This is a genomic window from Alphaproteobacteria bacterium (assembly GCA_041396705.1).
Classification (GTDB): Bacteria; Pseudomonadota; Alphaproteobacteria; order CALKHQ01; family CALKHQ01; genus CALKHQ01.
Genome location: JAWKYB010000004.1, coordinates 221,469 through 279,139, shown reverse-complemented (window position 1 = coordinate 279,139; position 57,671 = coordinate 221,469). Strand labels below are relative to the sequence as shown.

Below are 57,671 nucleotides of genomic sequence, written 5' to 3'. Positions count from 1 at the left end.
GAGGATACGGCCCTCGCCCAGCGGCCCGTTCTGGTGGGCGCACAGGTTGCTGATCGCGCCCAGCCGGGCGCCGTCGCGGAACACCGCCACCCGCTCGCCGCCGGGCAGCGCGACGGTCAGCGCGCGCCCGTCGGCCGGCGCGTTCGCCACCGCGGCGACGGGCAGCCAGCCGTCGCCGGTCTCGCGCCGCGCGTCGTCGCGGTCGGCGCGGCGTTCGCGCAGGCCGGCCGCCAGATGCAGCGGGATCACCACGGCGACGCTGGCGATCACCATCGCATATTCGAACAGGCTGGGCCGGCCCTGCCAGGCGCCCAGCGCCACATGCATCACCACCGCGGCGTAGGCGAGATACAGCAGCATGTGCAGCGCCTTCCACACCGGCGGACCGAGGAAGGCGAGCCAGAAATCGTGGCTGGTGGCGGCCATCACCAGCAGCACGGCGAAGGCGAACAGCCCCAGCATCTCGAACGGGAAGCCGGCGAATGAATCGTAGGCCGTGTTGCTGGACAGCAGCGAGACCCAGGGATCGACCGGCGCGAAACTGTGGTACCAGCCCAGCACCGCACTGAGATGGGCGCCGGCAACCACCGCGGTCAGCACGCCGAAATGGCGGCGGTTGTACAGCACCGGCAGGAAGCGGCGGTCGAGCCGGGCCAGCGGGCCGATGCTGAGGATGACCGTCATCATCAGGAAGGCGCAGCTGCCATAGGCGCGCATGCGCACGATGGCGGTATCGATCGGCCGCTCGGCGGTGCGCCACAGTGGCGCCAGCTGGGTGTAGGCCAGGATGTAGCCGATCACGCAGACGATCAGCACCAGGTCGTAAACCACCTTGTTGCGGTTCCACTGCACCGGCCGATAGGCGACGGACACCGGCCTACTCCCCCGAAGCCGCGGCGCGGATCGAATCGATTGCGGGGTCGGTCGGCACCGGACCGGACAGCAGCAGGGCGAGCGCAAGCCCCAGCGGAATGGCGACGGCCAGCACGACCCACAGCCGGGCGTGCGCCGCGCGATGGGCGCGCCGCATCAGCCGACTCCGCCGAATGCGCGCGCCGCCCAGCGCCACAGCACCAGCGGCCACAGCAGAACGATCCCGGGCACCAGCAGCACGCGGAACAGGTAGCTGCCGTGGGCAGCCGGATCGATGCGGCTGAGGCCGAACAGGATGAACGCGGCGGCGACGCCGAGTCCGATCCAGCCATACCAGCCGGCGATCGCGATGAGGGTCTGCGCGGTTGCCATGTCCCCTGGGCGTCGAGGGCGATTCGCAAAAGAGATGCCGGGCCGGGCCGACACGCAAGCTTAGCCGCATTTCGGCGGGGCGCAAATTCATCGCCGGCCTCGCCCGTTCACGCTTTCGCATATCGACTTGAACCGGGATGGCGCTCTGGCCGAACCTGGGCCAAGCCGATTGCCGGGCCGCCGGCCGCGCGGCAGCGACAGGGAGACGGATGGGACATGGCTGAACAGGCGCTGACCTGGCACAGGGTCGCCGGACCGGACGAACTGCCCGAGGGTCGGGTGAAATCGGCGACGGCCGGCGGGGTCACGGTCGCCCTGACCCGCTTCCAGGGCCGCTATGCCGCCATGGACAACCGGTGCCCGCACCAGGGCGGCCCGCTCGGCGAAGGCTCGATCGAGCCGGGGGTCGAGGGCAAGTGCTGGCTGCGCTGCCCGTGGCACGGCTGGGACTTCGACCCGCTGACCGGCCAGCCGCCGGGCGGGCACGAGGACAGCGGCCAGCGCACCTATCCGGTCGAGGTCCGCGACGACGGCATCTATGTCGGCCTGGACGCGGAACCCGCGCATGCCGAGACGGTGACCGACCTGATGGCGCGCACCATGGTCGCCTGGGGCGTGAAGCGCGTGTTCGGCATGGTCGGCCATTCCAACCTGGGCCTGGCCGACGCGCTGCGCCGGCGCGAGGCCGATGGCGAACTCGGCTTCATCGGCGTGCGCCACGAGGGCGCCGCCGCCTTCGCCTGCTCCGGCTATGCCAAGCTGGCCAACAGCCCGGCCGCATGCCTGGCCATCGCCGGTCCGGGCGCCACCAACCTGCTGACCGGCCTGTGGGACGCCAAGGTCGACCGTGCCCCGGTGCTGGCGCTGACCGGCCAGGTCAACGTGCAGGTGTTCGGCCCCGGCGCGTTCCAGGAGATCGACCTGGCCTCGGCCTTCGCGCCGGTCGCGCGGTTCAGCCAGACCGTGCTGCACAGCTCGAACCATGCCGAGCTGATGACGCTGGCCTGCAAGAACGCCGTGGTCGAGCGTGACGTCGCCCACCTGATCTTTCCGGACGACGTCCAGACTCTGAAGGCGGCCGACGGCCGCAAGCCGGGCGGTCCTGCCGGCCGCGTCGGCGACGACGCGATCATGCCGTCGGAGGCGGCGCTGGCGGCGGCGCTGGAGCGGGTCGCCGCGGCAAAGCGACCGGTCATCGTGGTCGGCTTCGGCGCCCGCCACGCCATGGCCGACATTGTCGCGCTGGCCGAAGCGCTGAACGCCCCCGTGCTGACGACCTTCAAGGCCAAGGGCCAGATCGCCGACAATCACCGGCTTGCCGGCGGCGTGCTCGGCCGCTCCGGCACGCCGGTCGCCAGCTGGTTCATGAACGAGGCCGACCTGCTGGTTGCCTTCGGCACGTCATTCTCCAACCATACCGGCATCGAGCCCTCCAAGCCGATCGTCCAGGTCGACTACGAGCGCATGCAGCTGGGCAAGTTCCATCCGGTGGCGGTGCCGGTGTGGGGCGAGGTCGGCGTCACCGCGCGGGCCCTGCGCCAGCGGCTGCCGGCTTCGCGTGCCGCCACCGACCAGGTCGCCGAACTGGCCGAACGATGGGCGACGTGGCGCGCGGAGAAGGAAAGCCGGGTCGCCGACGACCGCGGCAACGGCCTCAGCGCGGCCGCGCTGTTCGCGGCGCTCGGCCGCCAGGCGCCGCACGATGCGGTGATCGCGGTCGATGTCGGCAACAACACCTACAGCTTCGGCCGCTATTTCGAATGCCGCGGCCAGGCGGTGCTGATGTCGGGCTATCTGGGTTCGATCGGCTTCGGCTTCCCGGCGGCGATGGGCGCCTGGGCCGCGACCCGCGACTTCCCGGCGCTGGCCGGCCGCAAGGTGATCTCGATCAGCGGAGACGGCGGCTTCGGCCAGTACATGGCCGAGTTCACCACGGCGGTGAAATACGGGATGAACATCACCCACGTGCTGCTGAACAACAACGAGCTCGGCAAGATCTCGAAGGAACAGCGGGCGGGCAAGTGGCCGGTCTGGCAGACCGGCCTGCACAATCCCGGCTTCGCCGCCTTCGCCCGGCTGTGCGGCGGCCACGGCCGCAAGGTATCGCGCGGCGACGAGCTCGACGAGGCCATCGCGGAGGCGCTGGCGGTCGACGGCCCGGCCCTGGTCGAGGTCGCGGTCGACGCCGAACTGGTGTAGCACCCGCGCCGCCAGGCGCGGGGGCTCAGGCGTCGCGCGAGCAGACCACCGGCAGGATCTCCGGCCGGCCGAAATAGTAGCCCTGCAGCTCGCTGCAGCCGAGCTTGGTCAGCCGCTGCGCCTGCTCCTCGGTCTCGACGCCCTCGGCAACGACGCTGACGCCGAGTGCGTGGGCGAGATTGATGACGATCAGCACGATCTTGGCCGATGTCGGATTGGTCATCATGTCGGCGACAAAGGAGCGGTCGATCTTGATCGAATCGACCGGGATGCGCTGGATGTAGGACAGCGACGAGTGCCCGGTGCCGAAATCGTCGATGGCGATGTGCAGGCCGGATTCGTGCAGTGCGTCGAGCGTCTCGATGCAGGCGTCGAAGTCGTCCATCAGCACCGATTCGGTCACTTCCAGCACGATGTCGGACTTGACCGCGTTGTTGAGCTCCAGCGCCTCGTCGACCAGCTCGGGGAACAGCCGCTCGCGCAGCTGCTTGGCCGAGATGTTCACGTGGATGCGGCTTGGCCGGCCTTCGGCGCGGCGTTTCGCCGCGAAGGCGGCGGACTTGTGCAGCACCCACTCGCCCAGCTTGACGATGAAGCCGGTGTCCTCGGCAACCGGGATGAAGTCGCCCGGCGACACGAAGCTGCCGTCGGGGCGGCGCCAGCGGACCAGCGCCTCGTAGCCGACCACCGCGTGGGTCTGGGCGTCGACGATCGGCTGGAACGCCATGCTGAGCTGGTCCTGGTCCAGCGCGATGCGCAGGTCGCGCGCGATCGCCACACGCCGCTCGATCTGCAGGCGCAACTGGTCGTTGAACAGCTGATAGCTGCCGCGGCGCCGGCTCTTGGCGTCGTACATCGCCGCTTCGGCGTTGATGAACAGCGCCGGCTCGCGCACCCCCGGCTCGAAATAGTCGACGCCGATCGAGCAGGTGGCGCGCAGCGGATAGCCCCGGATGTAGACCTGTTCGTCGATCGAACGCAGCATCCGCTCCGCGGTCAGCTGCATGAAGTCCGCGCTGCGTGGCTGGCCGACGATGATGCCGAAAGTGTTGCCGCCGATGCGCGCGAGGGTGTCGGTCGGCGCCACGCAGGCGGCCAGACGCTTGCCGAAGCGGCGCAGCAGCGCATCGCCGACGTCATAGCCGGCGGAGGTGTTGATCTCGCGGAAGTCGTCGATGTCGACGATGATCAGGCCAAGCGGCGTCCCGGTCAGCTTGGCGCGGATGCTGGCGTCGGCCAGCAGTTCGCCGAACCGGCGCCGGTTCGGCAGGTCGGTCAGCTCGTCGACATAAGTCAGCTTCTCCAGCCGGCTCTGCTTCTGGCTGATCTCCATGCAATAGCGGATGCAGCGGTCCAGGCTGGTCGGCGTCATCTCGCCCTTGACCAGCAGGTCCATCACCCCGGCCCGGATCGCGGCATCGTCGACCTCGCCGTCGACCCGGCCGGTCGCCAGGATGAAGGGCACGCGATGGCCGGCCGAGTGGGCCGAACGCACCACCGACAGGCCGTCCGCATCGGTCAGGTGGTAGTCGACCAGGCAGACATCGAAAGCGGACGCGTCCAGCGCGGCCAGGGCAGCCTGCGCCGAACGGACCCACGTGACGCTGTAACGACCGGCCGAGACCTCGTCCAGATAGCGACGGACAAGCAGATATTCCGTTTCGTCGTCGTCGACGAGGAGAAGCTCGACGGACGCTGCGCCTTTTACATCATCCGAACGGTCGACCAGCAGGTCGGGAGCATCTTCATCGGCCTGGTCATTTGCCGATTCCTTGTGCTGCGGCATCGCCATCAGTCGAAGTCCTAATCGGTCGCTGGCCCGACCTTACGGGACGGACAGCCAATCAAGGTTGTTCTCGTGCGGCTGTCGCCGTCTTCCGGTGGTTGAAATTCGGTGCGTGCACAGCGGGCGCCTAGCACACGCTGAACGCTAGGGGTCGCCAGACTAAGGAATGGTAAATATGAGGAAATCAATCCATTACTGCGCGGTACTGGTCCGGCATGACACTACAATGGCATGCACAAACTCTTACAATCAGTACATGCAATTTTTGGATGTGAATACCGGCCGCGTCCTATTCACATTTGACCTGTGCCTTTTTGCTGACCTGACCGAACCGGCCTGCAATGGTATGCATCGCGACTCCTTGCCGTTGCGTTACCGAGCGCGCGCTAGCGCGCAAGCGACCGGCAGGTAGCCCGCCTGCGCTAAGCGCTCGTTAAGCAAGGCGTGCCACCATTCCGGCGGAGGTCGGGAGTCCGACCCGGCGGAGCAAGCACGATGAGCCGATACAACGGGATGGTTGAGACGCGGAAGGTCGACCGCCTGCTGAGCAGCGAGGAACTCGACCGCGACAAGCGTCATGCCCTGCTGCAGTTCCAGCAGGAGCTCGACGCCATCATCATGTCCGCCAACCAGGAGGTGCTGCGCCGCAAGCTGCCCGGGTTCAACCGCGAGACCATGACCCGGATGGCCGTGCGGGTCGCCGAGCTGCGCGGCAGCTACCTGGCCAAGGCGCTGAAGCTGGCGGAGGCCGAAGGCGCCCCCAGCGTGGCCGCCATCGACGAGCTGCGCCATGCGCGCGCGGCCTATGACGAGATCCGCGACGCCTTCGAGGCGCTGCACCGTATCATCGAGCGCGGCTACACCAAGATCGCCTGACCCGGTCCGACGCGTCGCGACCGCCACGCGCGCGCCCAACCGTCCAAGGTTGACCATTCGGCCGGCCGGGCCAATCATGTCCCCGAGGGCGCGCACCGCGCCGCACGCTGATCCTTGGGGGAGTGCCGAAATGTCCGTGCTGATCCGCGGCGGGCTGGTCACCACCGGCGACGAAAGCCGCCAGGCCGACATCCTGGTCGACAACGATGTCATCCAGGCGGTCGGTACCGACCTGGATGCGCCTGCAGGCGCCGAGGTCATCGACGCCGGCGGCTGCTACGTGATGCCGGGCGGCATCGACCCGCACACCCACATGCAGCTTCCATTCATGGGGACGGTGGCGTCGGAAGATTTCTACACCGGCACCGCCGCGGCCATGGCGGGCGGCACCACCTCGATCATCGACTTCGTCATTCCCGCGCCGCAGCAGAAGCTGATGGACGCCTATCGCCAATGGCGCGACTGGGCCAACAAGGCCTGCAGCGACTATTCCTTCCACGTTGCAGTGACCTGGTGGGACGACAGCGTGCACGAGGACATGGGCACGCTGACCCGCGACTGGGGGGTCAACAGCTTCAAGCACTTCATGGCGTACAAGAACGCGATCATGTGCGACGACGAGACGCTGGTGAACTCGTTCACCCGGGCCCGCGATCTCGGCGCCATCTGCACCGTCCATGCCGAGAACGGCGAGCTGGTCTTCCGCCTGCAGCAGGATATCTACGACCGCGGCATCACCGGCCCGGAGGGCCACCCGCTGTCGCGCCCGCCCGAGGTCGAGGGCGAGGCCGCCAACCGGGCGATCCGCATCGCCGAGGTTCTGGGCGTGCCGCTCTATGTCGTCCACACCTCGTGCATCGACGCGCTCGAGGCGATCACCCGCGCCCGGCTGGAGGGCCAGCGCGTGTTCGGCGAGGTGCTGGCGCAGCACCTGGTGATCGACGATTCGGTGTACCGGAATCCCGACTGGGACAAGGCGGCGCACTATGTGATGAGCCCGCCGTTCCGGCCGAAGGAGCACCAGGCGGCGCTGTGGCGGGGCCTGCAGGCAGGCATGCTGCAGACCACCGCGACCGACCACTGCTGCTTCTGCACGCCGCAGAAGCGGGCCGGCATCGACGACTTCCGCAAGATCCCGAACGGCACCTCGGGCGTGCAGGACCGCATGGCGGTGCTGTGGCACCACGGCGTGCGCTCCGGCAAGCTGACGCCGTCGGAGTTCGTCAAGGTGACCTCGACCAACGCCGCCCAGATCTTCAACATCTACCCGAAGAAGGGCTCGCTCGCCGTCGGCGCCGATGCCGACATCGTGGTGTGGGACCCGGACGCCTCGCGCACGATCTCGAAGGACGAACACCGGCAGAACATCGACTTCAACATCTATGAGGGCATGACCGTGACCGGCAACCCGGCCTACACGCTGAGCCGGGGCCGGGTCACCTATGCGCGCGGCGACCTGCGCGCCGAGCAGGGACACGGCGTCTATGTCGACCGGCCCTGCTTCGCGCCCTACTACGACAGCCAGCTGACCCGCAACCGGCTGGCCGAGCCGACCGGCGTGCGGCGCGCGCAGGCCGCCGAGTAGGCGACGGCGGCCACCTGGCCCCGCCCCTTCGCATCGCGGTCGCCGGCGCCGGGCTGATCGGCGCCCGGCATGCGCGGCTGATCGCGGCGGAGCCGGCGGCGCGGCTGGCCGCGATCGTCGATCCCGATGTCCGCGGCAGCGCACTTGCCGCCGCGCTCGGGGTGCCGCACCACGCCAGCGTCGGCGCGCTGTGCGCCGCCCGGGGCGCCGACGCCCTGATCGTCGCCACCCCCAACCAGGCCCATGAGACCGTCGGGGTCGCCGCGGCGCAGGCCGGCCTGCACCTGCTGGTCGAGAAGCCGATCGCCCACGACCTGGCATCGGCCCAACGGCTGATCGCTGCGGCGCAGGCCGCGAAGGTCGGCCTGCTGGTCGGCCACCATCGCCGCTACCACCCGTTCGTGGCGCGGGCACGCGCGCTCCTCGACGGCGGTACGCTCGGCCGCCTCGTCGCGATCTCCGCCCACTGGGCGCTGCGCAAGCACGACGCCTATTTCGCCGACGCATGGCGCCTGCAGGCCGGCGGCGGCCCGATCCTGATCAACCTGATCCACGACATCGACATGCTGCGCCACCTGTGCGGGGACATCGTCGACGTCCGTGCGCTCGGCGCCTCCGCTGCGCGCGGCCACGCCGTCGTCGACACCGCGGCCGTGGCGCTGCGCTTTGTCGGCGGCGCCCTGGCGACGGTGCTGATGTCGGACGCCGCGCCGTCGCCGTGGAACTGGGAGTCGGCCACCGGCGAGAACCCCTCAGTGCCGGAGGCCGGCGAGCCCTGCTATCGTTTCTTCGGCACCGCCGCTGCGCTGGAGTTCCCGCGCCTGCGCCTGTGGCGGCACGACGGCGCCGGACCGGGCGACTGGTCGCTTCCCCTGTCCGCCGACGATGCGCCCGGCGCGGCGCCGGGGCCCGGCGAGCCGCTGCGCCGCCAGCTGCAGCACTTCATCGCGGTGGCCCACGGCCGGGAAGCCCCGCTGGTGTCCGGGCCGGACGGCCTGGCAAGCCTGGCAGCGACGCTGGAGGTCGCGCGGGCCGCGGTTGCCGCCGCCTGATCGCCGGCACCACATGCATCGCCGCGCACGCCATGGTCGATCCCTGCGACGGAAATTCACGTTACCAACGAGCCAATTGTCCGGCGATCAAGAGCGCTGTAATGAATCGGTGCGGCGACTCTCGCGCTCGGCCTGACGGGTCGATTCCGGCCCCGAATGCCACCTTGAGCGCCGCAAAACGCACGATGACGTGCACGGGAAGGAAAGTCGGAAAAATGTCAGAAGTGATGCGGATGCGCGGCTGGCTCCTCAGCGTGCTCGCGGCCTTGTTCCTCTCGCTCGGCGTCGCGGCCTGCGACGACGACAGCAGCGGCGGCGGAGGCGAGCAGACCGAGCAGAGCTCGAGCGGCTAGCCGCCAGATTTCCGTCGGGCCGGCGTCGGTGCCGATACGGCATCGGCGCCGGCTTGACCGAGGCCGCCGTCCGGCCGCGAGCGGCGCGGCGGCATGGCTCCCCTTCCGCACCGAGGCTGTAGTATGGTCCGGCGGACGCGGAAGCGGGGTGCCGAAGGGCCCCTCTGATCGCGCCCGATCGCGCGATCGCGGCATGCAGGCCGCGTTGAGCGCCCTGCACGCGAGGCCCGCCGATGACGTCCGTCGCCCCCACCAACCGACAGATGCTGCTGCGCGACCGGCCGTCCGGCGCCATCCGCGCCGATTTGTGGCAACTGGCGGCCGCGCCGACGCCGGAGCCCGGCGACGGCCAGTTCCTGGTGCGCAACCTGTTCCTGTCGATCGACCCGGCCATGCGCGGCTGGATCGCCGCGGCGGCCAACTACGCCAAGCCGGTGGCGCTCGGCGCGGTGATGCGCAGCTTCGCCGTCGGCCAGGTTGCGGCTTCCCGCGATCCGCGGTTCCGGCCGGGCGAGTATCTGTTCGGGCGCTTCGGCTGGCAAGATTATTGCCTATGCGACGGCGGCGAGGTCGACCGGCGGGTCGACCCGGAGGCAGCGCCGCTGACCACTGCCCTCGGCGTGCTCGGGCTCAATGGCGCCACCGGCTATCTGGGCCTCATGCTGGTCGGCCAGCCGCAGGCCGGCAATACCGTGCTGGTCTCCACCGCCGCCGGCGCCGTCGGCAGCGTGGTCGGCCAGGCGGCCCGGATCCTGGGCTGCCGCACCGTCGGACTGACCGGCTCCGACGCGAAGGCGGCCCAGTGCCGCGACCTGTTCGGCTTCGACGCAGCCATCAACTACCGGGCCGAGCCGGACCTTGCCGGCGCCATCGGCCGCGCCTGCCCCGACGGCATCGACGTGTTCTTCGACAATGTCGGCGGCACGGTTGCCGACGCCGCGATGTCACACCTCGCCGAGCGGGCGCGCATCGTGGTCTGCGGCACCATCGGCATCCCCTCCGACCCGCCGCCGAGCGGCCCGCGCTACAACCGCATCCTGCTGGTCAAGCGGGCGCGCATGGAGGGTTTCCTGGTGCTCGATCACCTCGACCGGCTCGACGAGGTGGTGGAGACCCTCGCTCCCTGGGTCCGCGACGGCCGCATGCGCTACCAGGAGGACATCGTCGACGGCCTGGAGAAAGCGCCCGCCGCGCTGATGCGGGTGCTGGCCGGCGAGAACGGCGGCAAGCAGATCGTTCGCCTCTGACCGGCCCGATCGCGGCGCGAGCGGCTCGCGCAGCGGCGCGGGCCGCGCGCACAAGTCATGCCATTGCCACCGATCCGACACGCTTTCGCCTATGCACAAATTGCATTGCTGCAACGCAACATCCGCAACGATGAAGGTGATGATTTGTCAACGAACTGCGCCTAGGTATGCGGTGTTCCTGACACTCAACCGCCTTTCGCACCTGCAGCAATGGAGAAATCAATGGCTGACGTCACCTTTAACAGCATCGGCGCCGTCGCGCCCGCCGGCAACGGCTTCGTGGCCCGCGTCCGCACCTGGATGCACAACCGCGCCGAGTATCGCCGCACGCTGAGCGAGCTGCGCAACCTGGACCGCCGCACGCTGGACGACCTGGGCATCGCCCCGTCGGACATCGAGGCGATCGCCCGTGGCCGGATGGTGCGCGGCTGAACGCTGCGCACTGCCCCTGGCGGGAAAAAGGGCGGCCTTCGGGCCGCCTTTTCTTTTTTGCGCCGGCCGGTTGCCGCCGCCGGGCCCGGCTCAATGATGGATGGTGCCGTCGGGATTGAAGGCGCTGAAGGCGAAGGCGAAGGTCAGGTCGTGCACCACCGGCGACCCGTCGCCGTCGGTCACGGTGACGTGGCCGATGTCCTGGCCGTTGGGGATCCAGCGCTCGTCCAGGGCCGAGTTCATGCCCGGCTGCCACACGATGACCAGGCCCCCGGCCTCGACCCGGCGCTCGCGCTGCAGCAGCGCCAGCGACCAGGCCTGGTCGCCGATCGCCAGCACATAATCCAACGGCGCCAGCGCACCGTCGTAGTCGCCGCGATAGAGGAACGGCCAGGCCGAGGTGTCGTAGCCGGCATAGGGATTGCTGCCGTAGCTGCGGTCCGCGTTCGGCGGCAGCAGCACCATGCCGTCGGGGTAATGCCGCGCGAACAGCCCGAACGGCATCAGCTGCGAGGGTATCATGCGCAACTCCGCGCCGGTCATGGCGCCGACGATCGCCTCGCCTGTGAACTGCTGCCACCAGCTTTCGGTCTGCCGGTCGTACATGACCAGGTCCGAGTTGCGCAGCTTGCCGGTGGTGCCGAAATCGAGCACCTGCCCGCCAACCTCGCGATCGAACACGATCGAGGCGTTGCATAGCGGGCAGTAGGTGACCGCGACCGCCAGGCCGCCGATGACGTCGTTGACGATCTCGTGGAACATGAGGATGCGCAGGGGATAGGCCCGCGCCTCGCCCCCGTGCTGGCACGCGATCACCGGCTCCTGCGCGGCCAGGTCGACCGCCGGGTCGTCAACCGCGGCAAAGCGCGGGTCGTCCACCGCCGGAATGCCGTCGCGCGGCGGCCCGCCCGACATGATTTCGTGCAGGTCGACGCTGTAGCGGGTGAAGTCGGTCACCGGCCACTCCGACCGCCACATGTCCGGTCCGCCCGCCGAGGCGGTGCCGCCGGAAAGGACGGCGACGATCAGGAGCAGCGATGTCGGCAAGCGGATCACCGTGCCACTTTGCACGGCCCGAACGCGCGTGCAAACCAACCAGCTTCACGATGCGGTGACGCCCGGCCCTTGCCGTGCGGCGGCGTCCGGTGCTTGGCTGGCCGGCGATGTTGCCGGATGCCGACAATGACCGAGACTTGCGCCGCCGATTCGCCTGGACGGTGCCGCAACGGCTGAACTGGGCCACGCGACTCTGCGTCCACGCCGCCGACGCGCCGGCCGTCGTGGTGCCGGTTGCGCCGGAGCGGACCATGACCTTCGGCGCGCTCGACAGCCGTTCGTCGCGGCTGGCCAACCTGCTGGTACATGGCGAGGGCCTCGTGGCCGGCGACCGGGTGGCGATCCTGCTCGGCCAGCGTCCGACGACCGCGGTGGCGCATGTGGCGCTGGCCAAGGCCGCGCTGGTCGCCCTGCCCCTGTTCCGGCTGTTCGGGCCCGACGCCCTGTCCTACCGGCTGGCCGACAGCGGCGCGCGCGTGCTGATCACCGACCGCGACGGTGCCGAGCGGGTGGCGCCGATCCGCGCCGACCTGCGGGCACTGCGGACGGTCTACAGCGTCGACGGCGGCACGGACGGCGCGGAAGACCTGGCCGCCGCCATGGCGCGGGCCGGCGACCGCTTCACGCCGTGCGACACCGCGGCCGAGGACCCGGCCACCCTGATCTATACCTCCGGCACAACCGGCGCCCCGAAAGGGGCGGTGCTGCCCCACCGCGTGCTGCCGGGCCACCTGCCGGGCGTGGAATACCCGCATTGGCCGTTTCCCTCCGCCGGCGACCGGTTCTGGACGCCCGCCGACTGGGCCTGGATCGGCGGGCTGTACGACGTGCTGCTGCCGGCGCTGTGGCACGGCGTGGCCGTCGTCGCACAGCCGCCCGGCAAGTTCGACCCGGAGACGGCGTTCGCACTGATCGCGCGCGAGCGCATCCGCAACGCCTTCCTGCCGCCGACCGCGCTGAAGCTGATGCGCGCCGCACGGCCGGACGCGCCGGCGCCGGGCCTGCGCAGCGTCGGCAGCGGCGGCGAGGCCCTGGGCGAGGAGATACGCGCCTGGGGCCGGCAGGTGCTCGGCGTGCCGATCAACGAGTTCTACGGCCAGACCGAATGCAACCTGGTGGTCGCCAGCAGCGCGGGCCTTGGCGTCGAGCGGCCGGGCGCGATCGGCCGCGCGGTGCCGGGCCATTCGGTCGCCGTCATCGACGACGCCGGCGATCCGCTGCCGCCCGGCACGCTCGGCGAGATCGCTGTGCGCCGGCCGGACCCGGTGATGTTCACCGGCTACTGGAACAGGCCCGAGGAGACGGCCGCCAAGTTCGTCGGGGCCTGGCTGCGCACCGGCGACAGCGGCACGATGGATGCCGACGGCTATATCGCGTTCGCCGGCCGCACCGACGACGTGATCAACTCCGCCGGTTATCGCATCGGTCCGACGGAGGTGGAGGACTGCCTGCTGCGCCATCCGGCCGTGGCGATGGCCGCGGTGGTCGGCGCCCCCGATCCGACCCGCGGCGAGGTGGTGGCCGCCTTCGTGGTATTGCGGCCCGCATATGCCGACGAGCCCGGGCTGGCCGGATCGGTGCAGGACTTCGTCCGCGCGCGCCTGGCAGCCCATGCCTATCCGCGGGTCGTGCGCTTCGTGCCCGAATTGCCGATGACCGCCACCGGCAAGATCGTGCGCCGGCTGCTGCGCGAACGCCTGCGGGAGGGCGAGGCGTCCGATGCCCCGAAGGCTTGACCGCATCCCGCTGCACGCCGCCACCGGACACCGCGGCGCGCGTGCGGCTTGCGGCTCTTCGCCACCGGTGCGAGCATTGCCGAGTCTGAGGATGTCAGTCTTGCAGTATCGGATGTCAGCCGGCATGTACGCTCGAACGATCCGGATCGCCGGGACAACCGGAAAGCCGGTCCGTCCTGGGACCAGAAAGCCAACTCACTTCGTTCCGCTGATCGGTTTCCTGCTCGCCTCCTGCGCGTCCGGTGCGAACGACGTCGCCGGACGCCAGGATCGACATGTCCTGCCCTCGTTTCAACACGGGGCCATGTTCGATCAGCGGGACTATGACGATACGCGTCTTTACGAGAGCACCGCGTGGGCCATAGCCCGGGACGAGGTCGAAGCCGGCCCGCACTGGAAATACACTTGCCTCGCGACCGTCTATGCGATGATCGAGCATGCCAGGGGCGAGACGGCCTACCGGATCGGCGCGGCAAACTGACCCCGGTCGGCGTCACCGCGATCGACGGCACCGGGCCGGGACCGCAATATGCGCTCGACCTGGACGCGGCGGAGATATCGAGCGCCCTTGCCGCGGGCAACCCGGTCATCGTGCGCGGCAGCAGCCCGCGCCTCGGCCTCGGCCACTATGTGCTCGTGGTCGGCACCGACGCGGCCGGGGATTTCATCGCCTACGACCCGTGGGGCGGCGACGAGATCAGGATCGATTCAAGCACATGGGCCTCGGCGGGAAGCCAGGCGGGCAACTTCACGGCGATCTCGGCGCGGCGCGTGGTCTTCTGAATCTCGGGCCCGCCCCGCCGGCAACGCCGCTCAGCCGGCGGCTGCGGCCAGGTCCGCGATCAGGCCGGCCAGCGCCTCGACATCGTCGACCACCGCGATCGCGCCCTCGGCCGCCAGCCCCTCGCGCATCGCGGCGGTTGCGTGCGAGCCGCCGGCAAAGCCGATCGGCGTCATGCCGGCGGCGCGCGCCGCGCAGACGCCGGCCTTGCTGTCCTCGACCACGAGGCAGCGTTCCGGCGCCACGCCCAGCCGTGCCGCACCGTGCAGGAACAGGTCCGGGAACGGCTTCGGCCGTGCCACCTGCTCTGCGGTGTAGATGTGCTCGCCGAAATGCTCGATCAGGCCCGACGAGGTCAGTGCCGCGCGCACCCGCGCCATCTCGCTGCTCGAGGCCACGCACTTGCGCAGCGCCAGCCGCCGCAACAGCGCGGCCATGCCCGGAATGGGCGCGACGCCGGACTGCATCGCCGCCAGCACCGCCGCGCGCATTTCCGGCAGGAACCCGGTCTGCAGGTCGACGGCGTGCTCCCGCGACAACTCACCGATCAGGTAGGTCAGCGGACGGCCCAGGAAACGCTGCATCACCGTCGCCGCGTCGATCGACACGCCGTGGCGCTGCAGGACCGTGGCGGCGACGCCGCACGCCACCACCTCGCTGTCGACCAGCACGCCGTCGCAGTCGAAGATAACCGCCAGCGCACCGGCCGGTTCGCCCCCAACGACGCTTTGCTCCGCTGCGCGTTGGCCGACCCCGCCCTTGCCGACCGCATTCATCGCGCCGGTCCGTCGATGCCGTGCCTGGCATCCTTCATATGTGTGCTCCTGTCGACCTGCATCGTTGACTCCCGGCGCAGGCTCCAACCTACTTGTGGCCGGGGTAGGAGGAAACGAGAGAAATCGACATGGCACTGATCCTGGGTCTCAACAGCGGATCGTCGTTCGACGGCATCGATGCCGTGCTGGCCGAAACCGATATCGCCGACGACGGCCATCCGACGCGGCCGCGCTTCATCGAGGGCTATACGCACAAATGGCCGGCGCGGGTCGAGGCGCTGGTGCAGAAGGCGTTCGTCAACCAGCTCAGCATATTCGAGCTGACCCGGCTGAACTACATCGCCGGCGCCTGCTATGCCGAGGCGGCCCGCACGCTGCTGCGCCAGACCGGGACCAGGCCCGAGGACGTCACCGTCATCGGCTACGACGGCCAGACCATCTATCAGGAACCGCCGGACCATGCGCGCATGCACGCGGTCGACCCGGCCAGCGAGGATCTGGTCGGGCGCTGGCTCGACGGGCCCTATCCCTGCGGCCTGCAGATCGGCGAGTCCTCGGTGGTCGCCTGCCACACCGACATCGACGTGGTCTCGCACTTCCGCGCGGCCGACCATGCCTTCGGCGGCACCGGGGCGCCGTTGATGCAGTATCTGGACTACGTCGCCTTCCGCAACGAGCGCCCGATGCTGACGCTGAACATCGGCGGCATCGCCAACTTCCAGCTCGCCAACGCCGACCGCCGCAAGATGATGGCGTTCGACACCGGCCCCGGCTGCGTCATGGTCGACCATACCGCACGCCGCCTGTTCGACCGGGCCTACGACCCGGACGGGTCGATCGCCGCGTCGGGCAAGATCGATGCCGAAATGATGGCGGACCTGCTGTCCCACCCCTATTTCAAGCGGCCGCCGCCGCGCAGTGCCTGGAAGCTCGACTTCGGCGCAGCCTATTGCGACGGCATGATCGACAAGTGGGCGGCGCTGGCGAAGGAGGACATCATGGCCACCTTCGCCGCCTTCACCGCCAAGTCGATCGCGATCGCGCTGCGCGACTACATCCCCGATCTGGGCGGCATCGATCTGGTGGCCGCCAGCGGCGGCGGAACCCGGAACAAGACGCTGATGGGCTTCATCGCGAACGAGCTGCCGGACGCGCTGCGCCTGACCACCACGGACGAGTTCGGCATTCCGGCCCAATTCAAGGAGGCGATCAAGTTCGCGACCCTCGCCTTCGCGGCGGTCAACCACGTCGCCAACAACATTCCGGCTTGCAGCGGCGCCAGCCGCTATACCGTTATGGGCAGGCTGGCGCTGGCGCCGCGGCGGACCAGGGGCGCCGGACCGCTCTGACGCGACCATCGGTCCGGGAATCTAACGAAACGGTGCGGTTACACGGAGGCGCTGGCGCTGTAACATAAGGTTCATAAACCCGCCACAGAGCGGTAAAGCGACGATCCTAGGGTCCGCCGACCACTCCATGGCCGGCGGGCCGAGGGCGGCGGAATACGGACAGAAAAAGGGAGATTCGGCGATGCGAAGCATGCTTCTGGCCAGTGGGGCGCTCCTCACTCTCTGCGCGACACAGGCGCAAGCGGCCGTCCAGATCGAATGGTGGCACGCGATGGGAGGCGCCCTCGGCGAGAAGGTCGAAGCCATCGCGGCGGCATTCAATGCCAGCCAGAGCGACTATGAAGTCGTCGCCGTCTACAAGGGCAACTACACCGAGACCCTGAATGCCGCCATCGCCGCCTTCCGCGCCGGCGAGCAGCCCGAGATCGTGCAGGTGTTCGAGGTCGGCACCGGGTCGATGATGGCGGCCAAAGGCGCCGTCTATCCCGTCTACCAGCTGATGGCCGACATGGGCGAACCGTTCGAGTCCAGCGGGTTCCTGGCCGCGGTCACCGGCTACTACACCGACCCGGACGGCAACATGCTGTCGATGCCGTTCAACAGCTCGACGCCGGTGCTGTACTACAACAAGAACGTGTTCGAGGCGGCCGGCATCGACGGCCCGCCGACCACGTGGCCCGAACTTGCCGAGGACGCGCAGAAGATCATCGATGCCGGCCTGGCCGAGTGCGGCTTCACCACCGCCTGGCAGTCGTGGGTGCAGATCGAGAACTTCTCGGCCTGGCACAACCTGCCGATCGGCACGCTGTCGAACGGCTTCGAGGGCCTGGGCACCGAGTTCACCATCGACAACGCGCAGGTGCTGCGCCACCTGACCAACATGCACGACTGGTCGAAAAGCGGCATCTTCGAGTACGGCGGCCGGCGCGGCGACAGCCAGGGCCTGTTCACCAGCGGCCATTGCGCGATGTTCTTCAATTCCTCGGCCGGCCGGGCCGGCCTGCTGAGCTCGGTGGAGGGCTTCGAGTTCGGCACGTCGATGCTGCCCTACTATCCGGACATCGAGGGCGCGCCGCAGAACAGCATCATCGGCGGCGCGTCGCTGTGGGTGCTCGCCGGCAACGACGACGACCAGTATCCGGGCGTGGCCAAGTTCTTCAGCTACCTGTCCTCGGCAGAGGTCCAGGCCGACTGGCACCAGTTCTCCGGCTACCTGCCGATCACCAACGCGGCCTACGAGCTGACCAAGAGCCAGGGCTACTACGACGCCAACCCCGGCGCCGACGTGTCGATCAGCCAGATGACGCTGAACCCGCCGACCCCGAACTCTAAGGGGCTGCGCTTCGGCAACTTCGTGCAGATCCGCGACATCTTCAACGAGGAGATGGAGGCGATCTGGGCCGACCAGAAGACCCCCGAGGAGGCGCTGGAGGCGATGATCACCCGCGGCAACGAGCTGCTGCGCCAGTTCGAATCCGACAACGGCTGACGGCCCATGGCCGGGGCGGGCCCAGCGCCCGTCCCGGCCGGCCTGCGGGTTCCGCCATGAACAAGCAGGTGACGTTCCGGCACGCGACCTTGCCCTATCTGCTGGTCCTGCCGCAGCTGATCGTCACCTTCGTCTTCTTCCTCTATCCGGCCGGGCAGGCGCTGTACCAGTCGCTGCTGCGCGAGGATGCCTGGGGCACCCGCCGCGACTTCGTCTGGTTCGACAACTTCGCCGCCATCTTCGACGACAGCCAGTACCTGCATTCGCTCGGCACCACCTTCGTCTTCGCGGTCTCGGTCACGGTGCTGTCGATGGGCCTGGCGCTGCTGCTGGCGGTGATGGCCGACCGGGTGGTGCGCGGCGGCGCGGCGATCCGCGCCTTCCTGATCTGGCCCTATGCCGTCGCGCCTGCGGTCGCCGGCGCGATCTGGGTGTTCCTGTTCCACCCGGTCTACGGCATCGTCGCCAGCGGGCTGAACGGCGCCGGGCTCGACTGGAACTACCGGGTCAACGGCAATCAGGCCCTGCTGCTGGTGGTGATGGCCGCGGCCTGGAAGCAGATCAGCTACAATTTCCTGTTCTTCCTGGCCGGGCTGCAGGCGATCCCGAAATCGCTGCTGGAGGCGGCGTCGATCGACTGCGCCGGCCCGATGAAGCGGTTCTGGACCATCATCTTTCCGCTGTTGTCGCCGACCACCTTCTTCCTGCTGGTGGTCAACATCGTCTATGCCTTCTTCGACACCTTCGGCATCATCCACGCCGTCACCTCCGGCGGCCCGGGTTCGCCGGGCGCCACCAACACGCTGGTCTACAAGGTCTGGTACGACGCGTTCCAGGCCAACGACCTCGGTTCCTCCGCCGCGCAGTCGGTGGTGCTGATGGTGATCGTGATCGCGCTGACGACGATCCAGTTCCGCTACATCGAACGGCGGGTCCACTACTGATGGCCAGCGTCGCCGATACTGCCGCCGCGCGCCGTCCGCGCAGCCTGAAGGCCAAGGCGCGCCGCCGCGACATCCTCAGCTACACGATCCTCGCGCTCGGCGTTCTGGTCGTGCTGTTCCCGCTGTACATCACATTCGTCATTTCCACCCACGACGTGAAGGTGGTCAGCCAGGCGCCGCTGCCGGTGCTGCCGGGCGGCCACCTGTTCGAGAACTATGCAGCCGTCCTCGGCGACGGCATCGAGGCCGTCGGCGGGCTGCCGGCCGGCCGCATGCTGCTGGTCAGCGCGGTGATGGCGCTGGGCATCGCCATCGGCAAGATCGCGATCTCGATCCTGTCCGCCTTCGCCATCGTCTATTTCCGCTTCCCCGGCCGCATGGTCTGCTTCTGGCTGATCTTCATCACCCTGATGCTGCCGGTGGAGGTGCGCATCGCGCCGACCTATGCGGTCGTCTCCGACCTCGGCATGCTGAACAGCTGGGGCGGGCTGGTGATCCCGCTGATCGCCAGCGCCACCGCCACCTTCCTGTTCCGCCAGTTCTTCATGACCATCCCGGGCGAGCTGGTCGAGGCCGCGCGCATCGACGGCTCCGGGCCGCTGAAGTTCTTCTGGGACATCCTGCTGCCGCTGTCGCGCACCAACATCGCCGCCCTGTTCGTCATCCTCTTCATCTATGGCTGGAACCAGTATCTGTGGCCGCTGCTGATCGCCAGCGACGAGTCCATGTATCCGATCGTGATCTCGATCAAGCGCATGCTCGACGTCGGCGACGCGGAGACGCCGTGGCCGCTGGTCACCGCGGTCGCGATCCTGGCGATGCTGCCGCCGATGCTGATCATCCTGGCGATGCAGCGGCTGTTCATCAAAGGCCTGGTGGAGACGGAGAAGTGACGGCTCCGCCCAGCGCCATGGCGCCGCGGCCGCGCCGCACGCAGAACGGGAGCACGCATGGCTGACGTCGAGCTCGCCCAGTTGCGCAAGGTCTATGCCGGCCATGTCGAGGCGGTGAAGGGCGTTTCGATCGCGGCGGCCGACGGCGAGTTCGTCGTGCTGGTCGGGCCGTCTGGCTGCGGCAAGTCCACCCTGCTGCGGATGATCGCCGGCCTGGAGACGATCACGTCCGGCACCGTCTCGATCGGCGGCCAAGCCGTCAACGACCTGGAGCCGGCCGACCGCGACATCGCCATGGTGTTCCAGAACTACGCGCTCTATCCGCACATGACGGTCTATCGCAACATGGCCTACGGCCTGCGCAACCGCGGCACGCCGAAGGACGAGATCGACCGGCGGGTGCGGCAGACCGCCAAGATCCTGCAGCTGGACGCCCTGCTGGAACGGCGCCCGCGCGAGCTGTCCGGCGGCCAGCGCCAGCGGGTAGCGATGGGCCGGGCGATCGTGCGCGAGCCGAAAGTGTTCCTGTTCGACGAGCCGCTGTCGAACCTCGACGCCAAGCTGCGGGTGCAGATGCGGCTGGAGATCAAGCGGCTGCAGCGCGAACTGGCGGTCACCAGCTTCTATGTCACCCATGACCAGGTCGAGGCGATGACGATGGCCGACCGGCTGGTGGTGATGAGCGCCGGCGTCGCCGAGCAGATCGGCACGCCGATGGAGGTCTACAGTCGGCCGGCGACGCTGTTCGTGGCCGGATTCATCGGCTCGCCGGCGATGAACTTCCTGCCCGGGCGGGTGACTGCGGACGGCGCGCAGCTCGACGACGGGCCGCTGCTGCCCACCGGCCGCTCCGACCTGGCCGCCCTCGCCGGCCGCGCGGTCACCGTCGGCCTGCGGCCGGAGCACCTGGCCGAGGCCGATGCCGCCCATCCGGCGGCGCTGTCCATGACCGTCGAGCTGGTCGAGCCCCTGGGCGCCGACACGCTGGCGCACGGCCGCGTCGCCGGCAAGGGCCACGACCTGACCGTCCGCCTGCCCGGCGCGCGCGCCATCGCCGACGGCGATGCGCTGACGCTGGGAGTGAAGCCGGAGCACGTGCACCTGTTCGATCCCGACAGCGGCGCGCGCCTCTGACACCGTCGGGCCGGCCGCGCGATCATGCGGCCGGCGACGCCTTGCGCGCCTCCAGCCGGGCCAGCCAGCGGTCGGTCAGCGGCTCCTTGGGCTCGGCGTTCTGCGCTTTCCAGCTGTCGTAGCGTCCCAGCATCAGCTGCCAGCCGCGCAGCAGGTCGGTCATCATCCGCGCCCAGTAGAACAGCAGGAACAGCCCAAGCGTGACGATGCCGAACAACGCCAGCAGCACGGCGGAATCGCCGAGCGCGCTGTCCAGGTCCTGCGGCACCGTCGCCGCGGTGCCGATCGAGACGGACAGCTGGTCGCCGAAATCATCGGCGATCTGCTGCCAGGCTTGCGAGGCGCCATCCAACTGCGCTTTCACCGCATCCAGTTTGGTCCACACGCCGTCGTAGAAAGCGCGCGCCAGATTCATCGTGAACCTGGCATTGGCATAGGCGTCCAGATAGGGCTGCAGCTGGGCCATCACGTTGGCGACCAGCTGCTGTTTCAGGGGCGCGATCGCCGTCGAAAAGCCGTTGGCAATCTGGGTGGCCAGCGTACTGAAGGCGAGGTTCACCGTGTTTGCCAGCCCCTGCACCGCCGATTGAATGCCGCGCGCCACGTCGGCAATGATCGGCACGTTGGGGATGTCCCAATCGATATTGATCGGGATCAGCCGAATGCTCGGAAAGGTCAGGTCGGGGACGATGTTGCTGAGATCGATCTCCGGCAGTGCCTTGAGTTGGGCGGTCGTGTAGGCAACCCAGGCCTGCAGCTGCTGCCATTCGGCGAGCGCGATCTCCACCTGTTGCTCGACGGTCGGTGCGATTGCTTCGACCTGTTCGGTCACGCGCCGCGCCAACGTGTCGAACGCTTCAACCTGGATCGTGACGTCGGCGGAATAGGCGCCGGTGACCGTGCCGAACCGGTCGGCGATCTGCATCGCGACGAGATAGCCCGCCAGCAGCCACAGGAACGGGCTGAGCGCCTTGACGATCAGGAGAAAGCCGAGGGCGCGTGCGATCATCGCCTAGCCTCTATTGCGCGTGGGGAGATCGGGACCCGGGCAGGAACGGCGCCAGCTTCGTCGCGCCGGCTGCGAAGCCGCTGTGGACATTGCCACAGTCGCAGTGCGATTGCCGACAGCTTCCCGCGCGCTTCAGGCGGTTGACCCCGTCGCACCGACCCTTTATCAGGCATCGCGACGACGCATGCAGGAGGCTCGTCCGATGGAAGCAAGAGGCAACGCCCCGCGCAGCTGAGCTGCGCAGCCCCCCGCCGGGCCATTCGCCCGGCATTTTCCATCGGATGACCGCTATCCGGCCCACCGGAGACCCTGCATGTTCCGCTTCCTGGCGACGCGCGTCGACCCATTCAAGCCCTGTTCCGCTAATGCTGCGCCGCCGACGGGCGCGTGGCGGTTCCTGGCCGCGCACCTGCGCCCGTTTCGCGGCGTGATGGCGGCAAGCCTGCTGCTCGCCGCGATCGGCGCCACGCTGGAGGTGTGGTTGATCGGCTATGCCGGCCGGCTGGTCGACACGCTGGCCGCGACCGCGCCGTCGTCCCTGTGGGCCGAACACGGCGCCGAGCTGCTTGGCGTCGCAGCCCTGGTTCTGTTGGTGCGACCGGCGGTTGCGTTCCTGCGCGAGGGGCTGGACGACATCGCCTTCCGGCCGAATGCGGTGACGCTGGTGCGCTGGCGGGCCCACCGCCATGTGCTGCGCCAGTCGGTCGGCTGGTTCCAGGACGACCTCAGCGGCCGCATCGCCGACCGCGTGCGCGACGTGGGCGTCGCCGCCGCCGGCGCGGCGTATCAGGTGCTGCACACGCTGTCCTATGTGCTGGTCTACATCGCCGGCTCGCTCTGGCTGATGGCCGCGATCGACCTGCGCCTCGTGCTGCCGCTGCTGCTGTGGGCCGTCGCCTATGCGGCGCTGATGGCCCACGCGGTGCCGCGCTTCCAGCGCAACGCGCAGCGCTTCCAGGGCGCGCTGTCCGGCCTGTCCGGGCTGCTGGTCGACAGCTATGCGAACATCGCCACGCTGAAGCTGTTTGCCGACCCCGACACGCAGGCGCGCGAAGGCCAGCGTCATTTCGCGGCGACCCGCGACGCCTTAGTGCGGCTGCAGGGGGTCGAGGTCACGATCAACGCCGGCATGGTCGCGCTCGGCAGCCTGCTGATCGCGGCGCTGGTCGGCTACTCGGTCGTGCTGTGGCAGGCCGGCGCGGCGCCGCTCGGGCTGATCGCCGTCGCCGTGGCACTCAGCTTCCGCATTTCCGCCATGGCGGAATGGCTGCTCGACGCCACATCGGGCATGTTCGGCCATGTCGGCAGCCTGCGCGCGTGCCTGCAGACGGTCGCGGCCCCGCTGGCGAGCGCGGACGCGCCCGACGCCGGTACACTGGTCGTCACCGGCGGCGCGGTCGACATCGACGCGGTCAGCCACCACTACGGCAAGGGCGACGGCGGCCTCGACCGGGTCACGCTTCGCATCGCGGCCGGCGAGAAGGTCGGCATCGTCGGGCGGTCCGGCGCCGGCAAATCGACGCTGGTCAACCTGATCCTGCGCTTCTTCGCGCCGGAGGGCGGACGCATCGCCATCGACGGGCAGGACATCGCAACCGTGAGCGAGGACAGCCTGCGCCGGCAGATCGGCATGGTGCCGCAGGACGCCGCCCTGCTGCACCGTTCGGTCCGCGACAACCTGACCTTCGGGCGCGCCGACCTCGACCGGGTCGCCGTCGAGGCGGCAACCCGCAAGGCTGAGGCGCACGATTTCATCCTGGGTCTGCGCGATCAGGACGGCCGCACCGGCTATGACGCCCATGTCGGCGAGCGTGGCGTAAAGCTCAGCGGCGGGCAGCGCCAACGCATCGCGCTCGCGCGCGTCATCCTGAGGGATGCGCCGATCCTGATCCTCGACGAGGCGACCTCGGCACTGGATTCCGAGGCCGAGGCGGCGATCCAGGCGACGCTGCACCGGGTGATGGAGGGCAAGACGGTGATCGCCATCGCCCACCGCCTGTCGACTATCGCCCGGATGGATCGCATCGTGGTGATGGACCGCGGACGCATCGTGGCCGAGGGCTCGCACGCCGACCTGCTCGCCGCGGGCGGAATCTACGCCCGGATGTGGGCGTTGCAATCCGGCGGGTTCATCGGCGACCGGCTCGGTTGAGCCGGAGCGCCGCCGGCTACGGCAGCCGGGCCAGCGCTTCGTTGATCAGCGCGAAAAAGCCGTCGTCGTCCACCTTGTGCAGCCAGTTGGCGTTGGCTGACTTGCCGGTGACGCCCCACCAGTCGACCACGGTCATGCCGCGGCACAGCGCGCCGCCGGTCTCGACGTCCACGTGCACGTGCTTGCCCTCGTAAAGCTCGGGCTTCAGCAGATAGGCGATGGTGTTGGCGTCGTGCACAGGGCCGCCGTCGGAGCCGTATTTGCGCTCGTCGAAGCGGTTGTAGAAGCCCAGCATGTTGTGGACCTGGCGTGCGCTTTCGGTGCCGATGGCGCCGATCGCGTCGCGGCGGACCCGGGTCGACAGCGCCTTGTGGGTGACGTCGAGGCTGAGCACGGTCAGCGGGCGGCCGCAGCCGAACACCGACTTCGCCGCCTCCGGGTCGACCATGACGTTGAACTCGGCGACCGGCGTGGTGTTGCCGCCTTCCCAGTAGGCGCCGCCCATGATCACGATCTCGCGCACCTTGGGCAGGATCTCCGGCGCCTTGGCGAATGCCGCGGCCAGGTTGGTCATCGGCCCGACCGGCACCAGCGTGACACTGTCGTATTCGGCGGCATGCAGGGTCTCGACGATGAAGTCGACCGCGTGGCGGTGCTGCTCCGGCAGGGTCGGGTCGGGCAAGTCGGTGCCGTCCAGGCCGGTCTCGCCATGCACCTCCTCAGCGGTGATCAGGTGGGCGACCAGCGGGCGCGGGCAGCCGCGGAACACCGGCACGTCCGTGCGGCCGCTCAACTCCACCACCTTGCGCGCATTGGGATAGGTCAACGTGATCGGCACATTGCCGGCCACCGTCGTCACGCCCAGCACATTGAGCTTGTCGGGGTTGGCCAGCGCGAGCAGCAGCGCCACGGCATCGTCCTGGCCCGGATCGCAGTCGATGATGATATCGCGCGCCGGCATGCGATCGCCCTCCTCCACTTGTTCTGGGAACGGCGGCGGCAGGCAAGCGGCCGCGTCCATGGGCGCAAAGACTTAGCCGATCGCGCCTGGGCCGTACACCGGATTCGGGCCCGCCTGCAGCGCCGCAATGATCGATGCGGCACACCATGGAATTCGACAGATTTTTGCGCGCGGCCGCGGGCTTTCGATCAGTATTCGTTAAACATTGTCGGCAACGATTCCGGTCCTTCCCTGGAGCCCGCGCCGCCGCCATATCCGACCGATCGAAGCGGCTGCGCATCGCGAAGGATCGGCACCATGGCGGTCTTCCAACACCCCGAATTCGACAGGCACGAAACCGTCGTGCACTGCCACGACGATGCCACCGGCCTGCGCGCGATCGTCGCGGTTCACGACAGCCGCCTCGGCCCCGCGCTCGGCGGCTGCCGGATGTGGCGCTATGCCGACGAGGATGCCGCGCTGACCGACGCGCTGCGGCTGTCGCGCGGCATGACCTACAAGGCGGCGCTGGCCGGCCTGCGCTTCGGCGGCGGCAAGTCGGTGATCATCGGCGATCCGCACCACGACAAGTCCGAGGCGCTGATGGAGGCGATGGGCCGTGCCGTCGACCGGCTCGGCGGCGCCTACATCGTGGCGGAGGACGTCGGCATCGGCACCGGCGACGTCGTTGCGATGGCACGCGCAACCCGCCATGTCGCCGGCCTGCCCGGCCAGGGCGGCGACCCGTCGCCGGCTACCGCATATGGCGTCTATCTCGGCATCAAGGCAGCGGTGTCTTTCCGGCTGGGCCGCAACTCGCTGGACGGCATCCGGGTCGCGGTGCAGGGGCTGGGCCATGTCGGACATGCGGTCTGCGAGCGGCTGGCGGGCGACGGCGCAAAGCTGGTCGTCGCCGACCTCAGCCCGTCGGCGGTGGAACGAGCCGCCGACGTGTTCCGGGCCGAGATCGCGGCGCCGGAAGCGATCCACGCCGCCGATGTCGACGTCTACGCCCCCTGCGCGCTGGGCGCGGTCGCCAACGACCGCACCATCCCGCAGATGCGGGCGCGGGTGCTGGCCGGTTCGGCCAACAACCAGCTGGCCCGTCCGCGCCACGGCGCGGCGCTTGCCGCCCAGGGCATTCTCTATGCGCCGGACTATGTCATCAACGCCGGCGGCATCATCAACATCGCCCACGAGCCATGGCATACCGGCCGCGCCTACGACCGCGAGGCGGCCTTCGCCGACGTCGCCCGCATCCACGACACGCTGCTGGAGATCTTCGCCGAGGCCAAGGCCGACGGGCTGGCGACGGTCGCGGCCGCTGACCGGCTGGCGGAACGCAGGCTCGCCGCGGCGTGAGCTGTGTCGGCGCGCACAGCCGGCGCGCCCTTCGATTGAACCGCGCATGCGGTCGCGACGACCCACGGACATCGCGTCCTTGGGAGATGCCGCCATGCTTGGCCGTTCGATCCTGTTGACTTCGCTGGGCCTGTCGATCTGGGGCTTCCTGGTCCTGCTCGTGCTTGCCGACCTGCCGTCGCTGCTGTCGATCTGACCCCGGCCTTGCCTTCGGCGCGGCAGCCCCGCATGCTGCGGCGTCGCCTGCCCGGGAGCCACGATGATCCGACGCTTCGCCCTCGCCTGCGCCTTCACCGTCGTCGCGCTGCCGGCCGCGGCGCAATCGCTGGACGGAACCTGGCTGCTGCTCGACCGGCCCGACGACCCGCTGGCGGCTCGGGTAACGGCGGCAAACGGATCCTTGCCGACGGCCGAACTGGAGCAGCAGCGCCGCATCGCGTTCGATGCCGGCACCGCCACCGTCATTGCCGGCGAATCCGTCATCACGCTCACCATCGCCCCTTCGCGCACCGAGTGGGGCTTCGACGCGCCGGTCACCGCCATCGAGGGCAGCGCCGCGCCGATCACCTTCCTGCGGGTGGAGATCGGCGATGGCGGCATCGGCAGCCTGACCTCGTTCAAGGACCAGACCCCGCTGGAGCAGTTCGCGCTCGTCAGGGTGCGGCCGGCCGGCTAACCCGCCATCGCCGCGGCCAGTACGTCGAACACGCGCGGATCGCCGCACTGGCCGACGTTGAAGCGCAGGAAACCGGCCGCGCCGCCGCCGTGGCTGAATACGCTGCCCGGTGCCAGCACCACCCCTTGCGCCAGCGCCCTGCGGGCGACGGCCTCGGCGTCCAGCCCGTCCGGCAGGGATAGCCAGAGGAACAGTCCGGCCTCCGGTTCCAGCCACGGTTGCAGACCGAGCGCCCGCAGCCGCGCCAGTACCCGGCCGCGCGACGCCGCCAGCCGCGCGCGGATGGCGTCGACATGGCGGCGGTAGCTGCCGTCGACCAGCAACGCATGGACCAAGCGGGCGGCCAGGTCGTTGTTGCCCATGCTGGTGGCGAGCTTCAGGTCGGTCAGCGCCGCGATGCGGTCCGGCCGGGCGGCGAGAAAGCCGCAGCGGGTCGCTGCCGACAACGTCTTCGAAAAGCCGCCGACGTGGATCACGCGCTCCAGCCCGTCGAGTGCGGCCAGGCCCGGTTGGGCCGCGGGCAGGAAGTCGGCGAAGATGTCGTCTTCGACGATGGTGAAGTCGAAGCGGTCGGCCAGCTTCAGCAGGCGGTGGGCGGTCGACGGCGCCAGGCAGGCGCCGGTCGGGTTGTGCAGGCCGGCATTGGTGATATCGAGCCGGGGCGCCGCGGCGGCCGCCACGGCTTCGCAGGCGGCCAGGTCCGGGCCCGCCGCGGTATAGGGCACGGTCGCCACCTGCGCGCCGTGCACCGCCAGCACCGAGCGGAAGTTGTAGAAGCAGGGGTCGTCGATCATCACCGTGTCGCCGGGTCGCAGCAGCAGCCGGCAGGCCAGGTCGATCGCGGACATCGTCGAGTCCGTCAGCAGGATATCGTCGGGCCCGGCGTCGATGCCGCTTGCGGCGAGCCGGCGCGCCAGGGTGCGCCGCAGCGCCAGGAACCCGGCCGGCGGGCCGTAGCGGACGAGGTCGGTTGCGTCGTCGCGCGCCAGCGCGCGCAGGTGGCGGCGCAGAGCCGGCGCCGGCAGCCAGTCGTCCGGCAGCCAGCCGCAACCGGGCTGCAGCAGGTCCGGCCGCACGGCCAGCGACTGGTGCATCATCCAGTAGGTGTCGACGGCGCGGTCGCGCACCGCGGCGGCGGAGTCCGCCTGCGGCTCGGCGCCACCGTTCACGTAGAAGCCGGACCCGGGCCGTGCGGCCACCGCCCCTTCGCCGACCAGGCGCTCATAGGCCTCGACCACCGTCGACTTCGACACGCCCATCTGCTCCGCCATGCGGCGGATCGACGGCAGCCGGGCGCCGGGCGTCAGCCGTTGCGCCGCGATCCGCGCACGCAGCGCCTGCATCACCTGTTCGGTGCGCGTGAAGGCGCGCGACTGGGGCTGCAGCATGGGCGCCGTACCTTTCAACGAGCAGTACGGTTTGACCGAACCGTACCGGACCGTATCTGGCATCGGCGCATCTTCCCGGCCAGGGTGCGCCCCTGTCAATGCAAGCGGGAGCGGCCGTGAACGCGCGGCACATCGGGCTGGTCAACGGCGCCATCGGCATGCTGATCTTCAGCGGTTCGCTGCCGGCGACCCGCATCGCGGTCACCGGCTTCGACCCGGTTTTCCTCACGGTCGCCCGTGCCGCACTCGCCGCCCTGTGCGGCGGCCTGTGGCTGCTCGCCACCGACCGGCATCGACTCGCCCCCGGCGACATCCTCCGCCTGGCGGTGGTCGCGCTTGGCGTGGTCGCCGGCTTTCCGTTGCTGACCGCGCTCGCCCTGCAGCAGGTCACGGCGGTGCACGGCACCGTCTTCATCGGGCTGCTGCCGCTGGCGACGGCGCTGTTCGGCGTGCTGCGCGGCGGCGAGCGCCCGCGCGGCGCCTTCTGGGCGTTCTCGCTCGCCGGCAGCGCGCTTGTGGTCGGCTATGCCCTGTTCAGCGGCGCCGAACCCGGCCTGTCCACGGCCGACCTGATGCTGCTGGCCGCCGTGCTGGTCTGCGGGCTGGGCTATGCCGAGGGTGCGGTGCTGTCGCGCCGGCTCGGCGGGCTTGCCGTCATCGCCTGGGCGCTGCTGCTGTCGCTGCCGCTGGTGCTGCCGCTGCTGGCGATCCTGTGGCCGGACAACCTGGCGGACGTCGCCACCCCGGCCTGGCTCGGCCTCGGCTATGTCGCCCTGTTCAGCATGTTCATCGGCTTCATCTTCTGGTACCGCGGGCTTGCCCTCGGCGGCATCGCCGCGATCTCGCAGATCCAGCTGCTGCAGCCGTTCTTCGGCATGGCGGTTGCCGCGCTGGTGCTCGGCGAGGCGGTCGGCTGGCCGGCGCTGGCGGTGGCCGCCGGGGTCAGCGTCAGCGTGGCGCTGGCGCGGCGCTTCGCCCGCTAGCCGCTGCCCAATGCCAGCAGGCTGGCGTTGCCGCCCGCCGCGGTGGTGTTGATGCTGACCGCGCGCTCCACCGCGAAGCGCGGCAGATAGTGCGGGCCGCCGGCCTTCGGTCCGGTGCCGCTCAGCCCCTCGCCGCCGAACGGCTGCACGCCGACCACCGCGCCGATCATCGATCGGTTGACGTAGAGATTGCCGACCGGCAGCCGCGCCGCCATCGCCTCCGCCCGGTCGTCGATCCGGCTGTGCAGGCCGAATGTCAGGCCATAGCCTGTGGCCGCGATCTCCTCGACCACCGCGTCGAGCCGGCGCGCATCGAAGCGGATCACGTGCAGGATCGGGCCGAACACCTCGCCGCCGATCCGGGCCAGCCCGTCGACCTCGTAGGCGCGCGGTCCGAAGAACCAGCCGTCGCCGCCCGGCTCGCCGCACATGTGGATGCGCTTCGCCTCGCGGTCCATCCGCGCCGCATGGGCGGTCAGCGTGGCGTGAGCGTCGGCATCGATCACCGGGCCGACGTCGGTGGCGAGGTCGGCGGGATCGCCGACCCTGAGTTCGGCCATCGCGCCGGCCAGCATGGCAAGCAGGCGGTCGGCAATCTCGTTCTGCACGAACAGCGCGCGCAGCGCCGAACAGCGCTGGCCGGCGCTGCGAAAGGCGGAGACGACCACGTCGCCGATCGCCTGCTCCGGCAGCGCGGTCGAATCGACGATCATGCAGTTCAGCCCGCCGGTCTCCGCGATCAGCGGCGCGATCGGCGCTTCGCGGCCGGCCAGCGCGCGGTTGATCAGCCGGGCGGTCTCGACCGAGCCGGTGAAGGCGACGCCGTCGATGCCGGCATGCGCGGTCAACGCCGCGCCCACGGTCTCGCCGCGGCCGGGCAGGAACTGAAGCACGTCGACGGGCACGCCGGCCTGGTGCAGCAGCTGCACGGCGTGCCAGGCGATCAGCGGCGTCTGCTCGGCCGGCTTGGCCAGCACCGCGTTGCCGGCGGCGAGCCCGGCCGCGACCTGGCCGGTGAAGATGGCGAGCGGGAAGTTCCACGGGCTGATGCAGGCGAACACACCGCGGCCGCGCAGCGCCAGGCTGTTGCGCTCGCCGGTCGGGCCGGCCAGCTCCGTCGGCGAGCCGAACAGGCGCCGTGCCTCGGCGGCATAGTAGCGCAGGAAGTCCTCGGCCTCGCGCACCTCGGCGACGGCATCGTCTAGCGTCTTGCCGGCCTCGCGCACGCACAGCGCCATCAGCGCGGCGCGGTGCTGGGCATAGAGATCGGCGGCGCGCTCCAGGCAGCGGGCACGGGCGTCGACGGGCTGTGCGTCCCAGGCCGGCTGGGCGGTGCGGGCCGCGGCGATCGCGCGGCCGACATCCTCGCGGTCGGCCTCCACCACCGTGCCGACCGTCTCGCCGCGCCGCGCCGGATTGGCGACCGGTCCCGGCGGGCCCGCGACCGCTGCGCCGCCGACCAGCGCCGCCGCAGCGACCGGGCCGGACGCCGCCTGCATCGCGCTTGCCAGTGCCGCCAGCCGCGACCGGTCCGACAGGTCCTCGCCCCGCGAATTGCGCCGGGCATCGCCGTAGAGTGCCGATGGCGGCACGATCGCCGGGTTCGCCACCGGCTCGGTGGCCAGCAGGCGCGCAACCGGGTCGGCGATCACCTCGTCGACCGGCAGCTCGTCGTCGGCCAGCCGGTTGACGAACGAGGTGTTGGCCCCGTTCTCCAGCAGCCGGCGGACCAGGTAGGCGAGCAGGTCGCGATGGCCGCCGACCGGCGCGTAGATGCGGCAGGCGACCCGGGCGTCGGGCTGCGCCTTCTCCACCACCGCCTGGTACAGCGGCCGGCCCATGCCGTGCAGACGTTGGAACTCGAAGTCGCTGCGCCCGGTCGCCTTCGCCATGATCAGCGCGGCGGCCAGGGAGTGGGCGTTGTGGGTCGCGAACTGGGGATAGAAGGCCCGTGCGTCGGCCAGCAGCGCCTGGGCACAGGCCAGCCAGGACACGTCGGTGGTCCGCTTGCGGGTGAAAACCGGGTAGCCGGCCATGCCGTCGACCTGCGCCCATTTGATCTCGCTGTCCCAGTAGGCACCCTTGACCAGCCGCACCATCAGCCGGCGGCCGGCGCCGGCGGCCAGCCCGGCCAGCCAGTCGACCAGGTGGATCGCCCGCTTCTGGTAGGCCTGCACCGCCAGCCCGAGCCCCTCCCAGCCGGCGAGCGCCGGTTCCTTCGCGGTGGCGGCGATCAGGTCGAGCGAGAGATCGAGCCGGTCGGCCTCCTCGGCGTCGATGCAGATACCGATGTCGTGCCGCTTCGCCAGCTCGCACAGCGCGACGATGCGCGGCAGCAGTTCGGCCGTCACCCGCCCGGCCTGCGCCACCTCGTAGCGGGGGTGCAGGGCCGACAGCTTGATCGACACGCCGGGCCCGGCAACCGGCCCCCTGCCCGCCCCATGCCGGCCGACCTGTTCGATGGCGTTGGCATAGGCGTCGAAGTAGCGCTGCGCGTCGGCCGCGGTCAGCGCCGCCTCGCCCAGCATGTCATAGGAATAGCGATAGCCGGCCTTCTCCGCCTCGCGCGATTCCTTCAGCGCCGCGCCGATGCTCTCGGCCAGCACGAACTGCCGGCCCATGATACGCATCGCCTGCATCATCGCCTGGCGGATTACCGGCTCGCCGCTGCGCTGCAGCAGCCGGCGCATGGCGCGGTTCAGCTCGCCGGCGTCCGGCGCGTCGTCGCGCAGCAGCCGGCCGCTCAGCATCAGCGCCCACGACGAGGCGTTGACCAGCAGCGACCCGCTGTGGCCGACATGCTCGGCCCAGTCGCCCTCGGACAGCTTGTCGCGGATCAGCTCGTCGACCGTGCCGGCGTCGGGGATGCGCAGCAGCGCCTCGGCCAGGCACATCAGCACCACGCCCTCGCGGGTGTCGAGGCCGTATTCCTGCAGGAAAGCGTCGATGCCGCCGCTGGTGACGCGGCCCTCGCGCACGGCCACCACCAGCCGCCGTGCCCGGTCGGCGATCGCGGCGCGATCGCCGGCGGACAGCGCCAGCCGTGCCAGCAGGCCGTCGACCGCCTGCGCCTCGTCCATGCGATAGGCGTCGTCGATGGCGCGCCGGGCCTCGTCGAGCGTCGCCCCCCAGGACGGCCGGGTCGGCATGCGGAACGGCGGCGCGGTCGGATCGGTGTCTGCGGCCATGGGGTCCTCGCCAGCGAAATCCCGCCAGAGCCTAGCCCGAATCCGCAGCGTGCGAAAACGCCGCCCGGCGGGCATGCGCGCTGGCGCAAACCGCCCGCCGCATCGGATAGTCGGCGGCCAGTCCCGAATCGTCGCGTTGCCGGAGTTGCGATTGTCCCCCAACCTGCGCGGTGCCGCCTTCATGACGCTGTCGATGGCCAGCGGGACGGTCAGCGACACCCTGGTCAAGGCGCTGTCGGCCGGCATGAACATGGGCCAGATCATGCTGCTGCGCGGCATTGCCGCGACGGTGCTGATCTTCCTGCTGGCGCACCACCGCGGCGCGCTGCGACCGCTCGCTGCCGCCTTCCACCCGATGGTCGTGCTGCGCAGCATCGGCGAGGTCGGCGCCACGGTCACCTTCCTGATCGCGCTGACCCACGTGCCGGTCGCCGACGCCTCGGCGATCTACCAGTCGATGCCGCTGGCGGTCACGGTGGGCGCCGCGCTGTTCCTGGGCGAGCCGGTCGGCTGGCGGCGATGGAGCGCGATCCTTGTCGGCTTCGCCGGCGTGATGATCATCATCCGGCCGGGCTTCGAGGGCTTCTCCGGCTGGTCGCTGATGATCCTGGGCTCGGTCGGCTTCGGCACGCTGCGCGACCTCGCCACCCGGCGCATCCCGGCCGGCACGCCTTCGCTGTTCATCTCCGCGGTGACCGCGCCGGCGGTGGCGGTCACCGGCGCGGTGCTGGTCGTCCCGCTGGGCGGCTGGCAGCCGGTGGACCTCGGCATGGCGGCGTGGCTGGTGGGCGCGGCGATGCTGCTGCTGGTCAACTACCAGTTCATCACCATGGCCATGCGCGAGGGCGACATCGCCTTCGTGTCGCCGTTCCGCTACACCGGCCTGCCCTTCGCCATGCTGCTGGGCTTCGTCGTCTTCGCCGACGCGCCGGACCTGCCGATGGTCGGCGGTGCCGCCATCGTGGTCGGCTCCGGCCTGTACATGCTGCACCGCGAACGCCGGCTCATGCGCCGGGTGGCGGTGGTGACGCGACCGGCGCCGCGGTAGCCCGCCCGGCCCCGGCTCAGGCGTCGTAGTGGGTGCCGAGGCCGATGGCCTGCTCGTCCTCGTTGAAGATGTGGACCAGCGACGGGTCGACATAGACGGTGACGTCGTCGCCCTCGCGGATCGGGCTGCCGCCGTCGCTCAGCACCATCAGCGTCTCCACCCCGCACTGGACGTAGTGATAGGTGGTGCCGCCCAGCCGCTCGGTGACGATCACCCGGCCGGAGATGGCCGCGCCGTTGTTCGGCACCAGGCTCAGATGCTCCGGCCGGACGCCGAGCGTCACCCGGTCGCCCTTGGCCGCCGGCTTGGCCAGCTTGATCGGCATGGTGGCGCCGCCCAGCATCGCCACCGTCGCGGCGTCGCCTTCGACCTTCACGATCGAGCTGTTGATGAAGTTCATCGACGGCGAGCCGATGAAACCGGCAACGAACAGGTTCTGCGGGCGGTGATAGAGCTCCAGCGGCGAGCCGACCTGCTCGACATAGCCGGACCGCAGCACCACGATCTTGTCGGCCATGGTCATCGCCTCGACCTGGTCGTGGGTGACGTAGATCATGGTGGCGTTGAGGTCGCGGTGCAGCTTGGCGAGTTCGAGCCGCATCTGCACCCTGAGCTTGGCGTCGAGATTGGACAGCGGCTCGTCGAACAGAAACACCTTCGGGTTGCGCACGATGGCGCGGCCGATGGCGACGCGCTGGCGCTGGCCGCCGGACATGTCCTTCGGCTTGCGGTCCAGCAGCGGTTCGATCTGCAGGATCGCCGCCGCCTTGTCGACCAGCTGGCGGATCTTGCCCTTGTCCTCCTTGGCCAGCTGCAGGCCGAACTCCATGTTCTCGCGCGTGGTCATGTGCGGATACAGCGCGTAGGACTGGAACACCATGGCGATGCCGCGCTTGGCCGGCGGCAGGTCGTTGACGCGCTGGCCGTCGATCATCATGTCGCCGTCGGAGATGTCCTCCAGGCCGGCGACCAGGCGCAGCAGGGTGGACTTGCCGCAGCCCGACGGGCCGACGAACACGCAGAACTCGCGGTCCTTGATGTCCAGGTCGACGCCGTGGATCACCACCGCGTTGCCGAACCGCTTGACCACCCCGCGCAGCTGTACGTCTGCCATGTTGCTCGTGTCCCTCTTGCGCCTCAGGCTAGCCCTTGACCGCGCCGGCGGTGAGGCCGGAGACGATCTTGCGCTGGAAGATCAGCACCAGCACGATCAGCGGCACGGTGACGATCACAGAGGCGGCCATGATCGGCCCCCACGGGATCTCCTGGTCCGACGCGCCGGACAGGAAGGCGATAGCCAGCGGCACCGTGCGCTGCTCGTCGTTGGAGATGAAGGTCAGCGCGAACAGGAACTCGTTCCACGCGGCGATGAAGGCCAGCAGCCCGGTCGTCACCATCGCCGGCCACATCAGCGGCAGGAACACCCGCCAGATCACCGTCCAGCTCGAGGCGCCGTCGGTCAGCGCCGCCTCCTCCAGCTCGACCGGCAGGTCGCGCATGAAGGTGGTCAGCACCCACACCGTGAACGGCAGGGTGAAGATCATGTAGGAGAACACCAGCGACCACAGCGAGTTCGACAGCCCGAGGCCGCCGAACACCTGGAACAGGCCGGCCAGCACCGCCACCTGCGGGAACATCGACACGCTGAGGATGGTCAGCAGCAGCGTGCTGCGGCCGCGGAAGCGGATGCGGCCCAGCGCATAGGCCGCGGTCACCGCCAGGAACAGCGAGATCGCCACCACCACCGACGACACGAACACCGAATTCAGGATGTTGCGGCCGAAATTCCCGGTCTCGAACACCCCGGTGTAGTTGCTCAAGGTGATGTCGCCCGGCAGGTAGTTGACCTCGAACAGGGCGGTGCCGGTTTTGAACGAGGTCACGATCGCATAGTAGAACGGGAACACCGAGAACAGGATCACCGCCGCGATCAGCGTGTAGAAGGCCAGCTTCTTGCGCAGACGCTCGATCGGGAAGGTGACCACCGCGCCGATCGCGCAGACGATGGTCATCAGCGGATAGGCGCCCTCCGCCCCGCGCGACCAGGCGAAGGCCGCCGCGATGGCCGCCGCCACGAACAGCACGAAGGTCAGCCACCACGCCTCCGGCGCATAGCGCGACAGCGTGATGTAGGCCATCAGGCCCGCGATCGCGACCGGCGCGACGATCAGCACCAGGAAGATCGGCAGCAGCACCAGGCGGATCAGCAGGCCGAGCATGGTCGCGTCGATCGAACGCGTGGTGCTTTCCAGCAGGCCGGATAGCTCGGGCACCAGCAGGATGGCGAGGTAGACCGCCACCGCGGTCAGCAGCAGCCAGATCGCGGCCATGAGCCAGCGCGTCGGGTTCAGCGGCGCCGTGCCCAGCGGCATGTCCATGCGTGCGGTCTCAGTCGCCAAGGCGCATCCTCCCGAACTTGATGACCGAGATGACCAGCATCGCGATCACGAGGAACAGGAAGGTCGAGGCGGCCGAGCCGTAGTAGAACTTGTCGAACTGGAACAGGTTCTCCTGGGCGAACACCGACATGCTGCGCGTCTCGCCGTTGTTCGGCGTCAGCACGTAGATCAGGTCGAAGATGCGCAGCGAGTCGAGCGCGCGGAAGATGATCGCCACCATCAGCGCCGGCCGGACCAGCGGCAGCGTCACCCGGAAGAACACCCTGACCGGGTGGACGCCGTCGACCTTGGCCGCCTCGTAGATGTCGCCGGGCAGCATCTGCAGGCCGGCGAGGATCAGCAGCGCCATGAACGGCGTGGTCTTCCACACGTCGACGATGATGACGGCGGCCATCGCGGTGTCGGGCGAGGCGGTCCACGCCACCGGCTGGGTGATCACGCCCAGGCCCATCAGGATGTCGTTGATGATGCCGAACTGGTCGTGCAGCATCCAGGCCCACATCTTGGCCGAGACGATGGTGGGGATTGCCCACGGGATCAGGATGGCGGTGCGCAACAGGCCGCGGCCGCGGAAATGCGCGTGCAGGGTCAGCGCCACGGCCATGCCCAGGATCGTCTCCAGGCTGACCGAGATCACCGTGAACTTGATGGTGTTCCAGACGGCGTTGATCCAGGTCGGGTCGACCAGCAGGCCGAACCAGTCGCCGGTGCCGTCGCCGTAGTCGAAATATTCCAGGTAGTTGTTGAATCCGACCCACTCGAAGTCCCAGGTGAAGGCGTTCGAGAGCCGCGCGTCGGTGAAGCCGTAGATGATGGTCATCACCAGCGGGTAGCCGGCGACGGCCGCCAGCACCACCAGCATCGGCGTCAGGTACAGCCATGCGTCGCGGACGCGGCTGCGGGTCAGTTGCGAGGCCTGGGCTGCCATCGGTGTTCCCGATCGTGCTGAAACGAGGGAAGTCGGATGGTCGGTCGGGGTGCCCGCGGCCCGCGCGCCGCTGGGTGGCGCGGGGCCGCGGGCGCAGGGCTTACCAGCCGCTGCCGCGCAGCCGCTTCAGGTTGCGCTCGAGCTGGGCGAGGTTGTCGGCGGCCGAGCCGTTGCCGGACAGGGTGGCGTGCACCGCGGTCCAGAACTCCTGGTTGACCTCGTTGTAACTGGTCTTCGCCGGCGCCGACGGGCGCGGCACGGCGGCCAGGAAGATGTCGCGCCAGCGCGGGATGATCGGCTGCTGCGCGGCGATGTCGGGATCGTCGTACAGCGAGATGATCGTCGGCAGCCGCGAACCCTGCAGCGCGTTCTGCTTCTGCACTTCGGCACTGGCCAGGAACAGGGCGAGGTCGATCGCCGCATCCGGGTTCTGCGAGTATTTCGACACCGCGAGGTTCCAGCCGCCCAGCGTCGCGGCCGAGGTGTCGCCGCTCTCGCCCACCGGCAGCGGCGCCACGTCGAACAGGCCCTTCACCGCCGAATCGTCGCCGTTGCCGAGCGAGAAGGCATAGGGCCAGTTGCGCATGAAGGCGGCATTGCCGGTCTGCCAGACGCCGCGCGCATCCTCTTCCTTGTACGACAGCACGCCTTCCGGCGCGATCGTGCCGACCCAGGCCTTGGCCATCTCCAGCGCCGCGGCGGCGTTGGGGTTATTGATCGAGATCTCGCCGTCGGCCTCGATGATCTGGCCGCCGCCGTTGCTCTTCACCCACTCCAGCGCGTCGCAGGTCAGGCCCTCATAGGGCGCGCCCTGGAACACGAAGCCGTAGAAGCCGTCGTTCCCGGCGGCGCGCTCGCCATCCATGATGGTCTGCGCCGCGGCGGTCATCTCCGCCCAGGTGGTCGGCACGGCCTGCCCGTACTTCTCCAGCAGGTCGGTCCGGTAATAGAGCGCCGGCGCGTCGGTGAAGAACGGCAGCGCCACCAGCTTGCCGTCGACGGTCTGCGATTCGACGATCGAGGGGAAGTGGTCGCCGACCACGCCGGCGGCGGCCTCGGTCAGGTCGAGGAAGTGCTCGGCCAGCTGCGGCGCCCAGATCACGTCGACCCGGTAGACGTCGATGTCGGTGTTGCCGGCGGCCAGCCACAGGCGATACTGGCCGAACTGGTCGGTGGTCGACGGCGGCATCGAGACGATGTTCGCCGTGTTGCCGGTCCGCTCCTCCCAAATGTCCAGCTGGCTGCGCAGAATCTCCAGGTCGTTACCGACCGCGCCGGACACAATGGAGACCTCGACCGCGCCAGCCTGGCTCGCCAGAGCCACGGAAGACACGCCCAGCATGAGCGCACAGCAAAGCGCTTTAGTCTTCACTTCATAACCCTCCCAGTCTGCTTTTCAGTTGTGTGTCCCCGGCCGTATCGCCGGGGTTGGCCAATACACTTGGCCGGATTGACCCGACTGTCAACGGGGCAGACGCGAATTCCGCCCGGCCGGTCCCGCCCAGACGTTTCGATGCGGCGGTGCCGCACCGCCCCGCCAGCGTTGACACGCCCGCGCCGCGCCACCTATAAGCGGCGCCGGTTCGGGCGCATAGCTCAGTCGGTAGAGCAGCTGACTCTTAATCAGCGGGTCGCAGGTTCGAGTCCTGCTGCGCCCACCAATCATCTCAATGGGTTGGTGACCTTTCCGGGCCCTGTCGGACTGCCTGTCCGACGGTGGCGCGATGCTGCGTGCGGTTGGCGGCTATCGCGGCCGGCGCTTGCTGAAATCGGGGTCCCAGGTCGGCACGCGCAGGTCGAGCGGATAGCCGCAGCCGTAGTCGTAGGCCGGCTTGATCACGTATTTGCGGTCGAACGGCGTCCAGTCGTAGGGCACGCCGGCACGGATGATGTACGGCCAGTCCGGGTGCGCGAACAGCGGGCGGCCGACCGCGCAGAGCTCGCCGGCGCCCGATGCGATCACGTCCTCGACATGCGCGGCCTCGGCGATGCCGCCGTTGACGATCATCGGCAGGCCGCTCGCCTCGCGGATCGCCTGCGGCATCGGGGTGTCGGAGCCCGGATCGCGGTTGTCCTTCCAGTCGAAGCTGGACCAATGCAGGGCGTCGACCGGCGCGTCGGCCAGCGCGGCGCCGACGGCGCGGGCATAGGCGACGCCGCCCGGCCAGGCGCCGGCGAAGGCGTCGACGCCGTCCTGCGACAGGCGCAGCGTCAGGATCTTGTCGGGGCCGATGGCGTCGCGCACCCTGGCGCAGGCCAGCTTGGCGGCGCGCACGTTGTTCTCCGGCGAGCCGCCATAGGCGTCGGTGCGATGGTTCTGGCCGGGGTCGATGAACTGGTAGAGCAGATAGCCGTTGGCGCCGTGGATCTCGACCCCGTCGAAGCCGGCCTGCATGGCCCGCGCGGCACCGGCCGCGAAACCGTCGGCGATCTGCCCGACCTCGGCCTCGGTCAGCGCGCGCGCGGGCGGGAAGGTCACCTTCGGCCAGGCGCCGGTCATGCCGCGGTCGTGCAGCTCGGCATCGCTGTCGGTGTAGAGCACGAAGCCCGGGCTCTGGGTGGCGCTGGCGCTGACCGGCTGCTCGCCGGCGAACAGGCAGCGCGGATCGGACACGCGCCCGCCGTGCATCAGCTGCAGGATGATCGGCACGCCCAGCGCATGCACGGCGTCGACCGTCTTGCGCCAGCCGGCGACATGCGCGTCGGTCAGGATGCCCGGCTGGTTGAGATAGGCCTTACAGCCGAGCTCGTCGTTCTGATAGGTGCCCTCGGTGATGATCAGGCCGACGCCGCCGCGGGCGCGCCGGGCATAGTAGGCGGCCATCTCGTCGGTCGGCGTGCCGTCGTCCTCCGCCGACTGGCGGGTCAGCGGCGCCATCAACAGGCGGTTCTTCAGTTCATATGCGCCGAGCTTGAACGGCGTGAAAGCTGCGGCATTGCGGTCCGGCATCGGTCGTTCCATCCCTCTGTTCGTTCGTGATCGGGCGCCGGGCCGCGGGCCGGCCCTGTGGCGCGAAGCTGCGACCCAGGTGCGGCGGGTCTTGCGTTACTCGGCGGCGGCGCTGCGGGCGTTCACCGTCTCCAGATAGGCGACGCACTCGTCGACCGAATGGACGTCGGCGAACTTGGCGTCGATGTCGAACAGGTTCCAGGCAACGGCGCCGGGCACGCGGTCGCCGATGCATTCGCGCACGCCGATGGTGCGGAAGCCGTCTGCCAGGCCGTCGCAGATGGTCTGGCGCACGCAGGCGCAGGCGGTCACGCCGGTGACCAGGATGGTGTCGACGCCGTTGGCGCGCAGGATGCCGGCCAGCTCGGTGCCGTGGAACGCGCTCGCCCGCTTCTTCAGCAGGGTGTATTCGCCGTCGACCGGTGCGATCCGGCTGTCGATCGCCCAAAGCTCGCGGTCGGCCAGGTTGACCGCCTCGACCGGGATCTTGCAGTGCCACAGCCCCATGTCGGTGAAGGCGGCGTTGCGGTCGGTGATCTCGTAGGCGGTGGTGACATGGATGACCGGATGGCCGTTGGCGCGGCACGCCGCCAGCAGGCGCTGCATGCCGGGAATGATCTCGGCGTCCATCTTCTCCTGGTCGCAGGTGAACGGGTTGCCGGGCCGGGTCCAGGCGTTGGCCAGGTCGACGCTGACCAGCGCCGGCCGCCGGCCGAAGCCGATGCGGCGCTGGAAGCCCCGTTCCTTGTACAGCGCCGAAGCGGCCTCGAAGGCGGCCTGCAGCAGCCGATCCAGTTCCCGTGTATCCAAAGCGCTCACATTACACCTCCCCTTGCGCTGCGCGTGCAGCGGACCTCGCGATCGCTGCACGTTGCCATCCTTCGCTGCCATCTCCAAACGCTGTTGCAGCGGCGAATTGCCGGCCGCCGCCGGGCGGGCCGCCGGGGCGCACGCGGCCGGCGGCGTTGCGTTGACGACCCGCACCCTGCGTGCTTCCCTGGCATGCGCACAACGGGTTCAGGCGTGGGGGGGGGCCGGCGAGGTTGGCATATCTTTCAGGCGGCCAACGATGACCGGCGTGCCGGCCGGGCGCTGCCGGCCACGCCCGGCGACGCATGCCGACGGCCGATGACCCGCACCCTCGCCATCGACGGCTCCCGCCTGCACGCGCGGCTCACCGAGATCGCCCGCTACGGCGCCACCGCTGCCGGCGGGCTCGACCGCCAGGCACTCGGCCCGGACGAGATCGCGGCGCGCGGCTATGTCGTCGGGGTTGCGCGCGAACGCGGTTTCGACTGCACTGCCGACGCCATCGGCAACCTGTTCGTCCGCCGCGCCGGCACGCGGCCGGAGCTGCCGCCGATCCTGTGCGGCAGCCATCTCGACAGCCAGCCCAAGGGCGGGCGTTTCGACGGCACGCTGGGCGTGATGGCCGCCCTGGAGGTTCTCGAGAGCCTCGAGGACGCGTGGGCGTCCCACCGCCACCCGATCGAAGCGGTCGCCTGGACCAACGAGGAAGGCGCGCGCTTCATCCCGAGCACCATGGGCTCGCAGACCTATGCCGGCGTGGTCGATCTGGCGGCGATGCTGGCCGTCACGGACGCGGCGGGCGTCACCGTGGCCGAGGCGCTGGCCGAGGCGGACGCGGCCTATGGCCCGCTGCCGCGCCGCGCCCTGGGCGGCCCGGTCGCCGCCTACCTCGAGTTGCACATCGAGCAGGGCCCGGTGCTCGAATCGCTCGGTCTGCCGCTGGCCGTGGTCGATGGCATCCAGGGCGCGCGCTGGCGCCGCGTGGTCCTCGACGGCCGCCCCGGCCATGCCGGCACGACGCCGGAAGCGCTGCGCCAGGATGCCGGCGATGCGGCGATCCGCGCGGCAGTGGCCGCGCGCGCCGCGGCCATGGCCGACGGCGATGCACGGGTACGATTCACGATCGGGCGCATCGCGTTCGGGCCCGGCTCGATCAACACGATTCCCGGCACGGCACAGTTCACCATAGACCTGCGCCATCCGGACGACGCCGCACTCGACCGGATCGTGGCGCGGATCGCAGAGGCGGTGGCGACGGAGGCCGCTCCGTGCCGCGCGCGCATCGAGACACTGATGAACGTCGCCGCCACGCGCTTCGACGCCCGCGTTCTCGCCGCTTGCGAAGACGCGGTTCGCGCCCAGGGCATCGCCGTGCACCGCATGACCTCAGGCGCGATGCACGATGCCCAGTTCGCCGCGTTGTGCGGCCCGGCCGGCATGCTGTTCATTCCCTGTCGCGACGGCGTCAGCCACGCCGAGTCCGAAGCGATCGAGCCGCAGCATGCCACCGTCGGCGCCCAGGCCCTGCTGGACGCCGTGCTTTACCTGGACAAGGCGATGTGACCGCGCCGGCGCGGCCGCTCAGACCGCGCCGCTGTGGCTGCGCTTCAGGATGGCGCCGCCGCCGGCCTTGCCGAGCCAGCGGTCGCCGTCGACCACCAGCCGGCCGCGCGAGAACACCTTCTTGACCCGCCCGGTGACCGGTCGGCCCTCGAACAGCGAATAGTCGATGCGGCTGTGATGGCTGGCCGCGGTGATGGTCCAGCGTTCGGCCGGGTCGAACAGGACGATGTCGGCGTCGCTGCCGACGGCGATCGTGCCCTTGCGCGGGAACATGCCGAACAGCTTCGCCGGCGTCGTCGACGTCAGCTCGACGAACCGGTTCAGCGACATGCCCTTGTTGAGCACCCCGCCGTCGAAGACCAGCGGCAGCCGCGTCTCCAGCCCCGGCGCGCCGTTGGGGATGCGGCTGAAGTCGTCGCGCCCCTGCATCTTGGAGAATTTCATGCCATAGGGCTGCTCGGCGAAGCAGAACGGGCAATGGTCGGTGGAGATGACCTGCAGGTCGTCGGTCCGCAGGCCCCGCCACAGCGCGTCCTGGTGATGGTGGGTGCGCAGCGGCGGCGTCATCACGTATTTCGCGCCCTCGAATTCGGGCCGGTCGTACTCCGCGTCGGTCAGGAACAGGTAGTGCGGGCAGGTCTCGGCATGCACCGGAATACCGCGGTCGCGCGCCTCGGTGACCGCGGACAGCGCCTCCGCAGCCGACAGATGGACGATGTACAGCGGCGTTTCCGCCAGCTCGGCGATGCGGATCGCGCGGTGGGTCGCCTCGCCCTCCATGATCGTCGGCCGCGTGATGCTGTGGTACTTCGGCGAGCGCAGGCCGGCCGCCACGGCCTCTTCCACCAGGACCTGGATGACCCCGCCATTCTCGGCGTGGACGCAGATCATGGCGCCGTTGTCGCCGGCCACCCGCATCGCCTTGAACAGTGCGCCGTCGTCCAGCATCAGCACGCCGGGATAGGCCATGAACAGCTTGAACGTGGTGACGCCCTCGCTGTGGATCAGCGTCTTCATGTCGGCCAGCGACTGGTCGTTGACGTCGAGCATGATCATGTGCGCGGCGACGTCGACGCAGGCGCTGGCGGCGCGTCCGTACCAGTCTTCCAGCCCGACCAGCGGGCTTTCGCCGCGGTTCTGGTTGCAGAAATCGATGACCGTGGTGGTTCCGCCGAAGGCCGCGGCCTTCGTGCCGGTCTCGAAGGTGTCGACCGTGCGCGACGGGCCGAACTCCCAGTCCAGATGCGTGTGCACGTCGACGCCGCCGGGGAAGACATAGAGCCCCGCCGCATCGTGCACCTCGACATCGCCGCCGACCGCGATCTCGCGGCCGATCGTATGGATCCGGCCATCCTGGATCAGGATGTCGGCCGCATAGTCGTCGACCGCCGTGATGATCCTGCCGTTGCGAACCAACACTGTGCCCATGTCATCCCCCGTGCCGGGCTGGCCGCGCCCCTGCCGACGGTCCAGCCGATGCGTTCCAAGCGCCGCCAAGGGTCCATCGCGCCGACCCGCTTGTCCACGATTGTTTCGGTTGGTCGGCGACGCGGCGCCGGGACCGCCGGCGCCGACACCGATCGCGCGTTTGCGTCGCGATTGCCATGCAGTTGAGCCCATGCAAGACTGTCGCCGTGGGTCGGTTATCAGTGCCCGTCGCGCGTGAATGCGTTCATATGCGCGGGCGATGCAGGGGGAGCGCATCATGACCAGTGCGAAGCAGAAATCCGTGTCCGCGACCGGCGTCAGCCGCCGCAAGCTGCTGAAGGGCGCGGCCGCGGCATCAGGTGCGGCCGTCGGTTCCGGCGTCATCGGCGCGCCGACGATCTGGGCGCAGAACATCAAGGACGTCACCCTGGTGCACACCGGGATGTCCTATTCGGTGCTGATCGACATCGCACGCCAGGCCACCGAAGACCTCGGCTTCACCGTCGAGATGTCGGTCACCGATCATGCCGGCCTGCTCAACCGGATGAGCAACGAGCCGGAATCGATCGACATCGCCGACAGCGAGATCTGGCAGACCAAGATCTATGTGCCGCAGGGCGTCACCCAGGCGGTGGACAGCAGCCGGATCGCCCTGTGGGACAAGATCACGCCGATCTACACCCAGGGCCAGTTCGCCGGTGCCGAAGTCAGCCGCGAGGGCGATTCGCCGTTCGAGCTGATGTATCGCGACGCCGTAGACGGCACCACGTTCCATGACGGGCCGACGCAGTGGGCGACGTTCATGCCGGGCGTCTACAACGCCGATACGCTGGGCATCCGCCCCGACCTGATCGGCCGTCCGGTGGAGAGCTGGGCCGAACTGTTCAATCCGGAATTCGCCGGCAAGGCCGCGATCCAGAACATCCCGACGATCGGGATCATGGACGCGATCATGGCAATGGAGGCGTCCGGACTGATCACCTATGGCGACAAGGGCAACCCGACCCGCGACGAACTCGCGGCCACCATCGACAAGCTGATCGAGCTGAAGCGGGCGGGCCACTGGCGCGCGCTGTGGAATACCTTCGACGAGTCCGTCAACCTGATGGCGGCGGGCGAAGTGGTGATCCAGTCGATGTGGTCGCCGGCGGTCACCGCCGTCGCCACCCAGGGCATCGACGTCGAGTATGTCAGCCTGAAGGAAGGCCTGCGCGGCTGGGGCAACGGCCTGGCCCTGATGTCGCACCTGGAAGGCATCAAGCTCGACGCGGCCTACGAGTATCTGAACTGGTACCTGTCGGGCTGGACCGGCGGCTTCATCGCCAAGCAGGGCTACTATATCTCGGTGCCCGAGACGGCGAAGAACTTCCTCACCGACAACGAGTGGGGCTTCTTCTACGGCGGGCAGCCGGCGACGGACGTCATCACCAGCCCGACCGGCGAGGTCACCAACCAGGCCGGCGACGTGCGCGACGGCGGCTCGTACGAGCAGCGGTTCAGCCAGGTCGCGGTCTGGAACAATCTGATGGACGAGGCCGAGTTCCTGTTCTCGAAGTGGAACGAGTTCAACGCGGCCTGATCCTTCCGCTGCGCAGTCGTAGCCGGGCGCCGGGGATGGCGGTAAGCCGTCCCCGGCAAGGCCCGGCCGTCCCGACCGCGCCCTGCGCCTTCCGGACCACCGACCCATGAACCAGAAGTTCCGAACGCTCCTGCAGGTCTCGCCGCTGGCGCTGGTCCTGTTCGTGTTCCTGGTGATTCCGATGCTGCTGGTGCTGGTGGTCAGCGTCTACCGCTTCGTCCTGTTCTCGGGCAGCGTGCCCGATTTCACGTTCGACAATTACATCGACGTGCTGAGCAGCTCGGTGAACCTGCAGCTCTACCTGTCGACGCTCAAGTTCACCGTCATCGTTCTGCTCATCACGCTCTTCATCGGCTTCTGGATCGCCTATTTCCTGGTCTTTCACATCCGGTCGATCCTGGTCGCCATCGGCCTGTTCCTGGTCTGCACGGTGCCGTTCTGGACCTCGAACATCATCCGCATGATCTCCTGGAAGCCGTTGCTGGGCCGCGAGGGCCTGGTCAACACCGCGCTGATGGACATGGGCGTGGTCGACCAGCCGGTGCTGTGGCTGCTGTTCTCCGACTTCACCGTGGTCATCGCCTACGTGCACCTGTTCACGCTGTTCATGATCGTTCCGATCTTCAATTCGATGGCGCGCATCGACAAGGCGCTGATCGAGGCGGCGATCGACGCCGGCGCCAGCCGCTGGGGCGTGATCTGGAACGTCATCGTGCCCTTGTGCAAGACGGGCATCGCGCTGGGCGCCGTGTTCGTCGTTACGCTGGTGATGAGCGATTTCTTCGTCGTCGCGGTGATGAGCGGCGGCCTGTCGGGATCGGTGTCCTACGGCGTCTTCAACGACCTCGGCATCCAGAATTACCCGCGCGCTGCTGCCAACTCGATCATCCTGCTGATCATCGTGGTGCTGATCGCCGGCGGCATTTTGCGGTTCGTCGACGTGCGCAAGGAACTGACGGGGTAGGCGCCGATGCAACACAAATACGGCAAGCGGCCTTGGACCTTCTACGTTCTGGCGACGGTGTTCGCGCTGTTCGTGCTGTTCCTCTACGGCCCGATGATCTCGATCTTCATCCTGTCGTTCCAGGGCCCGAACGGCGGCCTGGTCTTTCCGCTGAAGGACCCCGGCTTCCACTGGTTCGAGGCGCTGTTCGGCCAGGCGCGGACCGGCGACGTCGGCGGGGCCTTCTCGCGCACCCTGCCGCTGGCCTTCGTCGTCATGATCGTCACCGTGGTGGTCTCGGTCGCGGCCGGGCTGGCGTTCCGGCGCCGGTTCTTCGGTTCGACCGCGCTGTTCTACACCGCCCTCGCCAGCCTGATCATGCCCGGGCTGGTGCTCAGCATCGGCATCCTGATCACCTTCCAGTTCCTCGGCCTGCCGACGCGCTGGTTCTCGTCCGGCCTCGGCGCCCACCTGAGCTGGACGCTGCCGTTCGGGCTGCTGATCATGTTCGCGGTGCTGAGCCGGCTGAACCCGGCCTATGAGGAGGCGGCCTACGACCTGGGTGCGAACCGCTGGCAGCGTCTGACCCAGGTGGTCATACCGATCGTGCTGCCGGGCATCATCGCGGTTGCGCTGTTCGGCTTCACGCTGTCCTACGACGAGTTCCCGCGCAGCTGGGTCACCGTCGGTTCGCGCAACACGCTGCCGCTCGAGATCTACACGATGACGACCAATGTCACGTCGCCGGCGCTCTATGCCCTCGGCACGGTAACCACTGCGATCTCGTTCTGCGCGATCGCGCTCGCGCTGGGATCGATCGCCTATATCCGGCACCGGCGGCGGCAAGGGAACTGATCTGACGCGATGACCAAGCCAGGCGAAGTACAGCTCAAAGGCGTCACCAAGCAGTTTGGTGCGCTGACCGCGGTCGACAATGTCGACCTGACGATCGAGGGCGGCTCCTATTGCTGCCTGCTCGGCCCGAGCGGCTGCGGCAAGACGACGATCCTGCGCATGATCGCCGGCCACGAGAGCCCGACCAGCGGCGAGGTGACGATCGGCGGCCAGCCGGTGGTCGGCAAGGCGCCGGTCGAGCGCGGCACGGCGATGATGTTCCAGAGCTACGCGCTGTTCCCGCACCTGTCGGTGCTGGACAACGTCGCCTTCCGGCTGAAGATGCAGGGGATCGGCAAGGCCGAGCGCCGGGCCAAGGCGTTCGAGACCCTGCAGCGGGTGCAGCTCGACAAGCTGGCCGGCCGCATGCCGGCGCAGCTTTCCGGCGGGCAGCAGCAGCGCGTGGCGCTGGCCCGGGCGGTGATCACCAATCCCCGCGTCCTGCTGCTCGACGAGCCGCTGTCGGCGCTGGACGAGTTCCTGCGGCTGCAGATGCGCGGCGAGCTGCGGCAGATGCAGCGCGAGCTCGGCATCACCTTCATCCACGTCACCCACACCCAGCTCGAGGCGATCGCCGTGGCCGACCAGGTCGTGGTTATGGACCACGGCCATGTCGCGCAGACGTCGTCGGCGGTCGATGTCTATGCGCGGCCGAACAACGCCTATGTCGCGCGCTTCATGGGCGGCCAGAACGTCTTGCAGGGCGTGGTCGAGGCGCGCGCGGGCGCGCGCGTCACCCTGCGCGGCGCGCAGGGCCAGACCTACGAGTTCGACATCGGCGACGGCCGCGCCGCGGAAGGCGATCCGATGCAGATCTCCGTGCGCCGCGACCACACCACGCTGGCCAAGGGCGACGGCGGCCAGCCGGGGCCGAACTGCCTGCAGGGCACCGTGCGCGCGGTGGAATACCAGGGGACCTACGTCAAGGTGACGCTGTCCGTGCCCGGCGACGACGAGTTCGTCTCCTATGTCCCGGACGACCGGTATTTCGGGTCGCCGGTCGGCATCGGCGACGCGGTGACGGCCTCCTGGAGCGCCGATCAGGTCCACCTGCTGCACGGGTAGGCCTGGCACGCGCTTCGCACCGGCGAAGCCGGTCGCGACTGCAGCTTTGGGGGAGTGAGGACGTGCATCTGATCGGCGTCGACGTTGGCGGCACGTTCACCGACCTGATCTACACCGACACCGGCAGCGGGCAGACAGCCATCCACAAGGTCCCGACGACGACCGAAGACCCCTCGGTCGGCGCCATCGGCGCGATCGTCGCATTGTGCGAACGGGTCGGCATCGCGCCGGCCGCGGTGGGGGCCGTGTTCCACGGCACCACGATCGCCACCAACGCGGTGCTCGAGCACGACGGCGCCCGCACCGGCATGGTCACCAACCGCGGTTATCGCGACATCCTGCATATCGGACGCCACCAGCGCCCGCAGAACTATTCGATCATGCAGGACATCCCCTGGCAGGCGCAGCCGCTGGTCCGGCGCCGCCACCGGCTGGTGGTCGACGGGCGTATCGCCCCGCCGGACGGCCGCGTCCTGCATCCGCTGGACGAGGATGGCGTACGCCAGGCCGCGCGCAGGCTTCGCGCCGACGGCGTCGAGGCGATCGCCGTCTGTTTCCTGTTCTCCTACATCGACCCGGCCCACGAGCTCAGGGCCAGGGCCATCGTCGAGGAGGAGTGCCCGGACGCCTTCGTGGTCCACTCCGCCGGCGTGGCGCCGCAGTTCCGCGAGTTCGAGCGCTTCACCACCGCGGCGATGAACGCGTTCATCGGACCGAAGGTGCGGCGCTACGTCGCCAACCTGTCCGACGGGCTGCGTCGGGCCGGCCTCGATGCCACGCTGCACATCATGGGCTCGCACGGCGGCGCGCTGACGCCGTCGATGGTGACGCAGAACCCGGTGCTGACCCTGCTGTCGGGCCCGGCGGCCGGCGTCCACGGCGGCGCCTGGTCGGCCGGCGACCGGCGGCGACTGATCACGTTCGACGTCGGCGGCACCAGCGCCGACATCGGCATCGTCCGGGAGGGCAGGATCACCGAGGCCGCCGCCCGCGACACTGCCATCGGCGGCTTTCCCGTGCTGGTCCCGATGATCGACATCGAGACCATCGGCGCCGGCGGCGGCAGCATCGCCCATGTCGATCGCGGCGGTGCGTTCCGGGTCGGACCGCACAGCGCGGGTTCGACGCCGGGGCCGGCCTGCTACGGCAAGGGCGGGACCCGGCCGACGGTGACCGATGCCAATCTCGTGCTGGGCCGGCTCGATCCCGACCACTTCCTCGGCGGTGCCATGGCGCTCGACGCCGCCGCCGCGGAGCGGGTGATCGCCGAACTCGCCGACGCGCTCGGCCTGTCGCCATTCGAATGCGCCGCCGGCACGCTGACCATCCTCAACGCCAACATGGCCAACGCGATCCGCTCGCGCACGGTGCAGAAGGGGCTCGACCCGCGCGACTTCGCTCTGGTCGCCTTCGGCGGCGCCGGCCCGCTGCACGGTGCCGAGGTCGCCGAACTGCTCGGCATCCCCGAGGTCGTGATCCCGGCCCACCCCGGCATCACCTCGGCGGCGGGGTTGTTGACCACCGACCTGAAGTACGACGCGATCAAGACGGAATTCATGGCCGAGGGCGCCATCGACACGGCGCGGCTGGGGCGCGATTTCGACGAGCTGACCGCCGGGCTGGCAGCGCAGTTCGCCGCCGACGGGATCGGCCCGGAGGCGATCGCGCTGTCGCGCTCCGGCGAGCTGCGTTATGTCGGCCAGGGCTACGAGCTGCGCATCGCCTTCCCGCCCGGTCCGCTCGACGCGGCAGCGGTCGAAGCCGTCTTCGAAGCCTTCCACACCCGTCACCGGGCGGAATACGGCCATGCCTTCCGCGACAGCCCGATCGAGATCGTGAACATCCGGGTGGTCGGCAGCGGCGCCATGCCCAAGCTGACGCGGCGGCCGGCGGCGGTGACCAGCGCGCTCGCGCGCGCCAGGCTGCGTCAGGCCCGCTGCATGTTCCGCGTCGACGGCGCGCTGCAGGGCTTCGAGACCGGCTACTACGACCGGGCGGCGCTGCCGACCGGGGTCGCGCTGGCCGGGCCGGCGATCATCCTGCAGACCGACACGACGACCGTGGTGCCGCCGGGCTGGACCGTTACCGCCGACGAGGACGGCACCATGACGCTGCGAAAGGACCGACAGCCATGACATCGCATCCGGCGACCGCGCAACAGGGTCGCAACCGGATCGATCCGGTCACCGCCAGCGTGATCCAGGGCGCGCTGGAGAACATCGCGGTCGAGATGGGACACAAGCTGATGCGGATGTCCTATTCCTCGATCATCCGCGAGTCGGAGGATTTCGGCGCGGCGCTGACTGACGCGCGCGGCCGCCAGCTGTGCGAGACGCCGCAGAGCACGCCGCTGCAATCCGGCCCGATCCCCGGCTATGTCGAGGGCGTGCTGCAGCTGTTGGCCCAGCGCGGCGATGCCGTGGCGCCGGGCGACATCGTCATCCACAACTCGGCCTATCACGGTGCCTCGCACGGGCCCGACGTGGCGTTCCTGGTGCCGGTGTTCGTCGGCGACGGCCGGCTGGTCGGCTTCTCGGTCACGACGGCGCATCACCTGGACATCGGGGCGCTGAGCCCGGGCAGCTGCGGCATCGTCGATGCGATGGACGCCTATGCCGAGGGTCTGCAGATCAAGGCGCTGAAGCTGTACCGGCACGGCGAGCGCAACGAGGCGCTGTGGCAGATGCTGCGCGACAACATCCGGGCGTCCGACCTGGTGCTGGGCGACATGGAGGCCCAGATCGCCGCGGCACGGATCGGGGCGGAGCGGTTCGTTGCGCTGATCGACCAGTACGGCCTGTCCACGGTCGAGGCCGCCTACGAGGACCTGATGGACTATTCCGAGCGGCTGATGCGCGAGGCGATCGCCGCTCTGCCGGACGGCCGCTACAGCGCGCGCACCTACATCGACGGCTACGAGGACAGCGACGACCCGCGCCGGCGCGACCTGCCCATCCAGGTCACTGCCATCGTCGACGGTAGCGACCTGACGGTCGACTTCACCGGCACCGCGCCGCAGGTCGACGACCGGCCGATCAACATGCCGCTGAAGGGCACCACCGACTGCGCGGTCTGGCTGACCGTGCGCTCGATCCTGCTCGACACGGCAGTCCACGGCCCGATCCCGCAGAATTCCGGGCTGACCCGGCCCATCCGCATCGTCGCGCCGGAGCGCAGCCTGGTGAACCCGGCCTTCCCCGCGCCGACCATCGCGCGCTTCTGCGCCGGCAACCAGGCTGCCGACACCCTGATGAAGGCGCTGAGCCAGGTGGTGCCGCGGCAGGTCAGCGCCGGCGTCGGCAACCTGCATGTGGTGGCGTTCTCCGGCATCCACGACACCGGCCACTGGGTGCACATGGAGATCCACGAGGGCTGCTACGGCGGGCGCTTCGGCAAGGACGGCATGGATGCGGTCGACACGCTCTATGCCAACACCCGCAACAACCCGATCGAGGACATCGAATCCCACCTGCCGCTGCGGGTGAACCGCTACGAGTTGCGCGACGACGCCTGCCCGCCGGGCCGGTGGCGCGGCGGGATCGGCTCGATCCGCGAGTTCGAGTTCCTCGAGGCCGGCGGCGTCTCGGTCGAGGGCGAGGGTCACGTCTATGCGCCATGGGGCCTTGACGGCGGCAGCGACGGGCGGACGTCGGCGCTGAGCGTCAGCTCGGCGGTCCACGGCGACGCGCAGCTGCCGTCGAAGCTGCCGAACCGGGCGATGGCCGCCGGCGACCGCATCGTGATGACCGGGCCGTGCGGCGGCGGCTATGGCGACCCGTTCCGCCGCGACCCGGCCCAGGTCCTGGAAGACGTCCGCGATGGCTATCTGTCGCGGGACCGGGCGCGCACCGACTACGGCGTCGCCATCGCAGATGGGCCGGAACTGGACGAGGCCGCCACCCGGGCCCTGCGCAGCCACAACGATCCGGCGGGAGACGCGTGATGAAGATCAAGATCATCAATCCCAACACCACCGAGGCGATGACCCGGTCGATCGGCGAGGCCGGCCGCTCGGTGGCGCGCGAGGGCACCGAGATCGTCTGCACCAACCCCGAGTTCGGGCCGGAGAGCATCGAATCCTACTACGACGAGTACATGGCCGCGCCGGGCACCATCGACGAGGTGCTGAAGGGCGACCGCGACGGCTGCGACGCCTTCGTCATCGCCTGCTACGGCGACCCCGGCCTGCAGGGCGCGCGCGAGGCGACGGCGAAGCCGGTGCTGGGCATCGGCGAGGCCTCGCTCTACACCGCCTCGATGCTGGCGGCGCGCTTCTCGGTCGTCACCGTGATTCCGCGCATCCGCACGATGATCGAGGAGATGGTCGCCGGCTACGGCTTCGCCCACAAATGCGTCTCGGTGCGGACCACGCCCTACTACGTGCTCGACATCGAGCGCGACCCCGACGGCGCGCTGCAGGCGCTGCGCGACGAGGCGCGCCGCGCGATGGAGGAGGACACCGCCGAGGCGATCCTGCTCGGCTGCGCCGGCTTCGCCAGCTTCGCCGCCGACCTGGAGCGGGAGCTGGGCATTCCGGTGCTCGACGGCGTGGTGTGCGCGGTGAAGCTGGCCGAGGCGCTGGTCGACCTGGGCAAGGCGACCAGCCGGCATTTCACCTACCGGCCGCCGGAGGCCAAGCGGTTCACCGGCATGTTCCAGCGTTTCGGCAGCGGCTCGCCGGGGCAGTCCGGCGGACCCCAGCCGCCTGAAAGGGAAATCGGATGGAAAACTGGGCGAATCGCAAGACACTGATCCTCAGCCGCGCCGACATGACCGGCCTGCTGACGCCGGCCGAGTACAACGGCTGTGTCGAGCAGGCCTATCGCATGCACGGGGAAGGCCGGTTCTACATGGAACCGAAGGGTCACATCGTGCTCGATAAATACCCCGGCGAGTGGGAGGCGATGCCGTCCTACATCGAGGAGCCGGAGGCCGCGGCCTGCAAGTGGGTGTCGATCCGCGAGCGCAACCGCGAGCGCTTCGGGCTGCCGACGGTGTTCTCGATCCTGATCTACACCCACCCGGAGACCGGCTTCCCGCTGGCCATCGTCGACGGCAGCCACCACACCGTGATGCGTACCGGCTCGGCCGCCGCGGTTTCGGCGAAGTGGCTGGCGCGGCCCGACAGCAAGCGGCTGGCCATCGTCGGCGCCGGCCACATGGCCGAGGGCCCGCTGGCCACCTGCGACGCCGCCTTCAAGTGGGAGGAGGTGCGGGTCTGGAGCCGCAGCCAGGCGACGCTCGACCACTTCGTCGCCAGCCAGCAGCCGAACTACGACCGCTTCACGATCCGCGGGTCGACCGACCTGGAAGAGGTGGTCAGCGGCGCCGACGTCGTGGTCACGGTGACGCCGGCGCGCGGGCCGATCGTCAAGGACGCCTGGATCGCGCCCGGCACCCACATCGCCGCGGTCGGCGCCGACAAGGCCGGCGACCAGGAGCTGGAGCCGGCGATCCTGCAGCGGGCCCGCATCTTCGTCGACGACATCCGCCAGTGCCGCACCGACGGCGAGATCAACGTGCCGCTGCGCGACGGCCTGATCGCCGAGGCGGACATCGCCGGCGAGATCGGCGAGGTCGTTGCCGGCAAGAAGCCCGGCCGCACCGCGGACGACCAGATCACCGTGTTCGATTCGACCGGCATCGCGTTGCAGGATTCGGCGACGATTCCGCTGGAATACGCCCGCGCCGTCGCCGCCGGCGTCGGCATCGAGAAGAAGATGATCTCGACCTGACCGGGCCGACGGCCGCTCAGCCGGCGCGCGCGGCGCGCAGCGCGGCCCGCCGGACGGCGGTCGCCGCCGCGTCGACCGCCAGCGACTCGTCCTCGATGGCGCCGTGCAGCACGACGCCATAGATCCCGAATGCCTTGTCGCGACTCTCCCAGCCCTCCAGCACATCGACCAGCACGCGCTCGGGCTCGCGGTCGAGCGGGTCGCCGTAGCCGCCGCCGGCTGAATCGCGGCCGCGGATGCGTTGGCCGGGCTGCAGGCTGACGCGCGCCACATTCGGCAGCCGGCTCGGCTGGGCGCCGTCCTCGATCAGCCAGGTCTCGCCGGCGGTGCCGGCAAGGCCCCCTGCCACCCCGCGCGGCGCCGCGTGCTGGCCGTCGCAGGAGATGATCGAGGTCATTTCACCGTCGGTCGGGCCGTATTCGATCTGCTGTGCCGGCGCGCCGCGGCGACGGCCGGCGCCGGCGGAATCGGCGACCAGGCTGAGCGATTCCACCCGGATCGGATGCTTCAGTTCGTCGACCTCGACCGAATCCCGGTACATCAGGCCGGCGATCACCGGGATGGCGTAATTGACCCAGCCGTCGGCCTGCGGGCTGGCCGGGCCGCCGTTGGTCGACAGCATCAGCCGGTTGACATAGGCCTGCCCGCCGCGGCGCGGGTCGTGGCCGGAGATCACCGCCATGCCGGCGCCCAGCCCGGCACCGCCCTCCGACAGTCCCATGCCGTCGCCGAGCTGGGCGAAGGCCGACTGGGTGATGTTGACCAGCCGCTCGGCGACGTTGGTGGTCGCCACCGAGCAGGAGTGCGGGAATTTCGGCGCCGCCACCACGCTGTCCTCGGCATAGGTGAAGCCGAGCCGGCGGAAGGCGCCCTCGTTGCGCGGCAGGTCCTTGTCGAGCGCGTTGAACACCGCGCCGACGACGGCCGAGGTCGCGGCGCCCAGCGAGGTGTTGAGCCCGGCATCGACCGACGGCGGGTTGTCGGACAGGTCGATGTGGATGCGCGCATCGTCCGGGTCGATGTCGATCTTGACGGTCAGCTCGAGCCCGTCGGGCAGCACGCCTTCCAGCGGGTCCGAGCGACCCTTGTTGACCAGACTGGCCTTCGGCAGCCGGCGGATGTTGTCGATCATCCGCCGCTCGGAATAATTCAGCCACTCGGCCATGAACGCCTTGACCGTATCGCGGCCGTATTTCGCGCAGAACGCCTCCAGCCGGCGCTCGGCGATGCGGGCCGAGCCGAGGCCGGCCAGATAGTCGCCGTACCACTGGTCGGGCACCCGGATGCGCGCGCGACACATCCGCATGATGTCCTCGACGTTCTTGAAGTCGCGCTGGATGCGCACGCCGGGGAAGACCAGCGCACCTTCCTCGTAGACGTCGCGGGCGCGCACGAAATAGCTCGACGGGATCGAGTTGCCGATGTCGGCCATGTGGCACTTCGAGACCGCAGTGAACAGGTGCTCGCCCTCGAAGAACACCGGCACCATGAAGGTGTGGTCGGCCGGGTGGGTGTTGCCGCCATAGGGGTCGTTGTCGAGATAGGCGTCGCCGCGGCGGATGTCGTCGCCGTGATAGCGGCGCACGTTGGCGGTCTGGATGTGGCAGCCGAAGATGTGCACCGGCAGGCCCTCGGCCGAGGCCAGCAGCTTGTCGTCGCCGGTGACCAGGCAGCAGGAGAAATCGCGCGCCGACGAGATCACCGCGGAGCGGGCGGAGCGCAGCAGGGTGTTGGTCATTTCGCGCACGATGCCGTCGAGCCGGTTCGCCATCACCGACATCAGCACCGGGTCGAGCGCGGTCTCGGTCTGTGCCATCTCGGCCTCCCGTTACCTGCAGTCCAGGATGTAGTTGCCGGCGGCGCTCAGGGTCGCCGCCATGCCGGGGTAGACGACGATGGTGGTCGTCGGCTCCTCGATGATCGCCGGGCCGGCGATGGCGGCGCCGGCCCGCAGCGCCTCGCCGCGGAAGATCGGCGTGTCGATCCGTGTGCCGTCGCCGAAATAGCAGGCGCGCGCGGCCTCCGGCTCCGGCCGGTGACGGGCGTCGCTGGGCTCCGGTGCGGCCGGCGGCTCGAACGGCCGGATCGCGATCCGTCCCTTCCAGTTGACGCACTCGACCGGGCTGCCCTCGTCGCGCACCGCATAGACGCGGTCGTGGGTCTGGTGGAACGCCTCGACCAGCGCGGCGACGTCGCCGGCACCGTCGAAACGCGGCTTCGGCAGCGCCGTGTCCAGCTCCCAGACCTGGGCGCGATAGCGAGCCTCGACGAAGAACTCGATCGCGACCGCGGCGTGCGCCGAGATGGCCAGGCCGTCGCGGAACGCCCTCAGCTCGGCCTCGATCTCGTCGAGCGCTGCATTCACGCCCGCGGTGTCGAACGCGTTGCTGTCGACGAAACGGCTGCGGGTCGCCTCGAACACGATCGAGGAATAGTGCATGCCGCAGGCCGACAGCGCCGACGCGGTCCGCGGCAGGATCACCGTGGCGCAGCCCAGTTCGCGTGCGATCGGCATGATGTTGAATCCGGCGGCCCCGCCACCGGCGACGATCACGCTTTCGCGCGGGTTGAGGCCGTCGTTGACGGTGATCTCGCCGATCGCCTTGATCATCAGCTCGTTGGCGATGACCATGATGGCGAAGGCGGTCTCGTCGACGCCTTTGCCCAGGCTGTCCGCCAGCCTGCCCACCACCCGCTGCGCCGCGGCCGGGTCGAGCGCGATGCGCCCGCCGTTGAAGAAGGCCGGGTCGACATAGCCCAGCACCAGGGCCGCGTCGGTCACGGTGGGCTGGTCGCCGCCGCGGCCGTAGCAGGCCGGTCCCGGCACCGAGCCGGCGGAGCGCGGTCCCACTCTGAGCAGGCCGCCGGGGTCGATCCAGGCGATCGAGCCGCCGCCGGCGCCGATCGAGCGCACGTCGACGGTGGATGCGCCGATGATGTCGCCGAGCCAGCGCGGCCCGAGCCAGCTGTCGCGCGAATAGACCAGCTGGCCGTCGCGGACCAGCCCGACGTCGAAGGTGGTCCCGCCGGTGTCGCAGACGATGGCATCGCCGCCCATGCGCTCGGCCGCGCTGTAGGCCCGCCCGGCGACCGGCGCCATCGCCGGCCCGGATTTCAGCGTGTTGATCGGCCGCTCGACCAGCGACTCCACCTCCTGGCAGCCGCCGACCGAGGTGGAGATCAGCAGGTCGCCGGCGAACCCGGCCTGCTGCAGGTCGGTCTTCATCCGGGTCAGGTGGGCCTGCATCAGCGGCTTCAGCGACGCGTCGATGGCGGTCGCGGAGGCGCGGCGGTATTCGCGCAGGATCGGCGCCAGCCGGTGCGACAGCGTGTAGGGCACGCCCGGCAGCATCTCCTCGATCAGGCGGCCGATCGCCTCCTCGTGCGCGCTGTTGGCGATCGACCACAGCAGCGACACCGCGACCGCCTCGAACTTCCGTTCCCTCAGCGTCGTCAGCACGGCGCGCAGCTGGTCCCTGTTCAGCGGCCGCACCACCTCGCCGGCGCTGCCGATGCGCTCGTCGATCTCGAAGGTATGGCGGCGCGGGATGTAGGGCTGCGGATAGTCGTAGCTGTAGTCGTGCGGCCCGTGCTTGCCGCCCTCCTTGAACACCAGCATGTCGCGGAAGCCGGCGGTGGTCAGGAAGGCGCAGCGCGCGGTCTGGCGGGTGACGATCGCATTGGTCGCCCGCGTGGTG

The 57,671-nt window shown here is 69.6% G+C and carries 48 protein-coding genes and 1 tRNA gene (2 of these 49 cut by a window edge); 30 read left to right on the top strand and 19 right to left on the bottom strand.

All coding sequences use genetic code 11. The features are described 5' to 3' along the window. The 3 genes in view from R3F55_07395 to R3F55_07385 are tightly spaced (at most 4 nt apart) and all read right to left on the bottom strand, a layout consistent with a single transcriptional unit that may run on beyond the window. A protein-coding gene (locus R3F55_07395; protein MEZ5667244.1) for a ferric reductase-like transmembrane domain-containing protein crosses the window boundary here: on the bottom strand, positions 1–873 show its 5' portion. Its footprint begins 192 nt before the window's first position; only the first 873 of its 1,065 coding nucleotides appear in the window; its start codon is at positions 871–873; its stop codon lies beyond the left edge, outside the window. Positions 874–877: 4 nt separating this feature from the next. After that, positions 878–1,030: a hypothetical protein gene (locus R3F55_07390; GenBank protein MEZ5667243.1), complete on the bottom strand. Its 153-nt coding sequence runs from the start codon at positions 1,028–1,030 to the stop codon at positions 878–880. Then, complete coding sequence (locus R3F55_07385) at positions 1,030–1,245, bottom strand: hypothetical protein (GenBank protein ID MEZ5667242.1); 216 nt, start codon at positions 1,243–1,245, stop codon at positions 1,030–1,032. The genes R3F55_07390 and R3F55_07385 overlap by 1 nt, the downstream gene beginning before the upstream one ends. A gap of 216 nt (positions 1,246–1,461) precedes the next feature. Between R3F55_07385 and R3F55_07380 the strand changes: the two genes are divergently transcribed. Continuing rightward, entirely contained in the window at positions 1,462–3,444 is a 1,983-nt protein-coding gene (locus R3F55_07380; GenBank protein MEZ5667241.1) for a thiamine pyrophosphate-binding protein, read from the top strand. A gap of 25 nt (positions 3,445–3,469) precedes the next feature. On the opposite strand, the gene R3F55_07375 is transcribed toward R3F55_07380, so the two are convergent. Further along, positions 3,470–5,236, bottom strand: coding sequence for a GGDEF domain-containing response regulator (locus tag R3F55_07375; protein ID MEZ5667240.1), 1,767 nt, complete (start codon positions 5,234–5,236; stop codon positions 3,470–3,472). Positions 5,237–5,725: 489 nt separating this feature from the next. On the opposite strand from R3F55_07375, the gene R3F55_07370 reads away from it, so the two are divergent. From R3F55_07370 to R3F55_07345, 6 genes are all read left to right on the top strand, one after another. Next, on the top strand, positions 5,726–6,106 hold the full coding sequence (locus R3F55_07370) for a hypothetical protein (protein MEZ5667239.1): 381 nt from the start codon (positions 5,726–5,728) through the stop codon (positions 6,104–6,106). 130 nt (positions 6,107–6,236) lie between these two features. After that, on the top strand, positions 6,237–7,691 hold the full coding sequence (gene hydA / locus R3F55_07365; GenBank protein ID MEZ5667238.1) for a dihydropyrimidinase: 1,455 nt from the start codon (positions 6,237–6,239) through the stop codon (positions 7,689–7,691). 14 nt (positions 7,692–7,705) lie between these two features. After that, positions 7,706–8,743: a Gfo/Idh/MocA family oxidoreductase gene (locus tag R3F55_07360; protein MEZ5667237.1), complete on the top strand. Its 1,038-nt coding sequence runs from the start codon at positions 7,706–7,708 to the stop codon at positions 8,741–8,743. 215 nt (positions 8,744–8,958) lie between these two features. After that, entirely contained in the window at positions 8,959–9,096 is a 138-nt protein-coding gene (locus R3F55_07355) for a hypothetical protein (protein MEZ5667236.1), read from the top strand. Between the two features lie 233 nt (positions 9,097–9,329). Continuing rightward, positions 9,330–10,343: an NADP-dependent oxidoreductase gene (locus R3F55_07350; GenBank protein MEZ5667235.1), complete on the top strand. Its 1,014-nt coding sequence runs from the start codon at positions 9,330–9,332 to the stop codon at positions 10,341–10,343. 222 nt (positions 10,344–10,565) lie between these two features. Beyond that, positions 10,566–10,775, top strand: coding sequence for a DUF1127 domain-containing protein (locus R3F55_07345; protein ID MEZ5667234.1), 210 nt, complete (start codon positions 10,566–10,568; stop codon positions 10,773–10,775). Positions 10,776–10,865: 90 nt separating this feature from the next. Here the strand turns inward: R3F55_07345 and R3F55_07340 are convergent, their stop codons facing one another. Beyond that, complete coding sequence (locus R3F55_07340) at positions 10,866–11,831, bottom strand: DUF3179 domain-containing protein (GenBank protein MEZ5667233.1); 966 nt, start codon at positions 11,829–11,831, stop codon at positions 10,866–10,868. A gap of 137 nt (positions 11,832–11,968) precedes the next feature. Here R3F55_07340 and R3F55_07335 point away from each other — a divergent pair, with 137 nt between their 5' ends. From R3F55_07335 to R3F55_07325, 3 genes are all read left to right on the top strand, one after another. Next, positions 11,969–13,567, top strand: coding sequence for an AMP-binding protein (locus R3F55_07335; protein MEZ5667232.1), 1,599 nt, complete (start codon positions 11,969–11,971; stop codon positions 13,565–13,567). A 100-nt stretch (positions 13,568–13,667) separates the two neighbouring features. Next, complete coding sequence (locus tag R3F55_07330; GenBank protein MEZ5667231.1) at positions 13,668–14,048, top strand: hypothetical protein; 381 nt, start codon at positions 13,668–13,670, stop codon at positions 14,046–14,048. Beyond that, complete coding sequence (locus R3F55_07325) at positions 13,973–14,350, top strand: papain-like cysteine protease family protein (protein MEZ5667230.1); 378 nt, start codon at positions 13,973–13,975, stop codon at positions 14,348–14,350. The genes R3F55_07330 and R3F55_07325 overlap by 76 nt, the downstream gene beginning before the upstream one ends. A gap of 30 nt (positions 14,351–14,380) precedes the next feature. On the opposite strand, the gene R3F55_07320 is transcribed toward R3F55_07325, so the two are convergent. Further along, positions 14,381–15,124 (bottom strand): HAD-IA family hydrolase, encoded by a 744-nt coding sequence (locus tag R3F55_07320; protein ID MEZ5667229.1) that lies wholly within the window; start codon positions 15,122–15,124, stop codon positions 14,381–14,383. A gap of 128 nt (positions 15,125–15,252) precedes the next feature. Here R3F55_07320 and R3F55_07315 point away from each other — a divergent pair, with 128 nt between their 5' ends. The 5 genes from R3F55_07315 (at position 15,253) to R3F55_07295 (ending at position 20,933) form a co-directional block, all read left to right on the top strand. Then, a complete protein-coding gene (locus R3F55_07315; GenBank protein ID MEZ5667228.1) occupies positions 15,253–16,473 on the top strand; it encodes an anhydro-N-acetylmuramic acid kinase in 1,221 nt (406 codons plus the stop codon). 190 nt (positions 16,474–16,663) lie between these two features. Then, positions 16,664–17,962: a sn-glycerol-3-phosphate ABC transporter substrate-binding protein UgpB gene (gene ugpB / locus R3F55_07310; GenBank protein ID MEZ5667227.1), complete on the top strand. Its 1,299-nt coding sequence runs from the start codon at positions 16,664–16,666 to the stop codon at positions 17,960–17,962. A gap of 56 nt (positions 17,963–18,018) precedes the next feature. Further along, positions 18,019–18,906, top strand: a complete 888-nt coding sequence (gene ugpA / locus R3F55_07305) for a sn-glycerol-3-phosphate ABC transporter permease UgpA (protein ID MEZ5667226.1) — start codon at positions 18,019–18,021, stop codon at positions 18,904–18,906. Then, the gene (gene ugpE / locus R3F55_07300) at positions 18,906–19,799 is read left to right on the top strand and encodes a sn-glycerol-3-phosphate ABC transporter permease UgpE (protein ID MEZ5667225.1); all 894 of its coding nucleotides are present in this window, start codon (positions 18,906–18,908) and stop codon (positions 19,797–19,799) included. The genes ugpA and ugpE overlap by 1 nt, the downstream gene beginning before the upstream one ends. A 57-nt stretch (positions 19,800–19,856) precedes the next feature. Further along, complete coding sequence (locus R3F55_07295; GenBank protein MEZ5667224.1) at positions 19,857–20,933, top strand: sn-glycerol-3-phosphate import ATP-binding protein UgpC; 1,077 nt, start codon at positions 19,857–19,859, stop codon at positions 20,931–20,933. A gap of 22 nt (positions 20,934–20,955) precedes the next feature. On the opposite strand, the gene R3F55_07290 is transcribed toward R3F55_07295, so the two are convergent. Beyond that, entirely contained in the window at positions 20,956–21,858 is a 903-nt protein-coding gene (locus R3F55_07290) for a hypothetical protein (GenBank protein ID MEZ5667223.1), read from the bottom strand. A 397-nt stretch (positions 21,859–22,255) separates the two neighbouring features. On the opposite strand from R3F55_07290, the gene R3F55_07285 reads away from it, so the two are divergent. After that, on the top strand, positions 22,256–24,094 hold the full coding sequence (locus tag R3F55_07285; GenBank protein ID MEZ5667222.1) for an ABC transporter ATP-binding protein: 1,839 nt from the start codon (positions 22,256–22,258) through the stop codon (positions 24,092–24,094). A gap of 16 nt (positions 24,095–24,110) precedes the next feature. On the opposite strand, the gene R3F55_07280 is transcribed toward R3F55_07285, so the two are convergent. Then, a complete protein-coding gene (locus tag R3F55_07280; protein MEZ5667221.1) occupies positions 24,111–25,055 on the bottom strand; it encodes a nucleoside hydrolase in 945 nt (314 codons plus the stop codon). Positions 25,056–25,352: 297 nt separating this feature from the next. Between R3F55_07280 and R3F55_07275 the strand changes: the two genes are divergently transcribed. Together R3F55_07275 and R3F55_07270 are read left to right on the top strand one after the other, a co-directional pair. Next, complete coding sequence (locus R3F55_07275) at positions 25,353–26,396, top strand: Glu/Leu/Phe/Val dehydrogenase dimerization domain-containing protein (GenBank protein MEZ5667220.1); 1,044 nt, start codon at positions 25,353–25,355, stop codon at positions 26,394–26,396. 259 nt (positions 26,397–26,655) lie between these two features. Next, a complete protein-coding gene (locus R3F55_07270; protein ID MEZ5667219.1) occupies positions 26,656–27,072 on the top strand; it encodes a hypothetical protein in 417 nt (138 codons plus the stop codon). Here the strand turns inward: R3F55_07270 and R3F55_07265 are convergent. Beyond that, positions 27,069–28,460: a PLP-dependent aminotransferase family protein gene (locus R3F55_07265; protein ID MEZ5667218.1), complete on the bottom strand. Its 1,392-nt coding sequence runs from the start codon at positions 28,458–28,460 to the stop codon at positions 27,069–27,071. The two genes, R3F55_07270 and R3F55_07265, sit on opposite strands and share 4 nt — an antisense overlap. 116 nt (positions 28,461–28,576) lie before the next feature. On the opposite strand from R3F55_07265, the gene R3F55_07260 reads away from it, so the two are divergent. Next, a complete protein-coding gene (locus R3F55_07260; protein ID MEZ5667217.1) occupies positions 28,577–29,443 on the top strand; it encodes a DMT family transporter in 867 nt (288 codons plus the stop codon). Here R3F55_07260 and putA read toward each other — a convergent pair. Continuing rightward, positions 29,440–32,631, bottom strand: a complete 3,192-nt coding sequence (gene putA / locus R3F55_07255) for a bifunctional proline dehydrogenase/L-glutamate gamma-semialdehyde dehydrogenase PutA (GenBank protein MEZ5667216.1) — start codon at positions 32,629–32,631, stop codon at positions 29,440–29,442. The two genes, R3F55_07260 and putA, sit on opposite strands and share 4 nt — an antisense overlap. 151 nt (positions 32,632–32,782) lie before the next feature. On the opposite strand from putA, the gene R3F55_07250 reads away from it, so the two are divergent. Then, on the top strand, positions 32,783–33,679 hold the full coding sequence (locus R3F55_07250) for a DMT family transporter (protein MEZ5667215.1): 897 nt from the start codon (positions 32,783–32,785) through the stop codon (positions 33,677–33,679). Between the two features lie 16 nt (positions 33,680–33,695). On the opposite strand, the gene ugpC is transcribed toward R3F55_07250, so the two are convergent. The 4 genes from ugpC to R3F55_07230 form a co-directional block, all read right to left on the bottom strand. Then, positions 33,696–34,793 (bottom strand): sn-glycerol-3-phosphate ABC transporter ATP-binding protein UgpC, encoded by a 1,098-nt coding sequence (ugpC, locus tag R3F55_07245; protein ID MEZ5667214.1) that lies wholly within the window; start codon positions 34,791–34,793, stop codon positions 33,696–33,698. Between the two features lie 28 nt (positions 34,794–34,821). Further along, a complete protein-coding gene (locus R3F55_07240) occupies positions 34,822–35,649 on the bottom strand; it encodes a carbohydrate ABC transporter permease (GenBank protein ID MEZ5667213.1) in 828 nt (275 codons plus the stop codon). A gap of 418 nt (positions 35,650–36,067) precedes the next feature. Then, positions 36,068–37,006 (bottom strand): sugar ABC transporter permease, encoded by a 939-nt coding sequence (locus R3F55_07235; protein MEZ5667212.1) that lies wholly within the window; start codon positions 37,004–37,006, stop codon positions 36,068–36,070. Between the two features lie 100 nt (positions 37,007–37,106). After that, positions 37,107–38,348, bottom strand: a complete 1,242-nt coding sequence (locus R3F55_07230; protein MEZ5667211.1) for an ABC transporter substrate-binding protein — start codon at positions 38,346–38,348, stop codon at positions 37,107–37,109. Positions 38,349–38,591: 243 nt separating this feature from the next. Here R3F55_07230 and R3F55_07225 point away from each other — a divergent pair. Next, a tRNA-Lys gene (locus R3F55_07225) sits at positions 38,592–38,667 on the top strand. Between the two features lie 83 nt (positions 38,668–38,750). Here R3F55_07225 and R3F55_07220 read toward each other — a convergent pair. Both R3F55_07220 and R3F55_07215 read right to left on the bottom strand, forming a co-directional pair. Next, the gene (locus R3F55_07220) at positions 38,751–39,968 is read right to left on the bottom strand and encodes an NADH:flavin oxidoreductase (protein MEZ5667210.1); all 1,218 of its coding nucleotides are present in this window, start codon (positions 39,966–39,968) and stop codon (positions 38,751–38,753) included. An 84-nt stretch (positions 39,969–40,052) separates the two neighbouring features. Continuing rightward, positions 40,053–40,775 (bottom strand): isochorismatase family protein, encoded by a 723-nt coding sequence (locus R3F55_07215; GenBank protein MEZ5667209.1) that lies wholly within the window; start codon positions 40,773–40,775, stop codon positions 40,053–40,055. Positions 40,776–41,084: 309 nt separating this feature from the next. Between R3F55_07215 and R3F55_07210 the strand changes: the two genes are divergently transcribed. Beyond that, entirely contained in the window at positions 41,085–42,329 is a 1,245-nt protein-coding gene (locus tag R3F55_07210) for a M20 family metallo-hydrolase (GenBank protein MEZ5667208.1), read from the top strand. Between the two features lie 18 nt (positions 42,330–42,347). Here R3F55_07210 and hydA (R3F55_07205) read toward each other — a convergent pair whose 3' ends face one another. Continuing rightward, complete coding sequence (gene hydA, locus R3F55_07205) at positions 42,348–43,757, bottom strand: dihydropyrimidinase (GenBank protein MEZ5667207.1); 1,410 nt, start codon at positions 43,755–43,757, stop codon at positions 42,348–42,350. 277 nt (positions 43,758–44,034) lie between these two features. Here hydA (R3F55_07205) and R3F55_07200 point away from each other — a divergent pair, with 277 nt between their 5' ends. The 8 genes from R3F55_07200 to R3F55_07165 all read left to right on the top strand — a co-directional run bounded on the left by R3F55_07200 (position 44,035) and on the right by R3F55_07165 (position 53,973). Continuing rightward, positions 44,035–45,336, top strand: coding sequence for an extracellular solute-binding protein (locus tag R3F55_07200; GenBank protein MEZ5667206.1), 1,302 nt, complete (start codon positions 44,035–44,037; stop codon positions 45,334–45,336). A gap of 106 nt (positions 45,337–45,442) precedes the next feature. After that, positions 45,443–46,300 carry an ABC transporter permease gene (locus R3F55_07195; protein ID MEZ5667205.1) on the top strand — a complete coding sequence of 286 codons (858 nt, stop codon included), beginning with the start codon at positions 45,443–45,445 and terminating at the stop codon, positions 46,298–46,300. Positions 46,301–46,306: 6 nt separating this feature from the next. Beyond that, positions 46,307–47,134, top strand: coding sequence for an ABC transporter permease (locus R3F55_07190; GenBank protein ID MEZ5667204.1), 828 nt, complete (start codon positions 46,307–46,309; stop codon positions 47,132–47,134). 9 nt (positions 47,135–47,143) lie between these two features. After that, positions 47,144–48,238, top strand: coding sequence for an ABC transporter ATP-binding protein (locus R3F55_07185; GenBank protein ID MEZ5667203.1), 1,095 nt, complete (start codon positions 47,144–47,146; stop codon positions 48,236–48,238). A 62-nt stretch (positions 48,239–48,300) separates the two neighbouring features. Further along, the gene (locus tag R3F55_07180) at positions 48,301–50,373 is read left to right on the top strand and encodes a hydantoinase/oxoprolinase family protein (protein MEZ5667202.1); all 2,073 of its coding nucleotides are present in this window, start codon (positions 48,301–48,303) and stop codon (positions 50,371–50,373) included. Beyond that, on the top strand, positions 50,370–52,181 hold the full coding sequence (locus R3F55_07175) for a hydantoinase B/oxoprolinase family protein (GenBank protein MEZ5667201.1): 1,812 nt from the start codon (positions 50,370–50,372) through the stop codon (positions 52,179–52,181). The genes R3F55_07180 and R3F55_07175 overlap by 4 nt, the downstream gene beginning before the upstream one ends. Beyond that, the gene (locus R3F55_07170; protein ID MEZ5667200.1) at positions 52,181–52,990 is read left to right on the top strand and encodes an aspartate/glutamate racemase family protein; all 810 of its coding nucleotides are present in this window, start codon (positions 52,181–52,183) and stop codon (positions 52,988–52,990) included. Before R3F55_07175 ends, R3F55_07170 begins: the two co-directional genes overlap by 1 nt. Continuing rightward, complete coding sequence (locus R3F55_07165) at positions 52,960–53,973, top strand: ornithine cyclodeaminase family protein (GenBank protein MEZ5667199.1); 1,014 nt, start codon at positions 52,960–52,962, stop codon at positions 53,971–53,973. Before R3F55_07170 ends, R3F55_07165 begins: the two co-directional genes overlap by 31 nt. Before the next feature lie 16 nt (positions 53,974–53,989). Here R3F55_07165 and R3F55_07160 read toward each other — a convergent pair whose 3' ends face one another. Together R3F55_07160 and R3F55_07155 are read right to left on the bottom strand one after the other, a co-directional pair. After that, positions 53,990–55,789, bottom strand: a complete 1,800-nt coding sequence (locus R3F55_07160) for a hydantoinase B/oxoprolinase family protein (protein MEZ5667198.1) — start codon at positions 55,787–55,789, stop codon at positions 53,990–53,992. A gap of 12 nt (positions 55,790–55,801) precedes the next feature. Further along, a protein-coding gene (locus R3F55_07155) for a hydantoinase/oxoprolinase family protein (GenBank protein MEZ5667197.1) crosses the window boundary here: on the bottom strand, positions 55,802–57,671 show its 3' portion. It continues 206 nt past the right edge of the window; 1,870 of the gene's 2,076 nt are visible here — the last part of the coding sequence; its start codon lies off the right edge, out of view; it ends in the stop codon at positions 55,802–55,804.

What these genes read in the sequence shown, in the direction of transcription:
- R3F55_07390 (MEZ5667243.1), bottom strand. Translation starts at nt 1,030, where the DNA reads ATGCGGCGCGCCCATCGCGCGGCGCACGCCCGGCTGTGGGTCGTGCTG.
- R3F55_07385 (MEZ5667242.1), bottom strand. Translation starts at nt 1,245, where the DNA reads ATGGCAACCGCGCAGACCCTCATCGCGATCGCCGGCTGGTATGGCTGG.
- R3F55_07380 (MEZ5667241.1), top strand. Translation starts at nt 1,462, where the DNA reads ATGGCTGAACAGGCGCTGACCTGGCACAGGGTCGCCGGACCGGACGAA.
- R3F55_07375 (MEZ5667240.1), bottom strand. Translation starts at nt 5,236, where the DNA reads ATGGCGATGCCGCAGCACAAGGAATCGGCAAATGACCAGGCCGATGAA.
- R3F55_07370 (MEZ5667239.1), top strand. Translation starts at nt 5,726, where the DNA reads ATGAGCCGATACAACGGGATGGTTGAGACGCGGAAGGTCGACCGCCTG.
- hydA (MEZ5667238.1), top strand. Translation starts at nt 6,237, where the DNA reads ATGTCCGTGCTGATCCGCGGCGGGCTGGTCACCACCGGCGACGAAAGC.
- R3F55_07355 (MEZ5667236.1), top strand. Translation starts at nt 8,959, where the DNA reads ATGTCAGAAGTGATGCGGATGCGCGGCTGGCTCCTCAGCGTGCTCGCG.
- R3F55_07350 (MEZ5667235.1), top strand. Translation starts at nt 9,330, where the DNA reads ATGACGTCCGTCGCCCCCACCAACCGACAGATGCTGCTGCGCGACCGG.
- R3F55_07345 (MEZ5667234.1), top strand. Translation starts at nt 10,566, where the DNA reads ATGGCTGACGTCACCTTTAACAGCATCGGCGCCGTCGCGCCCGCCGGC.
- R3F55_07320 (MEZ5667229.1), bottom strand. Translation starts at nt 15,124, where the DNA reads ATGAATGCGGTCGGCAAGGGCGGGGTCGGCCAACGCGCAGCGGAGCAA.
- R3F55_07315 (MEZ5667228.1), top strand. Translation starts at nt 15,253, where the DNA reads ATGGCACTGATCCTGGGTCTCAACAGCGGATCGTCGTTCGACGGCATC.
- ugpB (MEZ5667227.1), top strand. Translation starts at nt 16,664, where the DNA reads ATGCTTCTGGCCAGTGGGGCGCTCCTCACTCTCTGCGCGACACAGGCG.
- ugpA (MEZ5667226.1), top strand. Translation starts at nt 18,019, where the DNA reads ATGAACAAGCAGGTGACGTTCCGGCACGCGACCTTGCCCTATCTGCTG.
- ugpE (MEZ5667225.1), top strand. Translation starts at nt 18,906, where the DNA reads ATGGCCAGCGTCGCCGATACTGCCGCCGCGCGCCGTCCGCGCAGCCTG.
- R3F55_07295 (MEZ5667224.1), top strand. Translation starts at nt 19,857, where the DNA reads ATGGCTGACGTCGAGCTCGCCCAGTTGCGCAAGGTCTATGCCGGCCAT.
- R3F55_07290 (MEZ5667223.1), bottom strand. Translation starts at nt 21,858, where the DNA reads ATGCAGATCGCCGACCGGTTCGGCACGGTCACCGGCGCCTATTCCGCC.
- R3F55_07285 (MEZ5667222.1), top strand. Translation starts at nt 22,256, where the DNA reads ATGTTCCGCTTCCTGGCGACGCGCGTCGACCCATTCAAGCCCTGTTCC.
- R3F55_07280 (MEZ5667221.1), bottom strand. Translation starts at nt 25,055, where the DNA reads ATGCCGGCGCGCGATATCATCATCGACTGCGATCCGGGCCAGGACGAT.
- R3F55_07275 (MEZ5667220.1), top strand. Translation starts at nt 25,353, where the DNA reads ATGGCGGTCTTCCAACACCCCGAATTCGACAGGCACGAAACCGTCGTG.
- R3F55_07270 (MEZ5667219.1), top strand. Translation starts at nt 26,656, where the DNA reads ATGATCCGACGCTTCGCCCTCGCCTGCGCCTTCACCGTCGTCGCGCTG.
- R3F55_07265 (MEZ5667218.1), bottom strand. Translation starts at nt 28,460, where the DNA reads ATGCTGCAGCCCCAGTCGCGCGCCTTCACGCGCACCGAACAGGTGATG.
- putA (MEZ5667216.1), bottom strand. Translation starts at nt 32,631, where the DNA reads ATGGCCGCAGACACCGATCCGACCGCGCCGCCGTTCCGCATGCCGACC.
- ugpC (MEZ5667214.1), bottom strand. Translation starts at nt 34,793, where the DNA reads ATGGCAGACGTACAGCTGCGCGGGGTGGTCAAGCGGTTCGGCAACGCG.
- R3F55_07235 (MEZ5667212.1), bottom strand. Translation starts at nt 37,006, where the DNA reads ATGGCAGCCCAGGCCTCGCAACTGACCCGCAGCCGCGTCCGCGACGCA.
- R3F55_07230 (MEZ5667211.1), bottom strand. Translation starts at nt 38,348, where the DNA reads ATGCTGGGCGTGTCTTCCGTGGCTCTGGCGAGCCAGGCTGGCGCGGTC.
- R3F55_07220 (MEZ5667210.1), bottom strand. Translation starts at nt 39,968, where the DNA reads ATGGAACGACCGATGCCGGACCGCAATGCCGCAGCTTTCACGCCGTTC.
- R3F55_07210 (MEZ5667208.1), top strand. Translation starts at nt 41,085, where the DNA reads ATGACCCGCACCCTCGCCATCGACGGCTCCCGCCTGCACGCGCGGCTC.
- hydA (MEZ5667207.1), bottom strand. Translation starts at nt 43,757, where the DNA reads ATGGGCACAGTGTTGGTTCGCAACGGCAGGATCATCACGGCGGTCGAC.
- R3F55_07200 (MEZ5667206.1), top strand. Translation starts at nt 44,035, where the DNA reads ATGACCAGTGCGAAGCAGAAATCCGTGTCCGCGACCGGCGTCAGCCGC.
- R3F55_07195 (MEZ5667205.1), top strand. Translation starts at nt 45,443, where the DNA reads ATGAACCAGAAGTTCCGAACGCTCCTGCAGGTCTCGCCGCTGGCGCTG.
- R3F55_07190 (MEZ5667204.1), top strand. Translation starts at nt 46,307, where the DNA reads ATGCAACACAAATACGGCAAGCGGCCTTGGACCTTCTACGTTCTGGCG.
- R3F55_07185 (MEZ5667203.1), top strand. Translation starts at nt 47,144, where the DNA reads ATGACCAAGCCAGGCGAAGTACAGCTCAAAGGCGTCACCAAGCAGTTT.
- R3F55_07175 (MEZ5667201.1), top strand. Translation starts at nt 50,370, where the DNA reads ATGACATCGCATCCGGCGACCGCGCAACAGGGTCGCAACCGGATCGAT.
- R3F55_07170 (MEZ5667200.1), top strand. Translation starts at nt 52,181, where the DNA reads ATGAAGATCAAGATCATCAATCCCAACACCACCGAGGCGATGACCCGG.
- R3F55_07165 (MEZ5667199.1), top strand. Translation starts at nt 52,960, where the DNA reads ATGGAAAACTGGGCGAATCGCAAGACACTGATCCTCAGCCGCGCCGAC.
- R3F55_07160 (MEZ5667198.1), bottom strand. Translation starts at nt 55,789, where the DNA reads ATGGCACAGACCGAGACCGCGCTCGACCCGGTGCTGATGTCGGTGATG.